Source organism: Colwellia sp. NW0002-52-1 (assembly GCF_057550865.1).
The window spans coordinates 57,672-115,342 of the sequence record NZ_BAAJLU010000012.1; the positions used below are offsets into that span (position 1 = coordinate 57,672).

The 57,671-nt window shown below is 37.2% G+C and carries 48 protein-coding genes (2 of these 48 cut by a window edge); 29 read left to right on the forward strand and 19 right to left on the reverse strand.

Going from position 1 to position 57,671, the window contains the following annotated elements; genetic code table 11:
- Window positions 1–592: the 3' portion of an HDOD domain-containing protein gene (locus AC27H3_RS12510; RefSeq protein ID WP_487106664.1), read on the forward strand. The gene continues 524 nt to the left of window position 1, outside the view; the window shows 592 of its 1,116 coding nt (coding positions 525–1,116); the start codon falls outside the window, past its left edge; its stop codon occupies window positions 590–592.
- 273 nt (window positions 593–865) lie between these two features.
- Window positions 866–1,678, forward strand: a complete 813-nt coding sequence (locus AC27H3_RS12515; protein WP_487106666.1) for a TatD family hydrolase — start codon at window positions 866–868, stop codon at window positions 1,676–1,678.
- 78 nt (window positions 1,679–1,756) lie between these two features.
- On the opposite strand, the gene AC27H3_RS12520 is transcribed toward AC27H3_RS12515, so the two are convergent.
- On the reverse strand, window positions 1,757–2,359 hold the full coding sequence (locus AC27H3_RS12520; RefSeq protein WP_487106668.1) for an AhpA/YtjB family protein: 603 nt from the start codon (window positions 2,357–2,359) through the stop codon (window positions 1,757–1,759).
- Between the two features lie 113 nt (window positions 2,360–2,472).
- On the opposite strand from AC27H3_RS12520, the gene serB reads away from it, so the two are divergent.
- Window positions 2,473–3,501 (forward strand): phosphoserine phosphatase SerB, encoded by a 1,029-nt coding sequence (gene serB, locus AC27H3_RS12525; protein ID WP_487106755.1) that lies wholly within the window; start codon window positions 2,473–2,475, stop codon window positions 3,499–3,501.
- A 181-nt stretch (window positions 3,502–3,682) separates the two neighbouring features.
- On the opposite strand, the gene AC27H3_RS12530 is transcribed toward serB, so the two are convergent.
- From AC27H3_RS12530 to AC27H3_RS12540, 3 genes are all read right to left on the reverse strand, one after another.
- Window positions 3,683–5,740, reverse strand: a complete 2,058-nt coding sequence (locus AC27H3_RS12530) for a TonB-dependent receptor plug domain-containing protein (RefSeq protein WP_487106670.1) — start codon at window positions 5,738–5,740, stop codon at window positions 3,683–3,685.
- Window positions 5,741–5,845: 105 nt separating this feature from the next.
- Window positions 5,846–6,232, reverse strand: coding sequence for a hypothetical protein (locus AC27H3_RS12535; protein ID WP_487106672.1), 387 nt, complete (start codon window positions 6,230–6,232; stop codon window positions 5,846–5,848).
- Window positions 6,233–6,415: 183 nt separating this feature from the next.
- Window positions 6,416–8,860 (reverse strand): PilZ domain-containing protein, encoded by a 2,445-nt coding sequence (locus AC27H3_RS12540; protein WP_487106673.1) that lies wholly within the window; start codon window positions 8,858–8,860, stop codon window positions 6,416–6,418.
- Window positions 8,861–9,214: 354 nt separating this feature from the next.
- Between AC27H3_RS12540 and radA the strand changes: the two genes are divergently transcribed.
- From radA to AC27H3_RS12575, 7 genes are all read left to right on the forward strand, one after another.
- Window positions 9,215–10,603 carry a DNA repair protein RadA gene (radA, locus tag AC27H3_RS12545; RefSeq protein ID WP_487106675.1) on the forward strand — a complete coding sequence of 463 codons (1,389 nt, stop codon included), beginning with the start codon at window positions 9,215–9,217 and terminating at the stop codon, window positions 10,601–10,603.
- A 149-nt stretch (window positions 10,604–10,752) separates the two neighbouring features.
- Complete coding sequence (bla, locus tag AC27H3_RS12550; protein WP_487106677.1) at window positions 10,753–11,466, forward strand: subclass B1 metallo-beta-lactamase; 714 nt, start codon at window positions 10,753–10,755, stop codon at window positions 11,464–11,466.
- A gap of 91 nt (window positions 11,467–11,557) precedes the next feature.
- On the forward strand, window positions 11,558–11,956 hold the full coding sequence (locus AC27H3_RS12555; protein ID WP_487106678.1) for a hypothetical protein: 399 nt from the start codon (window positions 11,558–11,560) through the stop codon (window positions 11,954–11,956).
- A gap of 67 nt (window positions 11,957–12,023) precedes the next feature.
- A complete protein-coding gene (locus tag AC27H3_RS12560; RefSeq protein WP_487106680.1) occupies window positions 12,024–13,013 on the forward strand; it encodes an NAD-dependent epimerase/dehydratase family protein in 990 nt (329 codons plus the stop codon).
- Window positions 13,014–13,224: 211 nt separating this feature from the next.
- The gene (locus tag AC27H3_RS12565; RefSeq protein WP_487106681.1) at window positions 13,225–13,476 is read left to right on the forward strand and encodes a type II toxin-antitoxin system Phd/YefM family antitoxin; all 252 of its coding nucleotides are present in this window, start codon (window positions 13,225–13,227) and stop codon (window positions 13,474–13,476) included.
- Window positions 13,466–13,753, forward strand: a complete 288-nt coding sequence (locus AC27H3_RS12570) for a type II toxin-antitoxin system RelE family toxin (RefSeq protein ID WP_487106682.1) — start codon at window positions 13,466–13,468, stop codon at window positions 13,751–13,753. Before AC27H3_RS12565 ends, AC27H3_RS12570 begins: the two co-directional genes overlap by 11 nt.
- A gap of 157 nt (window positions 13,754–13,910) precedes the next feature.
- A complete protein-coding gene (locus AC27H3_RS12575; protein ID WP_487106683.1) occupies window positions 13,911–15,821 on the forward strand; it encodes an aminotransferase class I/II-fold pyridoxal phosphate-dependent enzyme in 1,911 nt (636 codons plus the stop codon).
- 114 nt (window positions 15,822–15,935) lie between these two features.
- Here AC27H3_RS12575 and paeA read toward each other — a convergent pair whose 3' ends face one another.
- Window positions 15,936–17,246, reverse strand: coding sequence for a polyamine export protein PaeA (paeA, locus tag AC27H3_RS12580; protein WP_487106685.1), 1,311 nt, complete (start codon window positions 17,244–17,246; stop codon window positions 15,936–15,938).
- Between the two features lie 604 nt (window positions 17,247–17,850).
- Here paeA and AC27H3_RS12585 point away from each other — a divergent pair.
- Window positions 17,851–18,108 (forward strand): type II toxin-antitoxin system Phd/YefM family antitoxin, encoded by a 258-nt coding sequence (locus AC27H3_RS12585; protein WP_487106687.1) that lies wholly within the window; start codon window positions 17,851–17,853, stop codon window positions 18,106–18,108.
- Window positions 18,096–18,395, forward strand: a complete 300-nt coding sequence (locus tag AC27H3_RS12590; protein ID WP_487106689.1) for a type II toxin-antitoxin system RelE/ParE family toxin — start codon at window positions 18,096–18,098, stop codon at window positions 18,393–18,395. Before AC27H3_RS12585 ends, AC27H3_RS12590 begins: the two co-directional genes overlap by 13 nt.
- A 276-nt stretch (window positions 18,396–18,671) precedes the next feature.
- Here the strand turns inward: AC27H3_RS12590 and AC27H3_RS12595 are convergent, their stop codons facing one another.
- The 4 genes from AC27H3_RS12595 to AC27H3_RS12610 all read right to left on the reverse strand — a co-directional run bounded on the left by AC27H3_RS12595 (window position 18,672) and on the right by AC27H3_RS12610 (window position 24,780).
- Entirely contained in the window at window positions 18,672–18,944 is a 273-nt protein-coding gene (locus AC27H3_RS12595; protein WP_487106691.1) for a hypothetical protein, read from the reverse strand.
- Window positions 18,945–19,038: 94 nt separating this feature from the next.
- Window positions 19,039–19,782: a DUF695 domain-containing protein gene (locus AC27H3_RS12600; RefSeq protein WP_487106693.1), complete on the reverse strand. Its 744-nt coding sequence runs from the start codon at window positions 19,780–19,782 to the stop codon at window positions 19,039–19,041.
- Between the two features lie 314 nt (window positions 19,783–20,096).
- Window positions 20,097–23,876, reverse strand: coding sequence for a methionine synthase (gene metH, locus AC27H3_RS12605; protein WP_487106695.1), 3,780 nt, complete (start codon window positions 23,874–23,876; stop codon window positions 20,097–20,099).
- Window positions 23,830–24,780, reverse strand: coding sequence for a homoserine O-succinyltransferase (locus tag AC27H3_RS12610; RefSeq protein WP_085305545.1), 951 nt, complete (start codon window positions 24,778–24,780; stop codon window positions 23,830–23,832). The genes metH and AC27H3_RS12610 overlap by 47 nt, the downstream gene beginning before the upstream one ends.
- 513 nt (window positions 24,781–25,293) lie before the next feature.
- Between AC27H3_RS12610 and proC the strand changes: the two genes are divergently transcribed.
- Window positions 25,294–26,106, forward strand: a complete 813-nt coding sequence (gene proC, locus AC27H3_RS12615; protein WP_487106697.1) for a pyrroline-5-carboxylate reductase — start codon at window positions 25,294–25,296, stop codon at window positions 26,104–26,106.
- Between the two features lie 166 nt (window positions 26,107–26,272).
- On the opposite strand, the gene AC27H3_RS12620 is transcribed toward proC, so the two are convergent.
- The gene (locus tag AC27H3_RS12620) at window positions 26,273–27,157 is read right to left on the reverse strand and encodes a helix-turn-helix domain-containing protein (RefSeq protein WP_487106699.1); all 885 of its coding nucleotides are present in this window, start codon (window positions 27,155–27,157) and stop codon (window positions 26,273–26,275) included.
- A 478-nt stretch (window positions 27,158–27,635) separates the two neighbouring features.
- Between AC27H3_RS12620 and AC27H3_RS12625 the strand changes: the two genes are divergently transcribed.
- From AC27H3_RS12625 to AC27H3_RS12645, 5 genes are all read left to right on the forward strand, one after another.
- Window positions 27,636–29,477, forward strand: a complete 1,842-nt coding sequence (locus AC27H3_RS12625) for a Na+/H+ antiporter NhaC family protein (RefSeq protein ID WP_487106701.1) — start codon at window positions 27,636–27,638, stop codon at window positions 29,475–29,477.
- A gap of 254 nt (window positions 29,478–29,731) precedes the next feature.
- Window positions 29,732–32,152 carry a TonB-dependent receptor plug domain-containing protein gene (locus tag AC27H3_RS12630; RefSeq protein ID WP_487106703.1) on the forward strand — a complete coding sequence of 807 codons (2,421 nt, stop codon included), beginning with the start codon at window positions 29,732–29,734 and terminating at the stop codon, window positions 32,150–32,152.
- A 327-nt stretch (window positions 32,153–32,479) separates the two neighbouring features.
- Window positions 32,480–33,511 (forward strand): threonine aldolase family protein, encoded by a 1,032-nt coding sequence (locus AC27H3_RS12635; RefSeq protein WP_487106705.1) that lies wholly within the window; start codon window positions 32,480–32,482, stop codon window positions 33,509–33,511.
- Between the two features lie 280 nt (window positions 33,512–33,791).
- The gene (locus tag AC27H3_RS12640) at window positions 33,792–33,941 is read left to right on the forward strand and encodes a hypothetical protein (RefSeq protein ID WP_487106707.1); all 150 of its coding nucleotides are present in this window, start codon (window positions 33,792–33,794) and stop codon (window positions 33,939–33,941) included.
- A 79-nt stretch (window positions 33,942–34,020) separates the two neighbouring features.
- Window positions 34,021–34,698, forward strand: a complete 678-nt coding sequence (locus AC27H3_RS12645; protein ID WP_487106709.1) for a DUF2913 family protein — start codon at window positions 34,021–34,023, stop codon at window positions 34,696–34,698.
- 153 nt (window positions 34,699–34,851) lie between these two features.
- On the opposite strand, the gene AC27H3_RS12650 is transcribed toward AC27H3_RS12645, so the two are convergent.
- Complete coding sequence (locus AC27H3_RS12650) at window positions 34,852–35,445, reverse strand: HD domain-containing protein (protein WP_487106711.1); 594 nt, start codon at window positions 35,443–35,445, stop codon at window positions 34,852–34,854.
- Window positions 35,446–35,688: 243 nt separating this feature from the next.
- On the opposite strand from AC27H3_RS12650, the gene AC27H3_RS12655 reads away from it, so the two are divergent.
- From AC27H3_RS12655 to secF, 3 genes are all read left to right on the forward strand, one after another.
- Entirely contained in the window at window positions 35,689–36,108 is a 420-nt protein-coding gene (locus AC27H3_RS12655; protein ID WP_487106713.1) for a hypothetical protein, read from the forward strand.
- 168 nt (window positions 36,109–36,276) lie between these two features.
- Window positions 36,277–38,214 carry a protein translocase subunit SecD gene (gene secD, locus AC27H3_RS12660; RefSeq protein ID WP_487106715.1) on the forward strand — a complete coding sequence of 646 codons (1,938 nt, stop codon included), beginning with the start codon at window positions 36,277–36,279 and terminating at the stop codon, window positions 38,212–38,214.
- A complete protein-coding gene (gene secF / locus AC27H3_RS12665; protein WP_487106716.1) occupies window positions 38,211–39,131 on the forward strand; it encodes a protein translocase subunit SecF in 921 nt (306 codons plus the stop codon). Before secD ends, secF begins: the two co-directional genes overlap by 4 nt.
- 122 nt (window positions 39,132–39,253) lie before the next feature.
- Here secF and AC27H3_RS12670 read toward each other — a convergent pair whose 3' ends face one another.
- From AC27H3_RS12670 to AC27H3_RS12690, 5 genes are all read right to left on the reverse strand, one after another.
- Window positions 39,254–39,916 (reverse strand): YoaK family protein, encoded by a 663-nt coding sequence (locus AC27H3_RS12670; RefSeq protein ID WP_487106718.1) that lies wholly within the window; start codon window positions 39,914–39,916, stop codon window positions 39,254–39,256.
- A gap of 98 nt (window positions 39,917–40,014) precedes the next feature.
- Window positions 40,015–40,227: a hypothetical protein gene (locus tag AC27H3_RS12675; RefSeq protein ID WP_487106720.1), complete on the reverse strand. Its 213-nt coding sequence runs from the start codon at window positions 40,225–40,227 to the stop codon at window positions 40,015–40,017.
- A complete protein-coding gene (gene rhlP, locus AC27H3_RS12680) occupies window positions 40,224–41,096 on the reverse strand; it encodes a rhombotarget lipoprotein (protein WP_487106722.1) in 873 nt (290 codons plus the stop codon). Before rhlP ends, AC27H3_RS12675 begins: the two co-directional genes overlap by 4 nt.
- A gap of 436 nt (window positions 41,097–41,532) precedes the next feature.
- Window positions 41,533–41,886: a DUF4870 family protein gene (locus AC27H3_RS12685; protein ID WP_085305335.1), complete on the reverse strand. Its 354-nt coding sequence runs from the start codon at window positions 41,884–41,886 to the stop codon at window positions 41,533–41,535.
- A 39-nt stretch (window positions 41,887–41,925) separates the two neighbouring features.
- The gene (locus AC27H3_RS12690; RefSeq protein ID WP_085305333.1) at window positions 41,926–42,117 is read right to left on the reverse strand and encodes a DUF3185 family protein; all 192 of its coding nucleotides are present in this window, start codon (window positions 42,115–42,117) and stop codon (window positions 41,926–41,928) included.
- 353 nt (window positions 42,118–42,470) lie between these two features.
- Here AC27H3_RS12690 and AC27H3_RS12695 point away from each other — a divergent pair, with 353 nt between their 5' ends.
- From AC27H3_RS12695 to AC27H3_RS12710, 4 genes are all read left to right on the forward strand, one after another.
- On the forward strand, window positions 42,471–43,106 hold the full coding sequence (locus tag AC27H3_RS12695) for a LysE family translocator (RefSeq protein WP_487106725.1): 636 nt from the start codon (window positions 42,471–42,473) through the stop codon (window positions 43,104–43,106).
- Window positions 43,107–43,115: 9 nt separating this feature from the next.
- On the forward strand, window positions 43,116–43,436 hold the full coding sequence (locus tag AC27H3_RS12700; protein ID WP_487106726.1) for an Mpo1-like protein: 321 nt from the start codon (window positions 43,116–43,118) through the stop codon (window positions 43,434–43,436).
- Between the two features lie 259 nt (window positions 43,437–43,695).
- On the forward strand, window positions 43,696–44,154 hold the full coding sequence (locus AC27H3_RS12705) for a hypothetical protein (protein ID WP_487106728.1): 459 nt from the start codon (window positions 43,696–43,698) through the stop codon (window positions 44,152–44,154).
- 1 nt (window position 44,155) lies between these two features.
- Complete coding sequence (locus AC27H3_RS12710) at window positions 44,156–44,362, forward strand: helix-turn-helix transcriptional regulator (RefSeq protein ID WP_408607673.1); 207 nt, start codon at window positions 44,156–44,158, stop codon at window positions 44,360–44,362.
- Window positions 44,363–44,384: 22 nt separating this feature from the next.
- Here AC27H3_RS12710 and AC27H3_RS12715 read toward each other — a convergent pair whose 3' ends face one another.
- Window positions 44,385–47,243 (reverse strand): response regulator, encoded by a 2,859-nt coding sequence (locus AC27H3_RS12715; RefSeq protein ID WP_487106730.1) that lies wholly within the window; start codon window positions 47,241–47,243, stop codon window positions 44,385–44,387.
- A gap of 572 nt (window positions 47,244–47,815) precedes the next feature.
- A complete protein-coding gene (locus AC27H3_RS12720) occupies window positions 47,816–50,692 on the reverse strand; it encodes a response regulator (RefSeq protein ID WP_487106731.1) in 2,877 nt (958 codons plus the stop codon).
- Between the two features lie 313 nt (window positions 50,693–51,005).
- Between AC27H3_RS12720 and AC27H3_RS12725 the strand changes: the two genes are divergently transcribed.
- Window positions 51,006–51,800 carry an ion transporter gene (locus AC27H3_RS12725; RefSeq protein ID WP_487106733.1) on the forward strand — a complete coding sequence of 265 codons (795 nt, stop codon included), beginning with the start codon at window positions 51,006–51,008 and terminating at the stop codon, window positions 51,798–51,800.
- A 461-nt stretch (window positions 51,801–52,261) separates the two neighbouring features.
- On the opposite strand, the gene proB is transcribed toward AC27H3_RS12725, so the two are convergent.
- The gene (proB, locus tag AC27H3_RS12730) at window positions 52,262–53,440 is read right to left on the reverse strand and encodes a glutamate 5-kinase (protein ID WP_487106735.1); all 1,179 of its coding nucleotides are present in this window, start codon (window positions 53,438–53,440) and stop codon (window positions 52,262–52,264) included.
- Window positions 53,441–53,831: 391 nt separating this feature from the next.
- Between proB and AC27H3_RS12735 the strand changes: the two genes are divergently transcribed.
- The 3 genes from AC27H3_RS12735 to AC27H3_RS12745 all read left to right on the forward strand — a co-directional run.
- Window positions 53,832–54,611, forward strand: a complete 780-nt coding sequence (locus AC27H3_RS12735) for a pyrroline-5-carboxylate reductase family protein (protein WP_487106737.1) — start codon at window positions 53,832–53,834, stop codon at window positions 54,609–54,611.
- 250 nt (window positions 54,612–54,861) lie between these two features.
- Window positions 54,862–56,130 carry a glutamate-5-semialdehyde dehydrogenase gene (locus AC27H3_RS12740; RefSeq protein WP_487106738.1) on the forward strand — a complete coding sequence of 423 codons (1,269 nt, stop codon included), beginning with the start codon at window positions 54,862–54,864 and terminating at the stop codon, window positions 56,128–56,130.
- Between the two features lie 420 nt (window positions 56,131–56,550).
- Window positions 56,551–57,671, forward strand: partial view of a sodium-dependent transporter gene (locus AC27H3_RS12745; RefSeq protein WP_273313902.1) — the 5' portion only. The gene runs 217 nt beyond the window's last position; only the first 1,121 of its 1,338 coding nucleotides appear in the window; it begins with the start codon at window positions 56,551–56,553; the stop codon falls past the right edge of the window.

The window sequence follows — 57,671 nt, forward strand, 5'->3', positions numbered from 1 at the left end:
AACCTTTCCAACTGGCGCAAAACCCATGCTGAATATTACTGAGGCGATAACAAAGATGGGCATCGATACTCTGTGCTGTATCGTGATGACCTCAGAGCTATTCTCTTATACACCTAAAATTAAAGGTTTCTCGCTTCAAGACGAGCAGCTTCATTGTTTAGCTACGGCTAAATTAGCGGCTTCGATGGTAAAGCCGCATTTAAAACAAGACACCATGATTGCTGGTTTATTGCACGACATTGGCAAGGTTGTACTGTTTGAGATAAATGAAAGATTAACGGCATCATTTTTCACTCATCGTATTAACCAAGAAAACAACATCGAATTAGAAAATAAAATATTTGCTAGTGATCACTGCCATGTAGGTGGTTATTTGCTGCACATGTGGGGGTTTTCATATCAAATTATTGAAGCCACTATTTTGCATCACCGACCAGAAAAGCTATTACACAAAACTTTTGGCGTGGCGCAAGCTGTTTACCTTGCCAATGTACTTGTTCATCAACAAACACCAGATGAAGCTTTTATAAGCCATTACAAGCTCGCTAGTGTTATTGATGCGCTGACTCTGCGAGCAAAAAAACTTATTTAACTTGAACTGTGGGTAGTGAGTGCTTGATACGCAAGTGAATCAAAATTTTAGGCGATAAAGTAAATACTATAGCAAGGTGAACAGCATAAATAGACACCATCAATGCTTCATTTTATGCCATTTCTAAGGCAAAACGTTTATGAATAGCGAGTTATTTATCGACGCTTTAACGCTGATAATGGGTTAAAAGGGAGTATTGAGCAAGTGCTGCTTATCCGGAGTTAAGGTTATTTAATCTAATAATGGCATTCTAAAGTAACGAAGGTAATTAATATGACAAGTACTCTACGCTTTACCGACAGTCATTGTCATTTAGACTTTGAAAACTTTAATGCCAATTTTCCCAAGTTACTTGTGCAATGCCAACAAGCAAATATTCACAACATAATAATACCTAGTATTGGCCCTAAAAATTGGCAGAAAGTGCTTACACTTGCAGATGAACACAGCACCAAACAATTAACTTTGTCTCCCTGCTTAGGCATTCATCCTTGGTTTCTTAATGATTTAACAGCAAACAGTTTGGATGATTTAGCGCACTTAGTACAAAGTAATATCAACGATATTGTGGCGATTGGTGAAGCTGGCCTTGATGGTGTTATTGATAAAGAGCAAAATAATTTATCATTACAGATTCAAGTATTTGAACAACAAATTGATATAGCAAAAAAATTCGAATTACCAATAATTGTACATCACCGTAGAACACATCAAGATATAACCCGTATACTCAGAGCAAAGAAACTAACTCAAGGTGGTATTATTCATGCGTTCTCGGGCAGTTATCAGCAAGCTTGCCAGTACATTGATTTAGGCTTTAAATTGGGTATTGGCGGCACTATTACTTACCCAAGAGCAGAGAAAACCATTAAGGCAATTAAACGATTACCACTAGCAAGTTTAGTGTTAGAAACCGACGCTCCCTCCATGCCGTTATACGGTTTTCAGGGCCAAGATAACTCGCCGTTACACGTGATTAGTGTTTTTCAAGCTTTAGCTAATATACGCACTGAATCTACTGAAGAACTTGCCTATGCACTGCAAGAGAATATAACCGCCATTTTACCTAAGCTTAATAAGTCATAGTTTATTAATAGTAAATCCCTAAGATATTCTTTAGGGAGCACATAAGGGCGGGGTTAAGAGTAACTAGCTTAACGAATATTACTTCGTTGGAGGTCTGTAACCTTGTCGACTAAAACGGTTTAAACCACGAGTTAAGAGAAAACCAACAATACCTGCCACTATCATAAGTATTCTCATAATGTCGAATTGTGAACGGCTATTCTCGGCCAGATCATCAGCTAACAATGAACGATGCAGCGACAACCTAATATAACCGTATAACTGGTCACTTCTAAGCTCTTGAACAAATGGGAATATATCGTCAGTTTTATTGATTTTTCTAAGGCTAATACCGAATAAATCATTAATCGATTCAGCTTGCTCAGAACTCGCCATAGCTTGGCCTGAAGTATCATAAATATGCACACTTTTAACTAAAGGTTGCTGCATTAAAGAATCGGCATATTTTTGTAATTCATTGGGGTTTTGTGCCAAGTAAGGCATAGCACTAGTTGCCGCTTGTGCTAAATAAAGCTTACCAATTTTATTGGCATGAGCTTGAATGTGCATTTGCTGGGTGTCACGACTGCTAACCCAAAAGTCCATCACCAACACAATCAACAAAATCGCTATAGCTAATTGCAATATTTTATTATAAATCGACGATAATTTAGGGTATAAAGGCTGTTCTATTTGCTTCATCAAACGAATTTTTTCCTACATTTTTATAATGACAGTATAGAACTAAATTTAAACATTTTATACTAGGATAATCGTTTAAAAGCGTGTTTTTCAAATAAGGTATTTCCGTGACAATGCAACAAAAAATTATTCCTTTGAACGATATCCAACACTTAAACTTAGCACAATGGTTACCTGCTGACTCAGTCAGTAACGAAATGGCAATTGAGTTTGATCAAGCACAGCAAGCTTTTATCTTAAATGATGCAAATGAAATAACAGCAGACAGTAACTTATCAGAATTAATTGAATTGGTTGTTTTTAATGATATAAGCCTAGTCAACTTAGTTAATTTACTTAACGAGTGTGAAATAAGCTTAAATAGTTTACACGCAATTAATCAGCGAAATAACGCCACAAGCTATCGCTTTAGTGTAAAAGTTAATGACATAAAACAGGCGAGAAACCGTTTATCTGCTTTTAATATTGCAGCAAAAATTGAAGCAGCATTATTAATAAACGCACCAACACTTTCTACACCCGGTTTGTTAGTGATGGATATGGATTCAACCACCATTAAAATTGAGTGCATCGATGAAATAGCTGCGCTAGCGGGTGTTGGTGAAGAAGTTGCTGCGGTAACTGAACTCGCCATGCAAGGCGAATTAGATTTTAGCCAAAGTTTGCATCAACGCGTGGGAAAATTGCAAAATTCATCAGAAAATATTTTAGCGCAAGTCGCAGATAACATTCCGCTTATGGAAGGTTTAGAGACTTTAGTTACTGCATTGAAACAACACCAATGGCGTGTTGCTATTGCTTCAGGTGGCTTTACCTATTTTGCCGATCATTTAAAAAACATGCTATCACTTGATGCAGCTGTAGCTAACGTGTTGGAAATAAAAGACAACAAGCTAACCGGTAAAGTTTTAGGCGATGTAATTGACGCACAAGCTAAAGCAGATACCTTAGTGCAACTCACTAGCGACTTTAATATAGCGCCAACGCAAACTGTTGCTATGGGCGATGGCGCTAACGATTTAGTGATGATGGCAGCAGCACATTTAGGTGTCGCCTTTCATGCAAAACCATTAGTACTCGCTCAAGCAGACGCTTGTATTACTAAGTCTGGATTAGATTGTTTATTGCATTGGCTTAAGTAATAAAACTAGGGTAGCCACTTGTTGTAGCTACCCGTTAAGTTCTGGTTATGAGCTCTAGATTATAGACTAAAATGCAACAGAGTTGTGCTCCAACATTTTAGCCGAACCTCTTAACCAACAGTTCAATAGCTAAGCACTTATCTGAACTCTTAGCTAAACTCTTAGCTAAACAATTAACTTGTTAATCGCCAAATTGAAAACGAATTCCTGCGTTAACCGTAAAGCCATCGTTTCTTGACCAAATATCAGTTGTCCATCTGCCGCTAGGTGCTTGTTCAGGCAACAACAAAGGATCTTCTTTAGTTTGTCGCACATTAAGCAGGTTTTCAGCATTAACAAAGAAGCTAACTTTACCTACCGTTATTTGACCTAACAAACCTAAATGCCAATAAGCTTTGCTTCGATCGCGGTATGGGTTATTTTCAAGCTGTTGTGTACCTGTATAGTAGGCTTCAAACCCTAGCAAATGGCTGCCGTGTTCTTCCCACATAACCACAAGGCCTGCAGAGTGTTGAGGTGTTAATGCTAAAGGTACTCGATTAAAACCTTCGTCACTTTCTTTCGTCGCGTCAGTATACAAATAACTGCCGGTAAACTTAATATCACGCCAGCGATAACGTATTAATACTTCAGCGCCGCTTATTTCACTTTCACCAATAGCATTAACAATACGAACTTGTTTACCTGAAACTTGCTCTGCAGCGTCAATAACCTCTAACTCTGTAACATTATCAATTGTTGAAGAAAATAACGTCAGGCTTGTTTCTAAATCACCCATCACATAACTAATATCTAAAGAAGCTGTAGATGCTTGCTCTTCTTCAAGTTTTTCAAGTGATTCAAGGCGCGATAATCCGGTTTCATCAAGATCTTCAATAAATGGGCTAGGCGCGAAAAAGCCCTGCCCGTATGCACCTCTGAAAGTCCAGTTTTCCGGGTTATACAACACCGAAATCCGTGGGCTTACTTGCGTGCCATATTCACTATGCCAGTCAGTACGAGCACTAAACGACATTGAAACTAAATCACTTGCTTCATAATCAAGTTGCGAGAATAACCCCGGCACTTGATAAGAATAATCAAATTCAGGAAAGGTGTCAGAGGCGAACTTTTCCGATTGAAGCGCCAAGCCAACTAACCAAGCCGTTTTATCAGAATACCCCGACAAGCTGGTCTCTATTAAATAACTTTCGTGGCTATCGTCTTCTAGCACAGCACCATATTCATGCTCATGGTCTTGATTCATAGCTGAACCACGCCAATTTAAATTCAATACGTCGCCTAACGGTTGGTCATAAATAAAACCAATATCGGTTCTAAGGGTATTCTGAGTCAGCGGGAATTCATTGCCATCGCTTAACTCAACACCATCTAAAGTACCGCCATCTCTTTGCTCTTTCATTACACCTAGGGTTAGGTATAAATTTGCGCCACTGTCGTCTTGCCAATAAAATCGAGGGCGAATACTGCCTCTTTCATATCCCGCTAAATCAATCCAGCCATCGTCATCGAAATCTTGCTCTTCTTGATGATGAATTCCGGTAGTTACTGATGCACTTAAGCTTTCAGTTAATGGTGATGCAAAGTATGAGGTAATATCTTGGCCATTTTTAGAAGTCGCATTTACCAATACCTCGCCTTCATATTCATTTGAAGGCGTTCGCGAGATCAAATTTATTACCCCGCCAAGTGCTGAACCGCCATAAAGTGAAGAGGCAGAGCCTTTAATTATTTCAACATTAGCAAGGTCGGTAGGTGGAATTTGTAACAAACCAATTGAAGCCGTTTGGCCACCATACAAAGGTAAACCATCACTTAACAGTTGTGTATAACGCCCATATAAACCTTGTAATCGAATGTTAGCACTACCTAGAGCTGGCGAAGTGTTTTGTACTCTAACACCACCTGTTTCAGCGACTAACATAGAAATATTGCCTGGGCGCATCAGGGCTTTTTCTTGTATTTCTTCACCGTTAATAATTTCAGTGCGTGTTGCCGATTCGGTAACAATACGCCCTAAACGAGAAGCGCTGACTTGGATTCTTTCAATTGGCCCATCATGATGATCATGATGTTCAGCTTTATCATGCTGGTCGTGTTCTTTGTTCTGAACATTGTTATGAGCACTAGTCTGCTCAGTTTTATGCTCATGCTTATGTTCATTGTTTTTTTCATTTGCGCAGGCAAAAACAGGTATTAACAGTAGTGCTGCGGGTGTAATTAATGACTTTTCAAACATGTTAACCTCAGGGAATACTTAGCAGTTAATCAGCATAATACTGTGAATTAACTTGCTGTTTTTTTAAGTTGTATATAGCTTTTATATAGCTAGTTGGATAAGTATTTACGAGGTAAAAATGGGGGGGCGATAAAGTAAACTCGTCATGTTTTTGGGCTGGTTTGCCAGTGGTAACCAAACCGCTTTATTTAACGAATAATTTTTAGCCGCATAACCTTCAGTTTCAACATACATGAATGATGAACACGCATTAGCAATGCAGTTACAATCGAGATCACAACAGTCAATTCCACAGCAATCTTCTGAGCTTTTCGAGTCTGATGCCGCTGAGCTTTTATGTTGCGCTTGTGCACTCACATTTGTATGAGCACTAACAGGAGTCGCGTTTTCTGACGTTTCACACGACATAGCGCTATTAAAAGCGATTGCTTGACCAACAAAGGCAATAAGCATAAACGCTGTAAATAAAACTCGTGAAATTGATTTGATCATAAAAACTCTGCTTACTATCGAGGTTACATTATAAGTTTATATTTTCTATAAGTGAATAAACTCTTATAAGCTTTTGAAAATAAATGCCAATTTAAATGAAAGTCATTACTGCATTATATGTACTTTAAGGTAAAAGGTCGTAATATAAACTTACCCTCGCATTAATTACAACACCCTTAATTGTTATCGCATTAACCTATAACGAAAAACCACTTCTTGAGTTATATCGAAAATTTGCGCTATGCCAGCAACACTCCATATTTCTTGCTCTATCTGCTTACCACGGTGAATGGCATAACCACTAATATAATTAAGCTCAGGGTGAAGGTGACTCATATCAGGCTCCGCTGCGCGCGAAAGTTTTACCATCACGCAAAAAAATTGTCCGCTTTTCAATGCTTGATGAATAAACGTTTGTTTTAACGCTTCGGTATTAAGTTCAGTCGAGAGTTTTATTTTTACGGCTTTTTCTACCTGTTCAATACTTGGGTCTATCGCAATATAAAGTATTTCATTACTGGCAGTTTCGCTTTGTTGCATTTTTTTGAGTTTAGCGGTCAAACTCGTCATAAACCCGGCATGACCCAATATAGGGTATAAATTATAATGAGATTTACGTTCGCTCAATTGCGCCATTTCAGCCATGAATTTACTACTAGAGTCTCCACTAGCAATAACTTCTGTTTTATAACGACTACCACTTGTTTGTATTACCAAGGCCGGAATAGTAGAGCTTGCACTGTAAATATTTCTTAATGCTTTAGCTAAGCCTGGGCTGGCCATTACATACTCGTCTGAGGTTAATTTATCACGGTTCTTATCAATTAGAGCTTTAAAAAACTTACGGCCAATATGCTGATGTTTTTCAACAAAAACACGTAAATTAACAATAGTTTTAGCTCGATTAATCCGCATGACTTCATAAGGCAAAGCGCTTAAATCAAAGCTTGAGGTTATTTTTTGCAACTTAGGAAGTGCTAAATAAACAATGTCACCAACAATTAAACTTGTACTTTGCTCTAATTCAACTTTTAAACCAGAAGTAGAAAAGTTGATTGAAACGCCCTTTGAAGTAACACCATTTATGTTTACATTTGCAGGGGTTTTATAGGTAAAACGCAACTCTTGTCGTTTATTTCTATAATTAATACCCACTTCATCAACACTAAAAGGTTTGCTTAAACGTTTATGGCCAAACCTTTTTAGTTTTACCGTATTAACGCCTTCATAAGAGAGCGACTGATAAGCAATGGTACTGTCGGCATGCGTTACATCTTTTACAACAACCATATAAGGTGTTTGGTTTATTAAGGCGCTAATGTCTTCAGGTATGGGAGCATTTAAATATTCGTCTTGTTTAGTGGTGCTATTGGCTAAAGTAAAATGCGACTCTGCACGTTCAGGCGCTATATCAACTAAATTTAACTGGGTAACTAAAAAGTTTTCTTTATTTGCCGCAAAGCCTAAAAATTGCAACATAAACTCAGGGTCTTCACTTAGTTGTAACTCATCAGCGGTATAAAAATAAAACTTACCTTGGCTACGATGAATAAAGCTAAAAACCAATAAAGATTTTTTTCTCGCGGCTAATTTTTTTAGTCTCACGATGCGCTCAGGAGAAAGTAAGCAGTAAAGTGTTGAGTAGCGTTTTTCGTCTTGCCAATACTGATATAAATTTTGATTGTTATTACAAGTAAGTGCATATTTTGGCGATAATACATTTACATTCTTTTCTATAAAAACAGGTAGTTCATTTGACTTGGGTAGAACGAACTGTTCAAAACTACGCGTTTGCAAAGCCCGAATGGTATTGTCTAAATTAATTTTATAACGACGCTTATTCGTTCGAATAAAACTCATTAAATATTTTGTAAAGTTTTCTGACTCTGTTCTATCTTCGATAATTCTTTGTACGCCAACGAGCTGCATATTATCTAAAACAGTTACATTTTTAACTTCGTAGAGAAATTCGCTGTCTTCGGTAAGTTGATGTTGTTCTTCTAAGCCGATAAAACGCAGCGTAATTTTTTGCCCTATTTCGATGGCGCTAGAGTCGTTAATTCTGAACTTACAGCCATGCACACTAATATCCGAGCTTGAGCATTTAAATTCGTTTGTAGTATCTAGCATGACCTTAATCGAAATAACAAAATTCATGCGTTCTTCATTACGATCATGATACGCGCCAAAGCGATGGAATTTGGCTGGAAATTGCGACTTTTCAAATATCTTATTATCGGCGGGTTGGCTTTTTGCCGTATTCGTTTTTTCTTTTTGATAAATAACTCGAAAGTTATTCTCTGTATTCATAACTTCTTCGTAGACACCTAAAGTATAAGCACCGTAGCGAGAAAATGCGGAGGTAAATACCGAAATAGCCAAACTGTCTAGGTAGTGAATTCTGCCTTCATGCTCAAAGGCTTTGCACTCTCCATCAACATAGCCTCTTAAATCAATCAAACGACTACAAGGTGTAGCTAAACGCTTTATTTCCATTTTTAAAAGAAAGCGTTCAGTTTTAGGAATATCTTTTGTGACAGCATTAAACCTAGCTTCAAAGTCATTATTTAAGACTTGGCTACTAAGTTCAGTAATAATTTTTTGGTATTTTGAAAAATCTTTATTCATTTACACTTCAATATCTTTACAATAAAGAAAACTACTCATCAAATATTGCGCTAGTATATGCGGCTTGTAGTAAATATTCACTACCCGCTGTGCACAATATTGAAAAGTAACTCGTTTATATTTAACTGTTTTAAAGCAATAACCATACCTTTTAAATTATTATAGAAGCCGAGAAACAATAAATATAAACTTAACACCTAAAACCATAACAAAAACACTTTAAGTTATTAATTACAAAGTAAAAAATAAATTTCACACTCAATATAAAAGGTCGTTATTGATTAATAAATGGTATTGTCATCATTTTGACTACCTTAAATCAGAAAGAAAATAATTTAAGAAATAGGCAGCCAAATGGCAAAGTTAGCAAAAATAGAATTCGTTTGTACCGATTGCGGCATGAACTACCCGCGTTGGCAAGGTCAGTGTCGATGTGGTGCTTGGAATACCTTGGCAGAAATGAAAATCTCGCCAAATCAAAGTAAAAGTGCCACCAAAAGTCGTACGGTATCTGCTGGTTATGCAGGCGGCACGGGTGGCGGTTCGAAGAAAATAAATGATGTTGAAACCACAGAGGCTGAAAAGCAATTAACCGGCATAGGCGAGCTTGACCGCGTATTATGTGGCGGCGTTACCACCGGCTCAGTCAATATTATATCAGGCGATCCGGGTGCAGGTAAAACCACCTTACTTTCGGATTTAGTCGCTCGCATGTCACAATTAATGCCGTCGCTTTACTGTACCGCAGAAGAGTCGCTGTCGCAGTTTAAAAACAGAGTGCAGCGCTTAAAGCTTGATTATAATCCTGACGAATTATATTTATTATCTGAAACCAGTGTTGAAGCGATTATTGAAGAGCTAGAACAAAAGAAAATCAAGTTCGCAGTAATTGACTCCATTCAAGCGGTAGTTACCGACAATGCCAATGGTAGCCCAGGCTCACCTTCACAAGTAAAAGGCGCAGCGCAAGCATTAACGCAATACTGTAAACAAAATAACGTTACTATGTTTTTAATTGCTCACGTGAATAAAAACAACGAAATTGCTGGCCCTCAAACTTTAGTACACATTGTTGATGCCCTGCTACATATTGACACCAACGATGGCCAAATACGTACCTTACGCGCTAATAAAAACCGCTTTGGTGATATTGATACCGTTGGTATTTTCAAGATGTGTGAACGCGGCATGCTTAGCGTTGATAACCCGAGTGAAATATTTTTATCCGGCTCAAGCACTGAATCTCCGGGCTCTGCCATTACCTGTATTCGCAAAGGTAACCGTAACTTGTTGCTCGAAATTCAATGTTTAACCACTGAAACCGAGGCTGAGTTTCCACAACGTGTTTGTGTTGGCTTGAACATGAATCGCATAAAAATGTTAACCGGTATTTTGCGTAAACACACCAAAACAAAAATTTATCACGATACCTTTTTCAACATTATTGGCGGCTTAAAAATAGATGAGTCAGAAACCTGTATTGATCTTGCCCTCGTTACCGCCCTACTCAGCAGCTTAAATGAATTTGTTATTCCAAGAACCACCTGCATTATGGGTGAACTTAGTTTAAATGGAGATGTGCGCCCAATAGACAGCGGCGTACCACGAGTAAAAGAAGCCGCCCAACATGGCTTTCAAGAGATATTTATTCCATTTCGAAACTATCATAAATCAATGGAAGGTTTAGGGGCTAAAATCACCCCAGTTAAAACTATTCATGAATTAATTGAGTTGATTAAATAGAAGATGAGCACATTGAGTGCTTGGATTACTGAAAATAAGAGTTGTGTATTCAGCGCCAATCAACTGACTTTAGCAGTTTACAAAAGTGGAGACGAACCAATCCCTGCAGTTATAGTACGTAAAGTTGTTATGTTTAGGAGCATCAAAATATGCAATTAATCATCACCCTTCTGCTCTTAGTATCAGCGTATTCTTATGCAAATACAGAGCAGCTAAAAATCAATAAATTAGCTGATAACGTATATCAACATGTTTCTTATAAAGTAATAGAACCTTGGGGAAAGGTTGCGGCATCTGGTTTAGTTGTTGTCGATGGAAATAATGCTCACATAATTGATACCCCTTGGGGAGAAAAACCAACTAAAGAGTTAATCGATTGGATACACACAAAAGGTTTCAGTATTAAAAGCAGTGTAGTTACACACTTTCACGATGATGCAAGCGGCGGCATGCCATTACTGAATATGGCTAATATAAAAACATACGCTACAGCTAAAACTAACGCATTACTTGATTTAGAAAATAAAGCACAATCTAGTCATGAAATTCCAAGTAATTCATTTGAGTTAGTTAAAAATACTATCGAAATATTTTACCCTGGCAATGGCCATACAGAAGATAATATTGTGGTATGGCTTGCACAGCATAAAATTTTATTTGGCGGCTGTTTCGTCAAAAGTCTTCATAGTAAAAACTTAGGGAATACGGCGGACGCTTCAATAGAAGTATGGCCAGCCTCAATACAAAATGTTTTAAATAAATACCCTGATATTGAAACCGTTGTTCCAGGACACGGTAAAATAGGCAATGTTAATTTACTTAAACACACTGCTAAGTTGGCTTTAGAAGCAAAAAATTTATAAATTACTCACTCAAGTTAATTAACCGTGGCTTTGTTGAATACACTTCAACGAGCCTGACTCTATAAGCATATATAGGATTTAAGAGATATTAATGGCTCATTTAAAGTTTTATTTACTAGGGCTGTTTACCTTTGCTTTAAGTTTTTGGGAGCTTTTTGTTGCAATAGTAAATGGTCAATTTAACATGCTGCATACTCTATTCTTAAGCTTTGGCTTAATCGGGGCTACTTTGTGCATTTTAGGTAAACTGCCTCATGTGGCTAAATGGTCACTGACTATATTTTACTTTCTGCAACTAGTGTTTATATACTCAGAATCTTTTAGTATGAAATTTATTGCTGGCTTTGCATTGCCAGTGCACTACTTTTTACGAAACCATAGCGGCTTAGAACAAACCATTAGCCACCCAACGGGTTTAGGCTTAAACTTGTTTGCTTTGGTAATGTTATTGGTTTTGCGGAAAATTTATCAAGATAAAACAGCCACATAAAGCATTCGGGTAATATAAATTACAATAACCCATTAATAGAGTGTTCAATATTATAAAAGGAAGTTAAATGAGAATAGCCGTATTAGGGGCAACAGGGATGATTGGGCATCATACCGCTATAGCCATTGTAGCAAGAGGCCATGAGCTGACCATTGTTCACCGTGAGTCTTCAGATATGAGTAAAGTCCAACACTTACCTTATACCTCTGCGATAGCAGATTTATCTGATGAACAAGCCTTAAGAGAAGCCTTTGCAAATGTTGACGCGGTAATTAACTGCGCAGCGCCTTATCCTACAACTCCTATTCCTTGGCAGGAAGAAGTTAACAATTCACTTACCAAAATGGAAAGCTTTTACAAAGCTTGCGAGCAAAAGCACCTTCAAAAAATAGTGTATTTGGGCGCTGCTATTGCTTTAAAAAAACACCCCGAAGGTTTACCAGCCAATGAAACGCTAGAATACTCAGCAGCACCTGCTAATAAAAACCCTTACATTCAAGCTAAATGGGCCATGGATGTGCAAGCAATGAACAAAGCAAAAGCAGGATTACCGGTCGTTATTGGCATTCCTTCAATGACCTTTGGCGAATACGACTATGGCCCTTCTACGGGGCAATTACTGGTTGGCGTAGCGAATCAATCGTTACCGGGTTATGTAAAAGGCGACCGTAATGTAATTTATGCTGGCGACGCAGGCCTAGGGCTTACCCTTGCTTGTGAAAAAGGCGTACCGGGCGCAAGATATTTATTTACTGGCAATAATATCGCTATGGATGATTTAGTGTCGTTAATGGCTAAAGTCAGTAAAGCCCCTGTTCTAAAAAGCACACCTTTGTTTGTTGCAAAAATTATAGCGAAAATTCAGCACTTTAAATACAAACGTGGTAATGCAGACCTACCTAAAATTAGTGATACGGCGATAGCAGTGATGTCTTCAGGGCAATTTTTAGATGGCACTAAAGCACAAAAAGAACTTGGGTTTAAGGCCACACACTCAATAAAAGAAGCCATTCAAAAAGCTCATGATTGGTTTGTTGAAGTTGGGTATATTAAATAAGAAAGCGCTAAGTTACATATTTGCAGTTAGATCTCATTTCGGCTAAATAAAGCTTTGTTACTTTATCTTTAAGTGATGATGACTGAATCAGTAGGTCAGGGTTAGTAATATCTAGCCCATTAGCTTTGAGCGTATTGGTAAATCCCTATAGCTATTAATTATATTTAGTACTAAAATAAGGTCTTATTTAAACACTTAATTGGTGACTGTAATGAGACAAGTTTTAGCCGATTGTTCTGCCAGTATTTCAGAACTAAAAAAAAACCCTACCGCTTTACTGAATGAGGCTGAAGGCTCAGCAATAGCGATACTCAACCATAATAAACCTGCAGCTTATTTGGTTCCTGCTGAAACCTATGAATTGATGATGGATCTGTTGGATGACTATGAATTAGCCCGAATAGTCGAAGATCGCCGAGGTGACTTATCAACGGCAATTGAAGTTAGTATTGATGACTTATAAATTAAAGTTTTTACCTGCGGCTAAAAAAGAGTGGGATAAATTAGCTAAACCACTACAAAAACAGTTTAAAAAGAAGTTAGCGGAAAGGCTTGTTAATCCCCATGTTCAATCAGCAAAACTTAAAGGTTACGACTCAGTTTATAAAATAAAACTACGTACGGTAGGTTATCGACTGGCATACGAAGTACTAGATGACGAGATTGTTATTTATGTTTTAGCTGTAGGTAAACGAGATAAAAATTCTATCTACAAAAAATTAGCATCTAGAGCTGTGTAATAATAGTAATCGATACATTAGTTAGAGTGGGTATCCTCGTTAATTCTTAATTCTTTGCTCGTTAATTAATGGGGCATTTTCAACGTATTAATTTCACAATTCTCAATGCTTTGGTTATGCTACTGTTCATTATAAAATTTTATTGCGAATCCCTACTATGTTGCCTTTACTTCGTATCTTGTTAATTGAGCAAGACCCTGTCACCTTGCAAGCGCTTTCAGCTAACCTGTCGATAACTATTCCTAATTTTGAGCGCAGTGATATCCATATCGATATTATTGAATGTCTAGAGCTCAAGCAAGCGTTGGAATGTGTAGAGAAAGATGGTGATATTCAGGCTGTGGTGCTTAGTTGGGACGTACACAACAAGGTTGGCGAGCGAACTTATAGTCGCTTTATAGAGCAGTTAAAGGCGATTCGTATTGAGTTGCCGGTTTATGTTATCGGCGACGATACTAAAGGTTTGGAGATAGTCAATGAGTCTGATGACATCGAGTCTTTCTTCTTTAAAGATGAGGTAATGTCTGATCCGGAAGCGATCTTAGGTTATATGATCAACGACTTCGATGATCGAGCGGAAACCCCATTTTGGACAGCATATCGCCGTTATGTTGGCGAATCGAACGATTCATGGCACACACCTGGACATAGTGGTGGCTCTAGCTTTAGAAACTCTCCTTATATCAAAGATTTTTATCAGTTTTACGGTCGCAATGTATTTGTTGGCGACCTGTCGGTTTCGGTAGATTCGTTAGGTTCATTGTCAGATAGCACTAATACCATTGGCCGAGCCCAAGAGTCGGCAGCTGCGACCTTTGAAGTTAAGCATACCTATTTCGTGACGAACGGCTCATCCACCTCAAATAAAATCATCTTGCAGACACTGCTGCGCAAGGGTGATAAAGTTATTATCGACCGAAATTGCCATAAGTCTGTGCATTATGGCATTTTGCAATCAGGCAGTTTACCGGTTTATTTATCGAGTATTTTAAATCCTAAATATGGCATCTTCGCGCCGCCATCGTTAGCCGACATAAAACAAGCGATTGAACAGAATACCGATGCTAAATTACTGGTACTCACAGGCTGTACCTACGACGGGCTGCTGAGCGATCTGAAACAAGTGGTCGATTTTGCCCATCAACATGGTATTAAGGTGTTTATCGACGAAGCTTGGTTTGCTTACTCTCTTTTTCACCCCAGCTTACGTTATTATTCAGCCATTCATGCCGGGGCTGACTACATCACCCATTCAGCGCACAAAGTGGTATCGGCGTTTTCTCAAGCGTCTTATATTCATGTCAACGATCCAGATTTCGATGCCGACTTCTTTCGAGAGATTTACAGTATTTACGCCAGCACATCACCAAAGTATCAGCTTATAGCCTCGCTTGACGTCTGCCAAAAGCAATTGGAGATGGAAGGTTATAAGTTGCTCAATGCCTTGTTGAACCATGTTGAAGAATTTAAACAACAGATGGCCTCGCTAAAGCAAATTAAAGTGCTAGGTAAGCAAGACTTTATGGAAATATTCCCACACTTTAGTGCAGACAACATGGGTCACGATCCACTGAAGATTCTCATCGACATTAGCGAGTTGCCTTATTCATTAAAAGATATTCATAAATTCCTGCTGGATGAAATTGGCTTAGAAATAGAAAAATACACCCACAGTACCATCTTGGTGTTACTAACGCTTGGCGGCACGCGTTCAAAGATCATTCGCCTATACAATGCCTTGAAGAAGCTCGACAGCGGTAAGGTTAAACTGTCAACATCGACGAGACGAACTCGTTTGCCAGAGAGTTTACCTGCTATAGACTTAGCTTGTATCCCAAGCGATGCTTTCTATGGCGAGCGCGAATCTGTACCTATCAGTAAAAGCAATAAGCGCATTTGTGCCGGTTTAGTTACGCCATATCCACCGGGTATTCCACTGTTAGTGCCTGGCCAACATATCACTGAAGATCATATAGAATACCTGAAAGAGTTGGCAGGACAAGGGTTGACAATTCAGGGCAGTTTCGATGGCGAAATCTATGTGCTTAAAGGCAAGATTGAGCAGTAAAACTGTGCTTTAATAGCGTCACGCGCCTGTGTACTGCGCAGCAGTGTCACAAGACATTCCTGCGCAGTAAACAAGGTAACTTTAATTTAAGTTACCTTCGAGAGCTTAGGATGCTCAGTTCGTGTCACCTGTATGTATTACTGTAGGTTCAGTCAGGCGTGTGACTAAAAGCTGCTCGACTTTGAAACCATCAACGTCTATGGCTTCAAATTTATAACCGTCGAGGATCACGTAATCGGTACGCTTTGGTAGACGTTTCAATGTATAGATCAAAAACCCGGCAAGAGTTTCATACTGGTTAGCCTCGGGAAATATATCTATCTCTAGCAACTTCATCAGGTCGACTATGGGCGTTACGCCATCAACTAACCAAGAGTTGGCATCACGTTCAACAATTTGCTCTTCGCCGTGCATAGTCACTAGGTTACCCATAAAACTACTCATTAAGTCTTTTAACGTCACGAGACCTACGACCATACCATATTCGTTAACCACTATCGCAAAAGGCTGCAGCGCCGTTTTAAACTCGTTAAGGGCTTCTGACAGGGTTAGGGTCTCGGGTAAATAAAACAGTTCAGTTTGGATCATACTGTCTTTCAAATGGGCAGATTCGCCCTTAAGCAGTTGGCGTAATATTTGTTTCGACTCCACCGAACCTATAACGCGCTCCAAATGACCATCACATACTAAGAAGTTATTATGTGGGTGTTCTAGAATTTTAGCGCTGATGGTTTCGCTGTCATCATTAATGTCAAAATAAACGATAGAGTCTCGTGTGGTCATCGCGGTTGGCAAAGTACGCCCTTCAAGTTCGAACACATTACCCAGCAGGTGATATTCTTGTTGCTGCAACGAACCATGCTCTGCTCCTGCGTCCATCATGGCGACAATATCTTCGGTAGTAACCACGTCCTCACGTACTGTCGGCACCTTAAAAATACGTAAGATCAGGTTCGTAATGCTGTTAAATAACATCACAAATGGCTTTAACGTATAGGTGATTGTATTCATCAAACCAACGATTTTTACAGCAACAGCTTCAGGCATAATCATAGCAATGCGTTTCGGCAATAAATCAGCAAATAAGATAAATAACGATGTAATGGCTAAGAAAGACAGCACGAAGCTAATTTGTTCTGCCAGTGCACCTGTATACACCAGCGCCACTAATTTAGCGGTATAAGGCGTCAGAGTTTGTTCACCAATAATACCGCCTAAGATAGCGATGGCATTGAGGGCGATTTGGATCATGGCGAAGAAATTGCCGGGCTGCTCTTGCAGTCGAATAACTGCTTTGGCTTTTTCATTGCCTTCATCAGCCATAACTCTTAATTTGATTTTCCGCGCAGCGGCGATGGAAATCTCCGACATAGCAAACAAGGCACCAAATAATATCAATATGGCGATACCTAATAAGTCACTCATGTTTTTCTCCAATTCACCGAGTTGACTGGGTGCCAACTATCGTCTTACGTTACTAAAAAAGTGAGCAATTATTATTGAATATTAGTTAGACAGCAACAAAATTTATTCATAACATTGAAAAATAAAGTTATCGAATAAAAATCAACACCTTACATCGGAAGTTTAATTTTATTTTATTTTGGTTTTGTGCAGTATAATGTCATAAAGTTACTATTACAGATGCAGGTCTTGGCACTATTCAAATTCTCCCCTGTTATTATGGCGCATTAACAATTTATTATGGGTGGCTTAATAAGTTCTTTGAAGCTTGTTTGAATAGCGCTTAGCCACTTTACCACCACATTAAACAGAGCCAATTACCTTTGTGTAACAGGCAAAGCTTGCCTGAAATTCACCAGATGATGAAAAAGCAGTAAAAATAGACAACATCCCCCCTTATTTACTTAATGAATAGACCTACTAAAGCAAAAGTAACCTTCCCTTTCTATGTTTGGTTATTTTACAAAGTTAATATGAGTGGCTTGATAATTGCCAGGAAAGTTGAAACCTAAAACCTCTGTGATACTATAGTGATACATTATTTAAATACTAAATAGGGTTTATCATGAGAGTTGAACTGGTTACAACACTTAAACGTCAAGCCACCAAAATACTCGCTGAACTCCACACATCCAAAGAGCCAGTGTTAATTACTGAGCACGGCCAACCATCGGCTTATTTAGTTGATGTTGAAGATTATGAATTTATGCAACAACGGATGGCAATTCTGGAAGGTGTTGCACGGGGTGAGCAAGCAATTAGAAATGGTAATACATTATCTAATCAAGAAGCAAAAGAGAAAATGAGCAAATGGCTGAAGTAATATGGATAGCACCCGCTCTTGATGAATTAAACGAGGTTGCTGAATATATTGCTTTAAGTAATATTGCTGCAGCTAAAAAGTTAACGCAAAAAATATTTGATAAAATATCTAGGTTAGAAAGTCATCCTGAATCAGGTAAAAAGCCAGTTGAATTAAGTAACTTAAATTACCGTGAGATTAATATTAATCCTTGTCGTATATTCTATAAAGTTGATGCCGAAAAAGTTTATATTTTACATGTCATGCGTCAAGAGCCAGATCTACGTAGATTTCTACTACAGAAATAATAAGTCGTGGTCTGTCCCCGGCTACTCAGTTCAATGGGTTATTTGATACCAAAAGAGCCAAGAGTCGAATCGCACAGTTCAACAACTAAAAGCAAAGGCTAGCATGACAAAACTTAACATACCTTTCATTGGTTTAGATACTGAATAAATGGGATTAGGGTCTGAGCGACGCCAAAAATATCAGTTAGGGTGACTGTCCTCGTTAATTCTGGTTATTTTACAACGTTATTATGGGTGGCTTGATAAATTCGCTTGATAAATTCGATAGTTATGTTGCTACGACACCCAACCTAATAACTTGGGAAAAACTTGAATTAAACCAGTCTGTTGCCAGATAGGATAACCTAATATACCAATAGTTAAACCCCAAAATAAACCAAACCATATAGAGTTTTCTGGATTGTTACTTTTAGGCCAAATCACACCACGCCCTGCAAATGACAAGACAAAAACCAAAATAAGAATTTCAAGGATTAACCAACTAGAGAAAAGAGCTGCTAAAGCTAAGGTAATAAATGCGAATAGTACCGACAATCCTTTAGGTTTCATCTAAATCCTTTTTGCAACATAACGCTTAACATATGGGGATTTTAGGAGCGCTTTTTCAGCGAGTAAAATTCCCACCATGATGTTTTTGTTACACCTACTTTTTCTCGACACTGGTTTCCCACCCGTCATACCGACCACCTAACTCTCGTGCTTTTCTGCCTAATTTAATCGTATGGTTGGTTATATTCCCAAGATACATTGCTCCAACATGACTAAATTTTGTGTAGCACTCAGAGCTATCTTCATCTTTACCGGTAAAATGTAATTCATAATTTTCTGACTTGGCCCATTCTGCAAAGTAATTGCATGAAGAGTCACTTGGGAAATACGCCCAGTGGATAACTTCCCTCTCTTTATCTTTCATATCGCCGTTTTCAGACAGTGAATCCAAAACTTTCAAATCCTGAATTACCTGCCAGTCGTCATCTGTTGGATAAAGCTGATCCCAATAGAATTTTTTGTCTGTATCTTTCTCGTGCACGTACTGCATTTGGTAAGAAGTTTCAGCTGTTACTTCAGCAATTATTTCTAATGCCTGCTTTTCTTCTCTGTTTAGATAAAAATAAAAGAAACGATGACCATCAACTGTTACGCGCCCAACATAAACACCGCCAACCTCAGAAAATTTTTCATCTAGCATTTCATCAATTTTAGATAATTGAAGATACTCCTCATTTGTTGGCATGCCTGTTTCTGATGGGTTTTTAAGTGGAAGTTTGATTCTCAAAACGTTGTGACGAGGGTCTGATTCTGCAACCTCTCCATAACCGTGATTGTAGGATATCCAAGCTTGGTCTTCGCCCATCGTTGCAGGGAATGTATACCAAATATCTAGCACGACCTCTCCTTGTAGGTGTAACAGCTTATTAGACAGATCAGATCCCACTTTCTACAAGCAAGACAACCCAACTAATGAATATTTGTTAAAATCAATATACATAACTTAGTATTTGTATTCAATAAGTTAATACCATCAGTTGAAAAGCCCAACGTAAAAAAGCGGATTAATTTTGCCTTCGACAAGAAAGCAGGAAACACACGCAATTTATATATAAACAAAGCACAATAAAAAAAGTGACATAACCACTTAAGTTATGCCACCTTCTACTTTAATTACAAAAAACCATAAATCTAAGACTTCTAGAAAACAACCTACGAAGGCTCATAATCCAAATTAGCCGACAGCCAGCGTTCAGCTTGTGGCATGGTCATTTCTTTTCGAGCGGCGTAACTTTCTACTTGGTCTTGCGCTACTTTGGCTACCGCGAAGTATTTAGATTCTGGGTGGGCAAAGTACCAACCGCTTACCGCTGCGCCTGGCCACATGGCAAAACTTGAGGTTAATTCCATACCAATGTTTTCTTCAACATTAAGCAGCTGCCATAACAAACCCTTTTCGGTATGCTCGGGGCAGGCAGGATAACCGGGGGCAGGTCGAATGCCTTGGTATTTTTCACGAATTAAATCGTCATTTTCTAAGTTTTCGTCTGGTGCGTAGCCCCAATATTCTTTACGAATTTTCTCGTGTAGATACTCAGCGCTTGCTTCGGCTAATCGGTCGGCTACGGCTTTAATTAAAATGCTGTTGTAGTCGTCGTGCTCGGCGTCGAAGGCTTTGACTAAGTCTTCTACGCCAAAACCTGCCGATACCGCAAATGCGCCAACATAATCGTTAATACCCGAGGCTTTGTCGGCCACGTAATCGGCTAAACAGCGATTATATTGTCCGCTTGGTTTTTTACTTTGTTGACGTAACTGATGCAGTTTCATTAACGGCTCGTTGCGCGTTTCATCAGTATAAAGCTGTAAATCATCTTGCTCACGATTAGCTGGAAACAAGCCAAACACGGCTTTTGCGGTTAGTTTTTTGTTGTTGATAACATCGTCTAACATGGCGTTGGCGTCATTAAACAATTTAGTTGCTTCTTCGCCGATAACTTCATGTTTCAATATTAACGGATACTTACCTGATAACTGCCAAGTCATGAAAAATGGCGTCCAATCGATATAGTTTCTAACAATGTTCAAATCGATATTATCAAGTACACTGACGCCTAATTTGTTCGGCACTTTCGGCGTGTAGTGATCAAATGAAATTGGCACGGCATTAGCGCGTGCGTCTTTTAATGAAATTAAGCTTGAGCGTGGGCCTTTTTTATAATGACGTTCGCGCACTTTTACGTACTCAGCATTTTGGCGTTCAACAAAAGCGTCTCTGTGCTCGTCTGAAAGTAGCGTACTAACTACCGATACTGAGCGCGATGCGTTCGGTACATACACTACAGGATGATCATATTGCGGCGCTATTTTTACCGCCGTATGAGCTTTTGAAGTAGTCGCACCGCCAATTAATAACGGCAACTCGAAGTTTTGTCGCTTCATTTCTTTGGCAACATGCACCATTTCGTCAAGCGATGGGGTAATTAAGCCCGACAAGCCGATAATATCGACCTTTTCTTCCCGGGCAACCCGCAAAATATCTTCACACGACACCATTACGCCTAGGTCGATAATTTCGTAGTTATTACATTGCAGTACTACGCCAACAATGTTTTTACCAATGTCGTGAACATCGCCTTTTACGGTTGCCAGTAATATTTTACCGTTCGATTTAACTTCGGTTTTTTCGGCTTCGATAAACGGGTTTAAATGCGCTACCGCTTGTTTCATTACCCTTGCAGATTTAACCACCTGCGGCAGAAACATTTCACCAGCGCCAAATAAATCGCCAACAACATTCATGCCGTCCATTAACGGCCCTTCAATAACATCTAAAGGTCGTTTAGCTTCTAATCGTGCTGCTTCTGTATCTTCAATAATAAATTCGTTTATGCCTTTCACCAATGAGTATTCTAGGCGTTTGTTCACCGCTAATTCACGCCATGAAAGATCGGCTTTACTGTTTTGGCTACCGGCTTGGCCGCGAAACTCTTGGGCAATATCAAGTAAACGTTCGGTTGCGCCATCGTCTGAATTTTGAATAACATCTTCAACCGCTAAGCGCAGGTTGTCAGGAATATCAGAATAAATCGCTAATTGCCCAGCGTTAACTATGCCCATATCCATGCCATTTTTTATTGCATGATAAAGAAATACCGCATGAATCGCTTCACGTACAGGGTTGTTACCACGGAACGAAAACGACACGTTAGATACGCCGCCTGAGATCATCGCATGGGGTAAGTTTTGCTTAATATCGCCTACTGCTTCAATAAAGTCGCGCGCATAGTTGTTGTGCTCTTCAATACCAGTGGCTACAGCAAAAATATTCGGGTCGAAAATAATATCTTCTGCTGGGAAGCCAATTTCATGCACCAAAATTTGATAAGCACGTTTACATATTTCGTATTTACGCTCGCGAGTGTCGGCTTGGCCTTTTTCGTCAAACGCCATAATAATAACCGCAGCGCCATAGCGACGAAGGAGTTCGGCTTGTTCGCGAAAGTTGTCTTCGCCCTCTTTCAAACTAATGGAGTTAACCACCCCTTTGCCTTGAATGCACTTTAAGCCGGCTTCTAAAATATCCCATTTAGACGAGTCGAGCATAATCGGCACTTTCGCAATATCTGGCTCACCGGCAATTAAGTTTAAAAAGCGTACCATGGCGGATTTTGAATCCAACATGCCTTCGTCCATGTTGATATCAATAATTTGCGCGCCGTTTTCCACTTGTTGCAAGGCAACGGCAATGGCTTGGTCGTAGTTTTCTTCGGTAATTAAGCGTTTAAAAATAGCCGAACCAGTCACATTAGTACGTTCACCCACGTTAACAAACAAGCTATCTTCTTTAATGGTTAGCGCTTCTAAACCCGATAAACGACAGGCAATTTCTTTTGGCTTAATTTCACGCGGCGCAATGTTAGCCACGGCTTGGGCCATGCCTTTTATATGATCAGGCGTGGTGCCACAACAGCCGCCAATAATATTTAAAAAGCCAGAGTTTGCCCATTCAGCAACATGTTTGTCCATCTCTTCAACGGTAAAGTCATATTCACCAAAGGCATTAGGTAAACCGGCATTAGGATGAGCAGACACAGCTGCGTCTGAAATTCGGCTTAATTCTTCAACATATTGGCGTAACTCAACCGGGCCAAGTGCACAGTTTAAACCAAATGAAATCGGCTTAGCGTGGCGAAGTGAGTTATAAAAAGCTTCGGTGGTTTGGCCCGACAATGTGCGACCTGATGCGTCAGTAATCGTGCCTGAAATCATCACAGGAAAGCGCTCACCGCGTGCTTCAAATACGGTTTCAACAGCAAAAATAGCCGCTTTTGCGTTTAAGGTATCGAATATAGTTTCGATTAAAATAATGTCACTGCCACCGTCAAGCAAGGCATTAGTTGATTCAATATAAGCATCTTTAAGCTCATCAAAGGTAACATTACGATACGCTGGGTCGTTTACATCAGGCGATATTGAACAGGTACGGTTTGTTGGCCCTAACACACCGGCAACAAAGCGCGGTTTATCAGGGTTTTGTGCAGTAAATTCGTCAGCCACTTCACGCGCTAATTGCGCTGCCGCTAAGTTAATAGCTGCGCTGTAACCTTCCATGTCGTAATCGGCCATGGCAATGGTGGTGGCATTAAAGGTGTTAGTTTCAAGAATATCAGCGCCAGCGACTAAATATTCACGATGAATGGCTTTAATCACCTCCGGCTGCGTTAGCACTAACATATCGTTATTGCCTTTTACATCACTATGCCAGTCGGCAAACTGTTCGCCGCGATAGTCTTGCTCTTCAAATTTATACGCTTGGATCATAGTACCCATTGCGCCATCTAAAATAAGAATACGTTTATCTAACTGCGCTTGTAATAAACCATAAGAAGCTGATTGAACTACTGGGGTTTTTGGTTCAGCGTTTGACTGAGTGTTTGATTGCTTAGACACGAGATTTTCCTGGGTGAATGGCTTTAATATGGTCTGCATCTAATTGATACGGCGTAATTTGATAAACGTAGTAGTTTAACCAGTTGGTGTAAAGTAAGCTGCCATGGCTGCGCCACATGTTAATCGCTTCTTTTTCTGGGTCATTATCGGTAAAGTAATTAACCGGTATTGTAACATCACCGCCAGCGGCAATATCTCGAAAGTATTCTTCGCTGAGTGTGCTTGCATCGTATTCTGGATGGCCAGTTAAATAGACCTGCTGTTTATTTTTGCTCGCGGCTAAGTAAACTCCACCCTCTGCAGATTCAGCTAATATTTCAATATGTTCAAGTGACTGATAATCAGCTTTGTCGATATAACCATAACGAGAGTGCGGTACACTAAAAGTTTCATCAAAACCGCGAGTAAGCTGTTCATCTGGCTTTAAACAACGATGGCGATAAACTCCTGATAACTTTTGCTTTCGCAAATGTCGCTTCAAACCATAATGATGATAAAGCGCGGCATGAGCAGCCCAACAAGAGAACATAGTTGAGGTAACGTTTTGTTCTGCCCAATCAAATACTTCGCAAATTTTATCCCAAAAGGTTACTTGCTGATAATCTAATAACGCTAGCGGTGCACCTGTAATAAGTAAACCATCGTATTGTTTGTGTTTAATATCATCGAATAAGCGATAGAAATTATCTAAATGCGCTTGCGGTGTATTTTTAGATTCGTTTGCATGAATACGAACAAACTCAACATTTATTTGCAGTGGCGTATTCGCCAGCATTCGTAGAATTTGCACTTCGGTTTCAATTTTATTCGGCATTAGGTTAAGAATCGCCACTTCCATAGGACGAATTTCTTGATCGGCGGCGCGACGTTCAGACATGACGAAAATATTTTCTTTGTCTAAAATCGTTAAAGCGGGTAATTCATTGGGGATTTTTATGGGCATAGCACTAACCTAATATCTGAAAACCGTTATAGCTGTATTAATTCTAAATTGACTTAATCAGTATAAAATAACGCTGAAAATCAGCTTTTTTATTTACTAATTTTATCTCAGTATAATGTGACTTGGATTTCTAGCTATGTCAACCTCTAAACGTATAGACGTCTAAAATAAATTTAACTAACTAAAGTGTTACTTCTTTATATGCGAAGCAACTTCGGAATAATGCTTTTACATCTAATGATATTAACTGCTGGGCACAGTATGACTTGAAAAAACTATAGTTCTAACACGTTAGAGAAAAATAGCTGAGTTAACAGCCACTGAGCAGCCCACTAAGTATCTTATTAAATGACTTTAACGAACATAATTGATAAAAATAAACATTACTCCTGTTCATTAGCAATATATAGCTACTACAGCAATTTTTAGGAAGATCTTAATACCAATAATAATTACCTTCACACCAAAGGGGGTCAATCTTAGATTCCCATATACGCAAAGGTGTTAATTAATATGAAGAAAAATATATTGTTTTTTGGTGCAGGTCGAATGGGCGGATCAATTCTTTCAAAACTTATCAATGAGTGCAGCGAATATTATAATTTTTTTATTGTAGATCCATTTGTTGTTAAATCTCCTGGTGAATTTAAAGGCAAATGCCAAATCTATAAAGACGTAAAAGGCTGTACTCAAGAAAATGTCACCTTTGATGTTGTTTTTATTGCAGTAAAACCACAAATGTTTTTAGATGTTGCACCTCAAATCAATAGTATAACAGCGAAGTATACGGTCATTATTTCAGTTATGGCTGGTATTAGTTGTGAAAGTATTGGTTTAGGTGTTAATAATACCCAGCAAATTATTAGGAGTATGCCAAATATTGCTGCCACCGTTGGTTATTCTGCTAGTACTTGCTTCGCAGGAGAGCATGTACTTGAGTCATCGAGAAAGCAAGCTAGCGAAGTAATGGAAACCGTTGGAAGCTGTTACTGGGTTGACGATGAAGATTTACTTCATGCAGTTACAGGTGTATCTGGTAGCGGTCCAGCTTATTTCTTTGCTTTTGTAGAGGCAATGAGTGCGGGTGGTGAATTAATGGGGCTAGAGCCTGCATTAGCAAATAACTTAGCCGTTGAAACTATGATCGGTGCAGCAATGCTTTTAATTAAAAATAATGATGCTACACGCTTGCGACAGACAGTAACAAGTCCAAATGGAACCACTGCAGCAGCATTAGATAGTTTAAGCTATGCGAATTCGTTAAATAAACTCGTTCATAGCGCAATTAAATCTGCAGTGGAAAAATCTATTGAGTTATCTAAATAATATATGAACAATAAATTTTAAATTTTTAAACATCGGTAGTAAAAATATTACTACCGTTACTTAACTTTACAGTTAGGAATATCATAAGTAAGCAGTAGGTAATAAAAATAGGCTGAAGTAATCTATCTTTTAATTTAAAATACTTGCTCACCCCCCCCAAAAAAAATTAAGCATTAATATTTCTAAAGTCTCTAGGTGTCATGCCGAGTACAGTGAGGAAATTATGATTCATTGTTGCAGTACGAATATACCCTACATCATAAGCAATAGTCGTTATTGATAAATCAGTATTTTTTAGTAGTTCAGTTGCTCTTTTAACACGTTCCTTAATTATATAGGTGTGTATAGTTTCTCCTGTCTCTTTTTTAAATGATCTTGCCATATGATAACTGCTTAATCCGCCTACAACAGAAATTTCATCTAAAGTTAATGAGGTAGAAATATTACATTTAATGTAATCTTTAATTCGTCTTAATACTGTAGGTGATAACCCTCCTTTAGGACGATTAATAACATTTTTTGCATTCGAATGGTTTTGTAATAACTGCATACCTATACATGAAATGATAGCTTCAGAGTATGCGCTACCAAATAATTCTGATGAATTACCATGGGCGGCTAAACCAGAAATCATACTAAACAAAACTTCATCATCAACACTGTATTTCGCATCAAAAAGAACATCCGAAGGTGAAATAGACTGCATAGTTTTTTGAAATAACGACTTTTGATCAAGGTATAGCGCGATATATTCAGATGTACCGTCACCATTTGTTTCACATGTTAGGTCACAACCCGCGGGTAAGATTAAAATTTGCTTTGGTGGTAACAGTCCTTTCCATTTAGGGCCAGTATGAGTAGTTAGTTTAGGCGCTTCAGTATACTGTGAAGTTCGACAATAAATTGCCAGTTTATCTGTAGTCCAATCACAATATTTTAATCCGCTATATTGACGAGGATACTGTTCTATTTGGTAACCATTGCCTGACTGAGATGATAGGCTAGGCATTAAATCTTTATTTGTTAATTCTCTTGAAATTAAACCAGACATTATAGGCACCTTGGTATAAGTGGCTTACTTAGCGTAATGGGTTAGATTAATTTAAATCCTATTTTGGTCATATACGAGATCAAAAATAATTAAACTTTATAGTCGATGTTTCCTTACAGCAAAATACAATAATAATGTTCTAAGATCTAGTGGACAATTTTCGGGTTAGTCAATTTAATAATAATGTAGTTAGTTAGGATAGCCACTATAAAAAAATTAAACACTTGATAAATATATATTAATATTCTGTCATATAATTTAACCTTACCTATACATTTCAAATATTCGAGTTTATTTGTACAGCATTAAGCGCAATATATGGGATAAACAGCACTAAAAGGAAAGTATAATATAGGTATTTGATTAACAATTTTCTTATTAACTTTGGATTTTCTTTAATAATTTTAATTACTCATAAGCGAACAAATTTTATGGGTGTTAATGCATTACAGATATAAGCTGCGTAGGAAAATGCTCAATGCCAACATACAGTCAACACAAAACCCCGACCAAGCAAAATGGTTTATTAAAAAGAAAATCAATTGGTTTGAGGGGTAATGTTGCATTAACTTCGATGCTTAAAAATATTTTCAAGCCTGCCTCTGTCGTTTTAATATTAGGTTTAAGTCTTTCTTTATATGTGAACTTTTATGTTCCTCCTACTTGGGTTGAACAAAAGAGTACCTTTCAGGTAACTGAAAATGAAAAAGGAGAAAAATTTTACGTTCAGGGAGATAAAAAGAAAATAATTAATAACGCTATTCCCTATGCTGAATCTTTATTAAATCAAAAATCACTTAACGCTTTGAAAGCTACGCCCGAATTAAAGGAGCAATGGGTAGTTGAGTCTATTGTTATTGAAGAAGAAAGTTTAAGTCGATATTCATTGTTGGAGGCTAAGTTTCATTTTGGAATATGGTCTTTACTGCCTGCTTTTTTAGCAATATCCCTATGTTTAATTACTAAAGAACCACTAACGGCTCTCTTTTGCGGAATTTTGTCTGCGTCTTTAATGTTAGGAAGGTTTGACATTACAAACGATGTTCTAATTCCAAACATGGCAACTACCGGATCAGCAGGAGTAATACTATTATATTTATGGTTGCTGGGTGGTTTAATGGGGGTTTGGTCTAAAACTGGTGCTGCTCAAGCTTTTGCCAACTATATGACCAAGCATTTTGTACGCGGGCCCCGCTCAGCGAAGTTGGTTGCTTGGTCACTTGGAGTATTATTCTTTCAGGGAGGGACAGTAAGCACTGTTTTGGTTGGCACAGCTGTTAAGTCAGTTGCAGATAAAGAGAATGTTAGTCATGAAGAATTAAGCTATATAGTTGACTCAACTGCAGCGCCAATCGCTATTGTTATAGCTTTTAATGCATGGCCAGCCTATATACAAGCATTGATATTTGTTCCTGGGGTTACCTTTCTAAGCACTGAAACAGAAAGAATGCAGTTCTTTTTTAGTAGTATCCCCTATAGTTTCTATAGCATTATAGCTGTAATCGGAACTTTACTTTTAAGTTTAAATATCACACGTTTTTCTGGTAAAGGTATTAAGGAAGCGCAGAAAAGAGCACAAGAGCAAGGTTTACTTGATGCCATAGGCTCTAAACCATTAATATCAAAGGAATTTCACACTAGCAGCGTACCTTCTGGCTACAAACCTAACGTATTAGAATTTATTGTGCCTTTATCTTTATTAATTCTTGTAGCAATAAGCACATATCTATACATGGGAACTCCACAAGTGCACTGGGCTTTCAGTGCGGCTTTGATTTTATCCGCATTGATAGCTCTATTAAAAGGGATGCACTTAAGTAACCTTATAGAAGGTTTCGGCGATGGGCTTAAAGGTGTTGTGGTTGCATCAATATTAATAATATTAGCCATTACAATTGGCACGCTCAACAAAGAAATTGGCGGAGGACTTTATTTAATTGAAATGTTAGGTTCTTTTTTACCCTTTTGGATATTACCTGTAAGCCTGCAAGTGTTAACCATGATTATTGCTTTTTCTACCGGTTCAAGTTGGGGGACTTATGCTGTATCTTTCCCCCTTGCGATGCCTCTTGCTTGGGCAGTTTGTCAGTCTAATTCTATAGCACATCCAGAGCTGTTTATGACTATTTGTTTTACGGCAGTTCTTAACGGCAGTATTTTTGGCGATCAATGTTCACCAATATCTGACACGACTATACTTAGTGCAACAGCAACTGGTTGTGACTTAATGGATCATGTTAAAACTCAATTTATTCCCGCTATTTTTGCGGCTACTTTAGCGGGTGCTTTGTGGACAATTATTGCTTTATTTTTTGTATGATATTAAACAATGAACCACCTAAGCTTTTTGCTAAAAAAATAATATAATTTGTATTTTCTCAATTTAGCCTTCGGCTACCTACATAGTTATTTAAATTTAAGTAAGCACAATATAGCGCAAGTATAGCAATTCAAGGCATGTTTAATTCGAAGGTCTCGTTAATATTAAATGGCTGTGGATAATAAAGTATTCACAGTAGCTTTAAAACATAACTAAAAATTTATATTTAATATTTTTGATGCTAGGGATAAATAATGAACATTTTTCAAAAGAAGCCATTGCATATTGCTTTATCAGCTATTTTTATGACTTACACCTTTACTTCATATGCTGTAGAAACTGAAGAGCAAGTTCAAAATAAAGAACAAAAGATTGAAACAATAAGCGTTTTAGGATCAAGATCAAACTCTCGGACAGTTGAAGACTCCCCTGTTGCAGTTGATATTATTAGCGGTGAAAGCCTAAATAGCTTGGGAAATTCTGCTGACATTACAGATAATTTAAAAGCAGTAGTACCATCATTTACAGCAACCCCTTCTATCGGTGATGGTAGCGCATTTGTGAGGCCAACATCTTTACGAGGAATGGCACCAGATCAAACACTTGTTTTAGTGAATGGAAAAAGGCGTCATAGATCAGCTTTGATTCAATTAAACGCCCCTGCTGCTGGAAACGGCGCTCACGGAGCTGATGTAGGTATGATTCCTGGTATTGCAATAAGTGGAATTGAAGTGCTTCGAGATGGAGCCGCAGCACAATATGGTTCAGATGCGATTGCAGGTGTTATTAACTTTAATATAAAAAACGCCTCAGAAGGTGGTGAGGTATTACTTCAATATGGTCAATTTTATGAAGGAGAACAAAGTGTCAAAATAGGAGCAAATGCCGGCTTTGAACTTGGTGAAAGTGGCTTTTTAAACCTTAGTATTGAACATACAGATAACGAAGGTTTATCAAGAGGGTTTCAAAATCCAAATGCCCAAGCGCTAATTGATGCAGGTAATGTGGGGGTTGGGCTAGATACTCCGTTTAACGATGCTCCTTTAGTACAATCACATGGTCGCCCAGAAACGAAAGGGACACGTATATTTATTAATTCTGGTTTTGAGATTAATGATAGTGCTGAGATTTACGCACTGATGAACATTGCAGATACTGAAGGGCTTTATCGCTTCTTTTACCGGCACCCTACGCATTCATCACTACAAACGTTAGTTAATGAATATGCTTATAACGGTACTCTTTTAAACACTGGTTACACACCTATTATGGTGGGTAAACAAAAAGATTACAGCTTTATTGGTGGTCTGCGCGGGGAGTTTTTCAATGAAATATATTATGACTTCAGTACAGGTATTGGTAATAACCGATTAGAGTTCGATCTAAATAATACGATGAATCCTAGTTTAGGTCTTAATACAGCTAACGAGCCAGTTCAACGTGACTTCTATACTGGCGCAACAGAAGAAGAAGATATTTTTATCAATGCAGACTTTAGTAAAGAGTTAGCCGATAATTTTAACTTAGCTTTTGGCTTTGAATGGCGAGAAGAGTCTTACAAGGTGGAAGCTGGTGAAGTTAGCTCATACATAGGCGAAGGTTCTAATGGACTAAAAGGTACTAGACCTGAAGACACTGGAAAATTTAACCGTAACAATACTGCCGCATATATAGATATTGAACATGATATTACCGACGAGTTTTTAATGCAATACGCTGTACGTTATGAAAATTTTAGTGATTTTGGCGGTACAACAAATGGAAAAGTTGCAACACGTTGGAATGCAACTGATAACTTAACTTTTCGTGGTGCTATATCTACAGGCTTTCATGCCCCAACACCTGGACAGTCTAATATTCGTTCTACAATTACCGATGTTATTGATGGTGAACTTGTAGATATTGGTCAATTACCACCAACAAATCCAGCGGCCATAGCTTCAGGTGCAAAACAATTAAAAGAAGAAGAGTCTGTAGGCTTAAGTGCTGGTTTTGTTTTATCTGAAGGTTCATCTTCACTTTCAGTTGATATATTCCAGATAGACGTAGATGATCGTATTTACAATGCTCGTGATATACCTAACCCACTAGCAGAAGGCTCATTCATTAACTTCTACACAAATGCATTAAACGTTCGCTCAAAAGGAATTGATGTCATTATCACTTCAGAGCTGGCATGGAACTCTTCTTTAAGTACAAACTTTACTTTTGCATATAACTATACAAAAGTTGACGTGACAGATGTAAAACCAGTTAACACTCCAGATAATGGGCCAGTCATCCCTGTTAATAAAGATATCGTTGATGACATTGAAAACAACTACCCTAACTCTCGCTTTGTTTTAACTGCGAATACATCATTTAGTGATGATTTGAGCCTTATGGTTCGTGCTAATTACTTTGGAAGCTCAATAGATGGTAGAGGGAGTCATGATCACCCAACAACCCCTTCAGCAAAAGTTGATGATATAATTTATATAGATATGGAAGTTAATTATAAAGTTAGTGAAGAGTTAAAGTTAACTTTGGGAGCAGCCAACATATTTGATAACTATATCAATAAACTAACAACAAACAACGCTAATTATTTAGACTTTGGTTTAGCCTACCCTCGTGATAGTGCTGCTAACTACGATGGCGGATCTTGGTACTTAAGAGCTTCTTACTTTTTTTAAACAAAAAATCACATTTACAAAGAGCCGATTAAAAAAATGTAGTGCTTACTATGACTAAGGTTATAAGCACTACATTTTTTAAATTAGCCCACCACCCCCTAAAAATCACTCTTTCACACCCTCTATTTTTAAATAGTTTTGATCGCCACCTTATAAAGTCAATATTATTTATGAAAATGTTTAAATTTTAATCCAGACTTCCGATATTAATGATCAATACATAATAGGTAGTTAATGGAGCAATATATCGGGCTTTTAGCAGTATGTAGTGGGCAAGTAAAAGTTGAATATTTTAATCTTACCTCAAATATAAGAGAGGAGATTCTAATGTACGATTTTTACGCAGACACTAAGTCAATACCGACTAAAGATATGTTAAGAAGCATACTCGATGCAGAACTTGGAGACGAACAAAAAGGTGAGGACCCAACAACTAAAGCACTAGAAGCAAGGGTTGCAAAACTATTGGGGATGGAAGCAGCCATATTTTTAATTTCAGGCACTATGTGTAATGAAATAGCTGTCAGAGTTCACTGTAAACCGGGGGATGAAATTATCTGTGATGAAACCGCTCATTTACTTAACTTTGAATGTGGAGGTCCTGCTGCATTAAGTGGTGTTGGATTAATGCCTATCGCAGGTAAAAATGGTATTTATGACCGCCAGACGCTTAAAAAAGCTATCCGCCCACTTTCTCGCTATATGCCATTAACTAAAATGATTTTAGTAGAGCAGACAACGAATTTAGGTGGCGGAGGCATTTGGCCACTTGAAACAATTAGAGATGTTGTAGCAGAAGCCAAAGAGCATGGCTTAATTGCCCATATGGATGGAGCAAGACTTTTAAATGCGGTAGTTAAAACCGGCATTCCTGCTGATGAATATACAAAAGGGTTTGATACGGCATGGATAGACTTTTCAAAAGGTTTAGGGGCACCATGCGGTGGCGTTTTGGCAGGAAGTAAAGAGTTCATTGAGAAAGCATGGCGTGAGAAACAAACATTTGGTGGAGCAATGCGTCAGTCAGGCGTACTAGCAGCACCGTGTATATATGCACTAGATCATCACTTAACCCAATTGAAAAAAGATAACGACTTAGCATTCAAGATAAGTGAAGGATTAAAGCACCTTACTCAAGTAGTAAATATAATGCCTGTCGAAACTAATATCATTATTTTTGACGTAATAGATAAGGCTCCTATTGCCAGCAAAATTGTTGAAGATATGAAAGCAAAAGGCTTTTTAATGGGGGCTTTTGGTGAGAGGCGTTTAAGAATAGTAACCTGTATAAATGTTGATGATATTGCAGGCGATCTATTGCTTAAAGAGTTGAGCCATTACCTAAGTGCATACAATTGATCAATTATTCGTTTAAAGAGAATTTAAGAGATTGAAAGAGAGTTTATTTTATTCTCTTACCATAGTTTATAGTCTATGGAGGATTCTAGAGATTTTTAGAGTCCTTTTTTTCAATACTGATACTACTTTAAATTGTATTCATTCTAAATCAACGTTACGAAAAATTACCCAGTTAATCACTATATAGACTACGACCAAGCTTTAACATATTAAAAGTTACTATGATTAATTCTTATTGAAGGTTAATAGAGGTAAGTAAATATAATTAAGGAATTAAGCGATGACACCCAATGCTGAGCTGGTTATTAAAGTTGAAAATGCACTTATTATCGATACGAAGAATATAGATCAGGGTAATAAACAGAGAAATGACGATACTTTACAGGATGATGAAGATTTAAATAATACTTTTATTTTGGGCTACAACTGATTATTGACATTTATTTAATGAGCTTAATTACTTCGTTAATTTTTTCTAAAAATACTAAGCATAAAAAAGACATAAATTTATGAACAAACAAGAGTCAGATTTATCATTCCAATTATATAACTTTATTTTAAATGCTTTAATAGCATTGGAATTAGAAGCAAATGAAAAAAGCTTTGTAAGTTCTTCATCAAAAAAATCTTTATTTTTAGGTACTTGGTTAAAGAAAGCTAAAAAACAAAGACGTTATCCAAAGTCGCTAGCCCAAGAAGTCGAAAACTTGATAAATATTTATCTTCTCAAAGGTCAACGTGCAAAATTATCTGAGTTGCTAAGCGAAATGATTTACGAATACAGACTTCTGTTAAATATAAAAGTTAATTCTGAATTAACCGCAAAATTTAGGTTTGATTCAGCGATGCAAGCCCTATCTATACAAGGATGGAAAATTTCATTACCTATTACGCAAGATATTGATGAACAAATCCCGTATAGGTCAAGTCACAGCAAAGAAATATTTACCAGTAAACGATATTGGGAAGGTGCATTTGATAAAGAACATGCCCTTTGCAAAGAAATAAGCATTTTTGTTGTTTCATCACCGCAACTAGTTATAGACTACCTTTATGACTACGGGTTTATTTTAATTAAAGGTATTAAAGGTTGTGATCATCAAGGAAAATTCTACTATCAATATACGATATTTCCTAACAATAAATGTACTGGAAAACCGGCAATACCTACAATTATCAAAAAGTAACTTCTAGGAGTTAACTGTACCCCTCCAAATATATAAAACAATAAGCTTAATTAAACTATAATAAAAGTTAAGGTAAATTATGCAAGCTTAAAGTTAGAAAACGGCCTTGAATCAATTTATGATTGAATTCTAAGACCGCATACTCTAATGAAATTATGCGTCGCGTAACCAACCGTTTTTTACGGCTAAATCAATTTGCTCAGAGACATAAGTCCAAAGTTTTGGGGCTAGACCATCTAATAAATTATTACGGGCAATAACTTCAGATTTACTTACTTTATGTTTGGCCCAGCTGCCACCGTTATTTTTCATATTTTGTAATAACGGTAAAACTCGGTCCATGGCTTTAGCAAATTTGGCATCGTTGGTTTCTGCTGCTTCAAACTCTAACCAAAGGTTTAACATTTCTTGATATTGCTTTGCAGGCAATAAACCAAAAATACGTTCTGCGGCCGCTAGCTCTTTTGCTTCTTGGGCATCAAGATCCGCTTGTTCTGCAAATGCGAAAGTATCACCAGCATCAATCTCAACGATGTCATGAATAAGAAGCATAATAGTCACTCGTGCGACATTTACCGGCTCTGCAGCATAACCGTTTAATGTTTGCGCCATCAATGCGATATGCCAACTATGCTCAGCACTGTTTTCACGTCTGTTGTTATCAGACTTTACGGTGACTTGTCGATAAACGGCTTTGAGACGGTCTAACTCTAAGATGAAATTTAATTGCTGCTCTAAATCTTGCATTATTACTCCTAATTAAAAGCATTACGGTATTTATAACCACAATGATTGATATGGGGACTACTCACTGTAACAGCAACCTTATTAAGCAATTGCGTTTTTGTATTGTTTTTAAACTTATGTAGTTTTTATATAGGGTTTAAAAATACAGCGTTTATTTTAATTAAAAATATCTACACTCCCTCTCTTGAAAAATAAATTAACGTCCTAATATAAGGCTTACTAATGACAATGTAACTTATCGATATGTGGCGTTTTATAACAATAACTTTGGTGTTATTTTTTCTAGTGCAAAATGCTAGTGCTTTATCGATCGCTGAATATTCTCAAAAACACAGCATACAACAAAGTAACATTGCTCAAGATGAACAACACCTTAGTGTAAATTTAGACGAGCATCAGCCGCAGCATTTGTTCAATTTACCTAGAATTAATACCTTCAGCCCTGCTACTTTTTCAATTGAAGCGCAAACAGCGCCAATTTTTGTTTTAGTTATTGAGTTTTTTAAAACCGAGAGCAGCGCTAGAGAATATAAAAATTTAGCCCCACCACCTTTATTAGTTAGTTGGTTTGAACAACTTCATAATCAAGCAAGTTCATCGCGTATTTCCGGCTGGAAAGACGGTAACTTTTTATACACTGCAAAATTAACCTATCACAGCTAGTTCATTTATCTTCTGCACAAGCCTTAAACATTAGCTTTATTGGCTGAGCACAAATCGAAAATTTTACTTTTAAATTACTAATGCCATTGATGGTATTTAGTCACTTATCGCATGCGTTTAGCTTTTTAGCTTAACGTTTGAAAAAAGTGTAGATAACGAGATTTCATAATGAACACACGCAACAAATCCAGTATCAAAAGCTTTAGCTGGCGAAACATTGTCATACTTATCACGCTGATATTTATGATCGTCAGTGCATTACCCAATTTGTACCCTGAAAAATCAAACATTCAGTTAATCAGCAGTGGCAACGACATTGAACAAACGACTCCCGAGCAATTAAACACACTCTTGCTAAATAACCACTTAGCTGCAGAGCAAATAATTACCAATGCCAGCGGCACGGTAATTACCCTGAAAAACAAATCAGATGAACAAGCCGCTAAAGCACTTTTAAGCAAAGCCCTAGACGGTAAATATAGCGTAAGCAGCACTACCACAAGCGATGCTCCAGCTTGGTTTAAATCAATGAAAATGGAGCCAATAAAATTAGGCTTAGATTTAAGCGGCGGCGTATTATTTGTTTTAGATGTTGATACCGACAGAGCAATGTTCGAACACTTAAAGGGGCTAGGTAGCGACTTAAAATCTCAAAGTATAGAAAAACGTATACGCGGCGTTAATTTTACTCAAACGAATAACAACTCAATTGAGCTTAGCTTTCCGGTATCTATGCAAGGCAAAGTTGAGTTACTGCTTAGTGATATCATCAAACAATCACCTGAGTTGAGCATTAAAGATATAAGTGATTCGCGTAAATCATTATTTTACTCGCCTCAAGAGCAAGTAAACTTTAGACAAGCCACCATGAAACAAACCTTGAAAACTATGCGTGGACGTATTGAAGAATTAGGCATTAGTGAAGCGATTACCCAGCAACAAGGTAAAAATAGAATACGTATTGAGCTACCTGGTGTGCATGATCCTGAAGAAGCTAAACGTATTATTGGTGCTACTGCTACACTTGATTTTTATCAACTTGCTGATGGTTCACACACTGCTGGCATATTACAAATGGCAGATAGCAGCGGTCGTAAGTTCAACTTAAATAGCAAAGTCGTTTTTTCTGGCAGTAGTATTAAAAATGCGCGCGCAGGACAAGATGAAATGGGCATGCCATTGGTAAATTTAACCTTGGATAGTGTCGGCGGTAAAAAAATGTCGGCTTTTTCAAAAGAAAATATTGGTAAACCCATGGTAACGCTGTTTTCTGAATTTCATCGTGACAGCAATAATGAAATTGTTAAAAAAAGTAAGATTATTAATGTTGCCAATATATCTCAGCACTTAGGCTCTCAGTTTAGTATCACCAATATGTCGAGCCCACAAGCAGCACAAGAACTGTCACTTTTGTTGCGAGCAGGATCTTTAAATGCCCCCGTTACCATAGTAATGCAACGTAATATTGAAGCGACATTAGGCGCTGACAATATTGATAATGGTGTTAAAGCGCTCAGTATAGGTATTGCATTTACCTTGTTGTTTATGGCGGTTTGGTATCGCACTTTAGGGCTTATTGCTAATGTTGCTTTAGCGCTAAATTTAGTCAGCTTATTAGGGTTAATGTCTTTATTACCCGGCGCAGTGTTAACCTTGCCCGGTATTGCAGGTTTAGTGCTTACGGTTGGTATGGCGGTTGATGCCAATGTCCTTATTTTTGAGCGTATTAAAGAAGAGTTAAGAAGAGGACGTAAAACTTTATCGGCGATTGAGGTTGGATATAAAAGTGCCTTTGCCACTATTTTAGACGCTAACATTACCACCATGATCACCGGCATTATCTTATACACCATAGGTTATGGGCCGGTAAAAGGCTTTGCCATTATTTTGTGCTTAGGCATTCTCACCAGTATGTTTACCGGTGTATTTGTTGCAAAAGCATTAACCAATATGGTTATCAGAGATAATAAAAAACAACTTATGGGCATTGCGCTAGAAGACGACACTAAAGCTTCACGAATAGCTCAATCTTCTACAAAACTAAACACTAAAAAAACAACTAAAAATAAAACAGAGCAACTTACCGACTTAGGAGCTAACTCATGAACAATACCAAGGTAAAACCAATATCTATTATCAGTAAGCTTCGCTTTGCGAGTTTTTATTTTGCCGCCGCACTTATTGTTATTTCTTTAGTCGGATTATTTACCAAAGGCTTAAACCTTGGTTTAGATTTTACCGGCGGTTATATAACCGAGTTTTCAACCGAGCAATCGTTTGAACAAGCCGAGATGCAACAAAAGCTAAGCAGTTACTTATCGAAGGATTTTCAATTATCGTCTGCTGACAACGGCACCCATTGGAGTGTACGACAAGCTGACAATAATACTGGGCAACAAAATAGTACTTGGTTAACCGAGTTTACTCAGGACAGTGGCTTATCGATAACCCCACAAGATGCCATGTATATTGGTAGCCAAGTTGGCGATGAATTAATCGAGCAAGGTGGCTTAGCATTACTGACCGCGGCCATATTAATTTTGGTGTATTTATCGCTAAGGTTTGAATGGCGATTAGCGGCAGGATCAGTAGTTGCACTTATGCATGACGTAGTGGTGGTATTGGGCATATTTGCTTGGTTTGAAATCTCTTTTGATTTAACCATTCTGGCGAGCTTATTGGCTATTATTGGTTATTCGCTGAATGACTCAATAATTGTTGGCGATAAGGTCAGAGAAATTATGATGCGTAACAAAAACAGCGATGTTGATACCACGATTAACTTAGCGATTAAATCAACCTTAGTCCGCACTTTAATTACCTCGGGTACAACGCTAGCTACCGTTCTAGCCATAGGTTTATTCGCTGGGGAGTCTTTACAAGGCTTTGCTATCGCATTGTTTAGCGGAATATTAGTCGGTACGTATTCTTCAATTGCTTTGTCGGCAACTATTCCACAGCTTTTAGGTTTAAGCCCTGATCATTATCATAAACAGGCACAAGAAATTTGTACTTTACCTTAAGTTATAGGCGAAAATAAAGCTGAGCGAACCATACCAAATGAATAATCACTAATAAATTTGTTTGGTATGGTGCATATTAAAAGGTTATTAATTTACAACGATAAACTGTCGACAAATGTAATTTATTGCCCAGTTTTGGTGTTGTACATTGAGTAAGCTAAAGCGAGTAAAATGCAAATACCTGCGGGTACAAATAATGCGTAAAATTTATATATATCAAATAAAAAAGCGCCCGAAACGCCTCCTAAGATAAAGCCAACAATGATTAGAAAAAGTAGTAATGCCTTTCTTTTGTCGAACACTTCTCCTCTTAACTTAGACCCTAACATTATGCCTAGATCAGTAAAAACACCGGTTACATGTGTGGTTCTGATCACAGCACCACTGTATGTTGTTGCCAAGGCATTTTGTAAACCACAAGCGGCTGAGGCCAAATAATGCCCATTAAAAGAACCATTAGATAAAAAGTAAATAGCACCAAAAATAAAGATAGCTTCGAGGTAAAGTAAACTGCTGTAATTACGGCCTAACTTTAATGCTCCGCCGCGTATAAAATAGCCTGAAATAGCGGAGCCAATTAAAAAACTGCACAAAATAAGAAACAAGTGAACTACATCAATCAATGATGAATTTACTATACTGGTACCTAATTGTGTTGCAGTACCTGAAAGGTGAGATATCGACTGATGCTTAAATCCAAGAAGCCCTACGGCATTAATAAGGCCTGCCACAAAAGCAAGTATAAATGCACCATACTCGACCCAACGAGGTAACTTTAATATCACAAAACACCCCGATTAGTTCATTAATAGAATAAGCTAAACGCAGTAAAAAATTTAACGTCAAATTACCGCGACTACCTATTATTTAACATAATACATGCTTAGTTAAAAAAGCTTGCTAGCCAATCAAAGGTTAACACGGTTGTAAAAATTTTTAAGCCAACCAAAGCTATACATATTAAGATGAGAAACGCTTTGGTTTTCTTGCTTTTAATGTTAAGCCAATAGCGCCATTTTGCTTTTATTTCTTTATTTATTTCGGCACTAACACCAATTTCATCTTCCGACTTGAGTGGTTCCTTCTGTTCGTTCATTTTAAGGTTTTTCTTAGTAAAGTACCGCGTTGCTGAACTTTATTTGCTTGGCTAAAGTAAATTTTCGTACAAGAAATTAAGAGTAAAAATAGGAAATAATGACTAATTGACCCTCCACTATAACCGGCTCTGTGCTCAACTTTAGCAATTTTCTCTTCTTTAACTCGAGTTTTAAAATTTGCTAATTCAGCCTCTAAGTTGCTGGTCATATCGGTAACGGCTAAGCCAAAGCCCTCTAATGACTTTTGCATTAAGGTGTCGTCAACGCCAACTGCTGTGGTACGTTTTTCAAGTTTGTTTAAACCTGGCGCTCTAAAAAGCATTTTTTTACTTTTAATATCAAAAACCGCGGTATCAACAAAAGTTTGAACTGAGTTTTCATTACCCGGAATTATGTACATACCAACGATAGTCCAATATAACAAAGCGGCATTATTCTCTAGCGATTGAGTAACTTGGTCGTATGAAACTAGTGCCATAACATCAACATCGTAAAGGCGGCCAACTTGCTCTAATGTGGTAAAACCTTCTCCGCCATTTAAATAGCTGCTTGGGATAATTTCAATGCGATCAATGTAATCATATTTAAGGAATGTTTTTTTTACTTTTTCGAGTAGTTCAATTTGATCTTTGTTATGAATACCATCTCGTTGCCAATTTTTTGATGGCACAAAAGCTAAACCCACTTTAACGGGTAAAGTTAACACCGGAATTTCAGGCTTATGTGCAGCCCTGCTCTCGTGATTAGGGTAAAGAAAGTCCATTAAGCTACTTGATTGAGTTTTCTTACCTGTATTGTTGCTCAAGAAAGCACTACACGATGTGATGCATAATACACTCAATATACTGATCAAAATTTTAGCTTTCATCGATATTCCTTTTGTTGTAATTGATAAGCGACTTCCCTTATTAATAATTTATCGTAACACGCTAACGAGCTTAATATAAAAATTAAAATATAACCTTTAGGTGTATTACATTTTTAATCAAAAGTTTATAACAAGGTAATATAGTAAATGACAGAAAAAGGGTAGATAGAGTATTTAACCTGAACTCTGGATAATGAGTGTTTGATACTCAAGTGAATCAAAAGCTTAGGTGGTAAAGTAAATGCTATAGCAAGGTGAACATCACTAATTTACACCATCAATGCTTCATTTTATGCCATTTCCAAGGCAAAACGTTGATGAATAGCGAGCTATTTATCGACGTTTTAACGCAGGTAATGGCTTAAAAGGGAGGATTGAGCAAGTACTGCTTATCCAGAGTTCAGGTTATTTATACACCTACCCTATTGATTAAATTTTAGAAAAACCAACCCGTGGGATCAGGATGAGCAGTTTTTGCATCTAATGACTTCATGCCTTTTACACACCTGACAATAAGCCAAATAACCCAAAATAAAAGCACTAACCAGCCAACAAGAATAATAGAAAGTATAGAACCAAGAATAATATACAAAGCCCCTATCCAGAATGTTCTAATTTGAAATTGATAATGTGTTCTAAGCCATTCGGGTGCATCATCTTTATTGATATAAGCCATAACGACACCAATAATGCCTGTGATACCAAAAAAGATACCTACCATATATAGTATATATACAATCTTAGCTGTACCCTCAGTTGAAGGCCCCTCGTTTATAACGACTTCACTCATCTATTTTCCCCTTTTATGATGTTTTTATTTTCGTCAGCTTTACTTTAGTTTTGAAATGCCAATTAATAGCGCAATAACGCCACCAACCATTCCACCCCATGCTTCAATAGGCGTATCGCCACTTACTACCCGAGTAACTTGCGAGGTTGCAGAATCATAAATGTTATAGCCCCACAATGCTAAAGCTACACCGACAACAACTAGCACTATACCAATAATTTTATTATTCATTTTCGCTCCAAACTTGTTTAAAGTTATAGTCAAATATTTTTGTGTTAAAAATATAATTAACTGAAATTTCAATTGTTAACAGTACGATTAGCATTTAGTTATTTAAGTAAATATACAGCGCTTACATAATGACTTCAATGACTTAGTTTCTTGGATATGTTCAAAACATTGTCAGAAGTTTTTTATTACATAGACTTTACAAGTAATGTAATCACTGTACATTAACTAGCTGATATACTGACAAAAAAATATATAAGCACTTGTTATTAAGTTATTTAAAGTTACAAAATTGATTTAAGTTAATAACAAACAATTTAAAATTGCTGAGCAATGAGTAACTGTTAAGGAAATTTATGGATTTAATGCAAGGTTTAATACTGATCACTTCCATTCATTTGTTGGCTGCGGCATCTCCTGGGCCTGATTTCATTTTAGTGTCGCAACAAACCTTATCTAATGGCAAACGCTCTGGTTTTATGGTCAGCATTGGTATCGCCTTAGGCTTATCGGTACATATAATTTACTCAGCTTTAGGCTTGGCCGCGGTAATTGCCAGTTCAGCAACCGCCTTATGGGTGATAAAAATAATTGGTGGCTGTTATTTACTTTATTTAGGAATGCAAGGCTTAAGAGCTCAACCTCAAAGTAAGGTTGAGGGTGCATTAACAACGAAAAAAATTGTAAAACATTCAAGCATCAAAGCGATAGCGAAAGGCTTTTTATGCAATGCACTAAATCCGAAAGCGCCAATATATTTTGTCGCATTATTTACTGTGGTGTTATCACCTAATTTACCATTATTACATTTGGTTATTTATGGTGCATGGATGATGTTTTTACAACTACTTTGGTTTTCTACCGTGGTAGTTTTATTGTCTAGGCCTAGTGTTAATGAAAAATTTCAACGTTTAGGTCATTGGATCGATCGCATACTTGGCGGCGCTATGATATTAATAGGCTTAAAAGTACTTACTAGCAAAATACATTAGGGAATTATTATGTCTACCAATTCAACAACTAAAGAATATAGTGATTTTAAGTCTTTCTACCCTTTTTATTTAAGCCAACATCAAAATACAACCTGTAGGTTATTGCATTTTATTGGCTCTAGTTTAATCCTAATAACATTAGCCTATATATTTATAAGTGCTTCTTGGGTATTACTTTGGACAATACCTTTATTGGGTTATGGCTTTGCTTGGGTTGGGCATTTCTTTTTCGAGAAGAATAAACCCGCAACATTTACCTACCCGGTTTATAGCTTTATAGGCGACTGGGTTATGTATAAAGATCTACTTATAGGTAAACTCAAGTTTTAGCACTTTACTTTATTTTAACGCTAAATAACTTAGTACTTAATAAGTAATCCCCCTTTAAACTCTTTCTTATCGACAAAACTTACACCACCATCTAAGTCAAATATTTTTAACACAAAGTATAAAATAATTGACTTGACAGGTGCCATCAACTAAAGTCAAAAAAACATGACTTCATGTCAAATATTTTATACTCGCCTGGTCTAGGCCATAGCACAACAGTAACTTTTATCTGGCGATAATTTATTGAAGGGAAATAACTATGTCATACAAAGAAAGAAGTATATGGGTATCCTTAGCCATCACGATATATATTTGGTTTAATTATTTTTCAACTATTTATCATTCAGTTCAAAGTCAAAACTTAACCATTAGTATTATGCAGTCAGCCTTGTTAAGTGTTGTAATAATGACTGTTGTTTTAGAGATTTTACATCATATAGTGATAGCAATAATTGATAATAAAAATGCCAATTATGATGAAGATGAGCGAGATAAAAAAATAGCACTTCTTGGTGCTAATAACGCTTATTACATTTTAAGCTTTACGACCATTGTTGCTGTGGTGCACTTACTTTTTCCTTTTATGAGCCATCATATAGAAGCACTAATTAATCTACCTAATGAGTATGTCATCATCAATATTATCATTATTGGTGCGCTTATGGCCGAGATTTCAAAGTTTGCCACACAAGTATTTTATTACCGAAAAGGCTTTTAAGGTGTCAAAAAAAATAACCAATAATATTAGACGCTTGCGATTTAATAACGATGAAATGACCCAACAAATGTTGGCCGATGTAGTGGGGGTTTCTAGACAAACAATTGTTGCCATAGAAAAAGATAAATACTCGCCGTCTTTAGAAGTGGCGTTTAAAATAGCCGAGTTTTTTCAGGAGCCTTTAGATACAGTATTTCAGTATAAATAAAGTATTGTAAATAGAGCAGCTATTACCACAGCACTTGGTCTATCTCATTAAGCAATTCTTGGGTGTACTTATTAATATTATCGCTGTTATTATTTTTAATTGCTGTTTCTAAATTTATAGCATGCTTAGACAGCTCAGAAAAACCAAACATTTGTGCAGCGCCGGCAATGCGATGCGATAACTTTGAAAGCTTATCATTGTCTTTATTATTAATATGCAAAATAAGATCTTGCTGCTCTAACACTAAGTTAGATTTAAATTCTTTAACTAAATCTGACATATCAACTTGATCGAAGCTTTCATTTACCTGTTCTTCGGTGAGACTGCCGTCATAGTATTTTGCTATGGTAGGTATAAATACATTTCGCTCAATAGGCTTAGACAAGTGACCATTAAAACCTAATGATAAATAGTGTGCTATTTCGTGCGACATGGCGTTGGCGGTTAAGGCAATAATCGGGGTTTGATAACCTTTCTGGCGTAAAATTTTAAACGCTTCAATACCGTCCATTTCAGGCATTTGAATATCCATTAGTACTAAGCTTGGTTGATGCTGCTGAAATAGCGTAATAGCTTCATAACCATTACGTGCGGTTATAACATCTAGCCCTATTGAGGCAAGCAAGCGAGCAATAAGGCGACGGTTGTCGTTGTGGTCTTCTGCCAAAAGTATGGTACCTTGCAATTGTAGCTCAACTTTACCTTGAGCTATTTGGTTCGATGATATTTTTTCTTCGCTACAATGCTCACTGATACTTGCATTACAAGGTAAGCTAAAAACAAAAACACTGCCTTGGTTTAACTCACTCTCCACCTCAATTTCTCCCCCCATAATTTTGGCTAATTGATCAGATAAACATAAACCAAGGCCTGTGCCACCAAAACGTCGATTAATACTACTGTCGCCTTGAGTAAAACTTTCAAATAAGTTTTGTAACTGTGAGCTACTCATACCGATGCCACTGTCGGTAATTTTAAACACTAAATGCGTTTCACTCTGACTTATTTTTAATTCGACATGCCCTTTAGGCGTAAATTTAATCGCATTAGCACATAGGTTGATCAAAATTTGTTTGACCCGAAAACCATCAATATCGATTAAAAATGGCTGAGGCAAGCAATGTACAATGTCGAATGTTAAGCCTTTAGACTTAGCTTGCAAAGAAAACATATTAGCGAGCTCTTGCAAAATGTTATGTAAGTTTTGCCTTTGTATTTCAAGTTCTATTTTGTTCGCTTCAATTTTACTTAAATCGAGAATATTGTTGGTAAGTTCCAATAAATGTAGGCTGTTACCAAGAATTATTTCCACCTCTTTACCGATAAACTCCTCTTCAACATCGCCATCAATAATAGCTTCAGCTTGTCCAATAACTGTGGTCAACGGGGTTCTTATTTCATGACTCATATTCGCTAAAAACTGGCTCTTAATATTATTGGCGTTTTGCAACTCTTGCATCAAATATTCAAGCTCGGTGGTACGTTGTTTAACTTTTGTTTCAAGCGCGCTTTTAGAACGACGCTCAATAATACGGTGGGTTATTAAAAAACTTATTAATAACGTTGCAACAACGGCAATAATAATAATGGTTCGGGCTTGTGTTGCACGTTCTATTTCAAGCTCTTGCAAACGTTTTTGCTGTTTTAACTGTTGAACCTGTTGCTTAAGTTGCTTTGAATTAAATAAGGCTAATTTGGAATTAAGTTCGCTATTCGACAATTCAAACTGTGATTTTAAAAAATCATACTGACTGGATATTGCTTTATAATTTTGATGGAGGGCTGCGTATATTAGCGCTTGTAAAGAAAGGTTATATTGTATTTGGTCTTTATTTTTTCGCTTTACTGCAACGACGTTGGACTGCTCTACTAGCTCAAGTGCAGACTCATAATTCCCTTGATAAAAGTTAGCTTTAGCTAGGCTATATAACGCTCCTGCATAAGCATTGTTATGCCCTTGTTCAACACTTAGTTTAATCCCCTCTGTTGCATAAGCTATTGCTTGATCGGGGTTTTTAAGGTCGTTATACAATTCAGCTAGATTATGTAAGATTGTAGCAACATAAAAGTTGTATTTATTTTTACGAGCAGAGTTAAGTGCTAAAAGCAAATAATGCTCTGCTTTTACAAAATCCCTTTTATGCCGATAAGAAGTACCTATGTCGCCATAAGCCATAAGAAGGCCGCGAATATCTGCAATTTTAGTACGCATCTCTATTATGTCGAGATACATAGATATAGCAATATCGTAACGCTTTAATTCTAAATGAAAGCCGGCAATATTATATTTAACATCAATTTTATCGGCTTCGCTTCCGTACTCCTGATATATTTTTTCAGCTTTTTGGTAGCTAAGTAACGCATTTTCAAATTCACTCGTAATGGCATGTACTAAGGCTATATTATTGTATAAATTGGCTTGAGCAATAGGTTCATTAATGGTTAGGTAATAATTTAGTGCTTGTTGATAAGCGCTTAAAGCTAACTCATTATTACCATTGTAATAGGCATGAACTCCTACCCTTTTATAGGCGTCAGCTTCAAGTCGGTTAAAGTGAAATTTTTTGGCTAGCTCTTGTTCTGTTTGAGCAACAGTGATGGCATTTTCTAGTTGGCCTAGTTGCTGTAGCACTCTGCTTTTAGTTGCTAATACAGCCAGCTTATTGAGTATCGGTAATGAATTATCTTCGCTTAGGGTGGTAATTAACTGTAAAGCTTCATCATTATCCTTCATGTTTTCAATCGCTAGTAGCCGTTGATTGAAGTTGTTTTCTCTATCAGGAAGTGAATCTTTATTTTGGCTATGTGCGGTAAAGCTGACGAAAAAAGTAACAAATAAAAATAATGCAGTAGTTAACACCCTACTATTGGAAATCGTCATCTATGACACCTTAAATACTTTATTTTTATTATAATTTAACTATCTGTAAGTTATATCACTTTACGTTTCTACTAACAATGCTGTACGAAAGCGGCATTGATATATTCACAATGATACCGTGTCAGGTTAAGTATTGTTTATTTAGCTCAATAACTAAAAGCTTGTTCTAAAGTTTACAAAGGTTCGCCAACAATATTTATAAGACGCATTAATAATTTTGATAAAAAATAATTAATGCGGGGGGCGTATACAAATAAATACGCTCGCATATTCTTATTTCTAAATGCTTTAAATATGTACTTCCCCCTGGTTAAATAATTCACATATTGTTAAATAACCTGAACTCTGGATAAGCAGCACTTGCTCAATGTTCCCTTTTAATCCATTTTCTGCGTTAAAACGTCGATAAATAGCCCGCTATTCATAAACGTTTTGCCTTGGAAATGGCATAAAATGAAGCATTGATGATATCTATTCGTGATGTTCACCTGGCTATAGCATTTACTTTATTACCTAAGCTTTTGGTTCACTTGAGTTTCAAGCACTCATTATCCAGAGTTCAGGTTAAATAATTACCATAATACTTGGTCTATTTCGTTAAGTAGTTTTTGAGTATATTCATTAACTTCTATACTTTTATTATTCTTAATAGCAGCTTCTAGTTTAATAGCATATTGAGAAAGTTCAGTAAAACCAAACATTTGTGCTGCACCAGCAATACGATGCGATAGTTTTGAAAGCTTATCAAAATTTTGATTGTTGATATGTAGTATTAAATCTTGCTGCTCTAATACTAAATTCGATTTAAACTCTTCAGCTAAATCGGTCATATCAACACTATTGAAACCTTCATTCGCTATTTCCAGCGTAATGCTACCATCGTAATACTTTGCAACTGTGTTTATAAATACATCTCGTTCAATGGGTTTCGATAAATGATTGTCAAAACCTAATGATAAATAATGTTCTATTTCATGAGACATAGCATTAGCAGTTAGTGCGATCACAGGAGTTTGAAAGCCTTGTTGACGCAAAATTTTAAACGCCTCAATTCCATCCATTTCAGGCATTTGTATGTCCATTAATACTAAGATTGGATCATGCTGTTTAAATAACGTAATTGTTTCATGTCCATTTCGAGCGGTAATTACATCTAGCCCCAAAGAAGCGAGTAGCCTGGCTATAAGTCGGCGGTTATCATTGTGATCGTCAGCAAGTAATATCGTGCCTGATAATTTTTTCGGCGATACTACAGTGCTAATATCGGTATTCACATAAGTGTCAATTATCGATATTTTGTTCTCACTAAGTTGCTCATTAAATTTAGTTGTACAAGGTAAACTAAAAGCAAAAACACTGCCTTGATTTAGCTCACTTTCTACTTCAATTTTCCCTCCCATAATCTTAGCTAGCTGATCGGATAAACATAAACCCAGCCCTGAGCCGCCAAAACGACGGTTAATGCTGCTATCGCCTTGGGTAAAGCTTTCAAATAAGTGCTGTAATTGTAAGCTACTCATCCCGATACCACTGTCGGTTATTTTAAATACCAAATGGGTTGCCGTTTGGCTTATATTTAATTCAACATGCCCTTTGGGTGTAAATTTAATGGCATTAGCACAAAGGTTGATCAATATTTGTTTAACACGAACACTGTCAATATCGATAAGAAATGGCTCTGGTAAGCGATGAACAATGTCGAATGTTAAGCCTTTAGATTTCGCCTGCAAACAAAACATATTGGCCAACTCTTGTAATATGTTGTGCAAGTTTTGGCTTTGTATTTCAAGCTCAATTTTGTTCGCTTCAATTTTACTTAAGTCGAGAATATTATTGGTGAGTTCTAATAAATGTAAACTATTACCGTGGATAATACTCACTTCTTTACTGATATAAGCTTCTTCAACATCGCCATTTATTATCGCTTCAGCTTGACCAATAACCGTGGTTAACGGTGTTCTTATTTCATGGCTCATATTCGCTAAAAATTGGCTTTTAATATTGTTAGCGTTTTGCAATTCTTGCATTAAATATTCAAGTTCAGTGGTGCGCAATTTAACTTTTGACTCTAAAGCAATTTTCGAACGATTCTCTATGCCACGCCTTGCTACCAAAAAGGCAATAACTGAGCTCGCTACAACAAGAATAATAACCATTAAACGTGATTGAAACGACCCTTCAAGTTCAAACTGCTGTAATAATTTTTGTTGTTTTAATTGCGCAACTTGTTGCTTAAGTTGTTCAGAATCAAAAAGTGCTAATTGGGTGTTAAGTTGATTATTTTCTAATTCAAGTTGTGTTTGTAAAAATGCTCGGTGGGAAGCAACGGCCTTAAAATTTTTATTCTGTGCGGCATAAATAAGCGCTTGCAACGACAAGTTAAATTTAAGCTGCTCTTTGTAATCTATTGTTTCTATTACCTTAGTAGAATCTTCAATGTGCCGTAGCGCTAACTCATATTCACCTTGATAAAAATAAGCGATAGCCAAACTATATTTAGCACCAACATAAGCAGAGCTATGGCCTTGCGCAAGCGCAAGTGTAATGCTCTCCTGTGCGTAATTTATCGCCTGGTCAATATTATGAAGAAAATTATTTAATTCGGCCAAATTATGTAATGTTGATGCGGCGTTATAATCATCTTTATTTTTCCGATGAAGGCTTAATGCTAATATCATGTAATGTTCAGCTTGTTGATAGTCTCCGGCATTTTTATAAGATGAACCTAAATCACTATAAGCTTTGGCAATGGCGACTTTATCTGACGTTTCAGACAGCTTTTCAATAATGTCATAATACATGGGTATTGACGTATCAAATCGCTTTAAGCGTAAATGCAAATTAGCAATATTACTTAGCACATCAATGTTATCTTGCTTACTGCCATATTTTTGATATATAGGCTGAATTTTTTGGTATATAGCCAATTCCCGTTGATGTTGAGAAGTTCGACCATAAACTAAAGCGATATTATTGTATAAATTTGCTTGAGCAATGGGTTCATCGAGGGTGAGGTAATAATTAAGTGCTTGCTGATATGAGAGAAGTGCCAACCGGTTTTTGCCATTATAATAAGCATAAACGCCCACTCTTTTATATGCATCGGCTTCTAGTCGAGTTAACTCAAATTCGTTTGCTAATTGCTGTTCTTGTTGTGCGACTTTAATCGCGTTTTCAAGCTGACCTAATTTATGCAAAATTCTCCCTTTACTGGCTAAGGCAGAAAGCTTTTCTAATGTTGACAGCCTTTCATCTTCACAAAGCACTGTAATGATATTTAAGGCTTTATTTTGGTCTTCCATTGCCTCAATGACTGACAATTGCTGGCCTAAATTTTTACCTAAATATTGAAATGAATGCTTACTTTGGCTTTGTGCAGAATTATTAATTAAGAAGCTGAAAAGTATAATAAGCAAGTAGAAGAAAAATGTTCGGTGAGGTACTGCCATTCATAACACCTTAAAATGCAATTTTTTATTATCAATAGCGTTGTTTTTTTTCAGCGATAAGCTGTAATTTATTATTTCAATTGATAAATTTATTTTTTATAGGTCATTTATAGCATTTTAAAATTGTACTAACAACGCTATGGCTATCTCGATTATAGATTGGCTTAGTGGTGCAAATTGTAAAAAAATGTAGCCTTAACATTTTTCATAAGTTGTTACTAAAAATTTTAACAAAATCTTAGCTAAAACCACGACAAAAAGCATATAATCCGACACCTAAGCTCTTTAAAACGAATTGAATTTAATTACCTCAATGTATCAAAATATTAAAACGACTTTTACTAAGTTAAGAAACAATAAGATTTTCGAGTTGTCGGTGATCTGTGTGATCATAATTTCTGCGCTTGAAATTGGCGCAAAAACCTTCCCTCTTTCCAATACAGCTGTCTCTGTGACATCAGTACTAGATACATTTATCACGCTGTTTTTCTTATTTGAAATATCTTTACGCTTCCTAACAGAAGAAAACAAAAGGCATTTTTTTAAATCAGCCTGGAATGTCTTCGATACGCTTGTTGTGGTAATAAGCCTTATACCTATTAATGACTCTGAAATGGCCTTACTCGCAAGATTAGTGCGGGTATTTCGCGTATTACGTATGGTATCTGTAGTACCAGAGCTGAGAATATTAATAAATTCATTGATAAAAGCCATGCCGCAATTAGGTTATGTTTTGCTGCTCATGTTTATTATCTTCTACATCTATGCTGCTATCGGTAGCTTCTTATTTAATGCGATTAATCCAAAGTTATGGGGCGACATAGCAATATCAATGTTAACACTTTTTAGAGTGATGACCTTTGAAGATTGGACCGATATTCAATATGAAACAATGGAGGTATATCCTTATAGCTGGATTTACTATATGACCTTCATCTTTTTCACCGCATTTGCATTTTTAAACATGGTTATTGGTATTGTTGTGAACGTTATGGAAGAAGAACGCTCAAGAGAGAAAAATAAAACTGAGCCAACTTTAGGCGAGCTAAAACAAGAAATAACTGAGCTCAAAAACCTTGTTATTCAACTTAACGATAAAACTAAATAGGTTCGCTTATTTAGTACAACCAATGGTGTAATGTAGGCTTATACCAATTGATTTAATGAATCGATCAATTTTAAACGAGGATAAATTTTCAGTAGCAAGGCGCTTGATTGATTAGGGCATGGATGCCCGTAAGTAGAACAATGCAGGAGCAATTGTCGAGCAATAGCAGGCTATTGGGATTGAAAGCAACGTAGATACTGGATAGTTAAACCGCTTTAGAATGATCGATTGTTTATATCAATTGGTATTATAAAGACCTTAAGTGTTATTAGTTTAAATCTAGTAAGTAAGAAACCCAGCGAAGCTACTAAATTGGGGTTATTACGAACTGCATTTTACAGTGCTTTAAATCTAGAGGCGTAAAAATTTAGAAGTGTAAAGAGTTAGAAGCTTAAAAATTAAGGCCGCTGTTAATCAAATCAACAGCGGCCCTAACGATATTTTTAAATCAGCGTGTTCTATTATTCACTTTGAACGGGTTCATCCCAAGAAAGATGATGATCACCTAAAACAACTAAGTTTTCACTATTGATCAAACGCTGTGATGCCGTATATCCAAGTATGGTCTTTACTGTTTCATCTGGACGGCTTGAAATAATAGCGGTTTCATCTGATGAGAAGTTACATAAACCACGAGCGACTTCTTCACCTTTCTCATCATATACATGCAGTACATCAGCTCGTTCAAAATTGCCATGAATTGAAACCACATCGTGACAATAAAACCCGTCATCGCCACCAAGCAATGCGTCTGCTACTTCTTGTTTTATAACTAGGCTGCCCGCCATTTGAAGACGATCTGTTAACCAAATATTCCAGGCAGAAGATGGTGATGAATGCGCAATACACTTAGTATGTTTACGTTCACCATTTAATACGCCTGTTACAGGTGCTTCCATGGTTCCTCGGGCAATAATGGTAGTACAACCCGCATTTTGCGCCATGTTTGCCGCTTGTAATTTTGTAAGCATACCGCCAGTTCCTAAAGAACTTGTACCGCTAGCAGCTTCCATGTAACTACTTACATCTTCAATAGACTCTACGAAAATAGCACCTTCTTCAGAAGGGTCGCGGTCATAAACACCATCTATACAAGTAAGAATAAATAATTGCTCAGCGCCGATCATTTGCGCTACTTTAGCGGCTAGTCGGTCGTTATCACCAACACGAATTTCTTCGGTGGTTACGGTATCGTTTTCATTAACGATTGGCATTACACCTTGTTTGATTAAACGATGAACCGTGTTTTTAATATTAAGGAATCGACGTCTGTTTTCCAGATCATCTAGGGTAACTAAAACTTGAGCAATATCAAAACCATACTCTAATGCTATTTGCTTGTATGCGTGCATTAAAATAGGTTGCCCGCAAGCAGCGGCCGCTTGTTTATCTTGAACACTAGCATTTTCAATTGTGCTGCCAATGGTATTTAGCCCTAAAGCTACAGAGCCAGATGAAGTTAATACAACTTCATAGCCTTGGTCGCGAAGATTAGCAATATCGCTGAGTAAGCCGTGCATAAAAGCAAAGCTAGGGGTTAAGTTTTTGACATTTGCTAGCAGGCTAGAGCCGACTTTAATAACTATGCGAGGTTTGTTTCGTGGTTTACTTTCTGATTTTGGTTGTTCAAATGTGGGCAAAATGACTCCGTACTTTGATTAATTAAAATAAATAACTGCACTGGCGATAACATTATCTTATAAAGCTTGATGCTAAAGGAGCTACAATTATTCTCTGCAAACTTTCTCTAACTCGATTGTCGTTGAGTAATTTTCTTAACACTTTAAAGGTTTACTGAAACTTTCCATGTTAAATAAGAAAAAAAGGTCTAAAAATGTTGAAAAAAAACGTTATTAATTGACAACAATCGACAAATGAGTTTGGAGATCATATACTAATCACCCTTTTTTTTCAATTGAACTTAAAATTGTCTCATGAAACTTGAGCTTTTTAGCTTTCAATAAAGTTTACTTTCAGTGCATATAAATTATTTATGATGCTTTAAAAGTGAGCTAAAACAATAGGAGATTTATGTCTTTACTTATGATTGGTTGTGGGAAAATGGGCAGTGCTTTACTGACTCGCTGGGCAACCTCTACAGATCAAAATATTACTATCATTAATCCTTCATTAGTCAAAGCACCTGCTGGTGTTAACGTTACACAAACCCTTGAAGAACTTTCTGGCCAACGTTTCGATTTTGTTGTTATTGCCATTAAGCCACAATTAATAGCGCATGTACTGCCTGCTTATCGCCCTTTTCTCAAAGATAATGCCTGTGTAATTTCTATTGCTGCTGGCTACCCGGTTGCCTCATTAGAAAAACTCATCGGCGAACGTGCTATTATGCGCGTAATGCCAAATTTACCGGCACAAATTGGCCGTGGTGTTAGTGGATTATACGCTAATGCTAACTGCAGTGATGCTCAGTTAACCGTCGCAAAACAATTAACAGATGCGGTAGGTTATACACATATTACTGATAGCGAAGATGAACTTGATAGAGTAACGGCGGTTGCCGGAAGTGGCCCTAGCTATGCTTTCGAAGTAGCTCGCTGCTGGATTAACTCAGCGATTAACCTTGGTTTTTCACCGAAAGCAGCTAAAGCTTTGGTGCTCAACACACTGGGCGGTTCAATTGAGCTAGCCATAAAAAGTGAAAGTAATATTGAAGAATTGCGAAACGCTGTAACCAGTAAAAATGGTACGTCTCAAGCAGGTCTAGATACCTTAATGAAAAGCTCAACATTAGAAAACTTGCTTGAATCAACAGTGCTATCAGCCTATGAACGTGCAGTTACTTTGAGGTAAAGATTAAATAAATTACACGTTATTATACGTTGTTTAACTCACACTTTTAATCAGCAGTCATTTAATAGAACATTCTCAACAGTATGCTAAAAAGCCATATTGTTATTTTAAATAAACTGAATTTTTAATATTGTTTTTAACAATTTTTAAGTATAAATGTTATTAATAATCAATCAAAAATTGACACAATTCAAACACATTGAATTTTACCAAACAGTTTACAAGTAATCGAAAAGAAACAGGAAATTTTATGTCAGACAGTACAGCGAACGATATTGAAACTATGATCAACACCCTTGGCAAACAAGCTAAAGCAGCAGCAAAGGCGCTGGCAAGTGCAAGCACTGAACAAAAAAATCAAGCATTAACCGTAGCGGCTGATGCGCTACGCCAGAATACCCCTGCTTTACTTGAAGCAAACGCACTTGATGTACTCAGTGTTAAACAAGCGGGAAAAGCTGACTCTTTTATTGACCGATTAAAACTCACGCCTGAAAGAGTTGAAGCTATGGCGGTTGCTCTTGAAGATATTGCAAAGCTACCTGATCCTGTTGGCCGTTCATTAGCTGAATTTGATCGTCCAAATGGGCTTAAAATAACCCGCGTATCAACACCCATTGGTGTTATTGGTATGATTTATGAGTCTCGCCCTAACGTTGGTGCAGATGCAGGCGCTTTATGTTTAAAGTCTGGTAATAGTGTTATTTTACGCGGTGGCTCTGAAAGCCTTAACTCAACACGTATTATTGTTGATTGCATGGCTACAGGCTTGCGAACAGCTAATTTACCATCAACATGTATACAGCTAGTTGATACTGATGACCGCTCAGCCGTTGCTGCTTTATTACGTTGTGCTGACTATGTAGATTTAGTAATCCCTCGTGGTGGTCGTGGCCTTGTTGAGTTAGTCAGAAATGAAGCTCAAGTACCAACATTACTGCATTTAGATGGTAATAATCACATTTACATTGATAAAGATGCTGATTTAACCAAAGCCTTGAGCGTGGTTAATAATGCTAAATTACGCAGAACCGGAGTTTGTGGCGCAACTGAAAGCTTAGTTGTAGACCAAGCAATAGCGAATGAATTTCTGCCTCAACTTGTTAACACTCTCCAAGATTGCGAAATTAGAGGTGATAAAACAGCACAAGCTTGTGACAATAGAATTATTGCAGCTAACGACGCTGATTGGGGTACTGAATACCTTGATGCCATTATATCTGTCAAAGTTGTTTCAGGATTAGAAGAGGCACTAAACTTTATTGATGAACATTCATCAAAACATACCGATGCCATTATCACAGAAAACGAAGATACCGCAGAAGTATTTATGCGCGCCGTTGATTCAGCTATTGTTATGCATAACGCATCAACCCAGTTCGCCGATGGCGGTGAGTTTGGCATGGGCGCCGAAATAGGTATAGCTACAGGAAAAATACATGCACGTGGCCCTGTTGGTTTAGAACAATTAACAATTTTTAAATATCGCGTAGCTGGTCAAGGACAAATCCGTCCTTAAAGTTTATATCACGTTGATTAATCAGCTATTCGCTTTAATAGGTAAAATAAAAATAGCACAATAAATTAACTAAATAGGTATTGGCTTTGCTCAACACTATAAACGGAAAACGTAAAGTGGGTTTACCATAAACGTTTTCCGTTTTTTTTATGCTATAAAATAATGCCTATGCTCTGCCAAAAGACACGAGTAAGCCGAAATAAATACATACATTGTCAGTATTACTGCCTGATAAGTTCATTAATGATGGGCATGATACATTTCATTTTTGACTAATTTATTCTGCCATTTGCATATATCTCTGGGTAATTTACGAGATTTGGAATATCTAAGGCAACTAATCGTTAAAAACGCTTTGCTAACGAGTCTGAACTAGGTAAGCTCAAACCAAAGAATTAACCACAATAATAATTATCATTTATGAGCAATATTAGAGATTCATTTCATTCGCGCATTGGCTTCGTGCTTGCAGCAGCAGGATCAGCAATCGGACTAGGTAACATTTGGGGTTTCCCTACTCAAGCAGCAAACAATGGCGGTGGTGCATTTTTATTTGTTTACCTTGTCGTGACGATTTTATTGGCATTTCCAGCGCTTTATGCAGAAGTGTATATTGGTAACCAAGCCCAAAAAAATCCGGTTTCTGCATTAGAAGATGCTTGTAGAGGCACCTCACCTAAACTGGGTAAATATGCAGGTTTAATTGGTTTATGTGGCGCAATTATGATGTTGAGTTTTTATACCATAGTTGCCGGCTGGATGCTCTCGCATGCAATATCGCCGGTAGCTGAATTACTTGGCTATCATGAAACCTCACAATGGCTTGCCACTTCAAGTACCTCACGAAACTTAATGTTTACGCCAATATTTATATTACTGGGTGCGGCTATTATTCATCAGGGGGTTAACGCCGGCATAGAGAAATGGTCATCACGATTAATGCCTGTTTTGTTGATCATGTTAGTGGCACTGATCATTTATATACTGCAACAACCCGGCGCAGAAAAAGGCTTAAAAACCTATTTAATTCCAGATTTTACGCAGGTGACTAATCCGAAGTTAATTATATCGGCAATGGGACAAGCCTTCTTTTCATTGTCTATTGGTGTAGGTGGCATGATGATATACGGTTCTTATATGAAAAAAGACCGTGATATAGGTAAACTCGCTATTTCGATTACCGCGCTTGATACCTTCATCGCTTTTATGGCGGGCTTATTAATTATCCCTGCACTATATGTAGCAGAAGCCGCTGGGCAACAAGTGTTTCAAGGCGACAAATTAATTGGTGAAGGTCAGTTAATATTCAACATTTTACCAGAGCTTTTTAACTCTATGGGTAGCATTGGTATGTTGGTGGCAATTGGCTTTTTCTCGTTATTGTCTATTGCCGCACTAACTTCGACAATTTCTTCAACCGAGGTTCCTGTGGCCTACCTAGTTGAAGAAAAAAAACTTTCTCGCCCTAAAGCAACTTGGTTGGTTTCAGCGATTGTACTCGTTGCTAGTATGACCTTAATCGCATTTTTTGATAGCCTTTT

Coding starts and splice junctions, on each gene's coding strand:
- AC27H3_RS12515 (WP_487106666.1), top strand. CDS start 866: ATGACAAGTACTCTACGCTTTACCGACAGTCATTGTCATTTAGACTTT.
- AC27H3_RS12520 (WP_487106668.1), bottom strand. CDS start 2,359: ATGAAGCAAATAGAACAGCCTTTATACCCTAAATTATCGTCGATTTAT.
- serB (WP_487106755.1), top strand. CDS start 2,473: ATGCAACAAAAAATTATTCCTTTGAACGATATCCAACACTTAAACTTA.
- AC27H3_RS12530 (WP_487106670.1), bottom strand. CDS start 5,740: ATGTTTGAAAAGTCATTAATTACACCCGCAGCACTACTGTTAATACCT.
- AC27H3_RS12535 (WP_487106672.1), bottom strand. CDS start 6,232: ATGATCAAATCAATTTCACGAGTTTTATTTACAGCGTTTATGCTTATT.
- AC27H3_RS12540 (WP_487106673.1), bottom strand. CDS start 8,860: ATGAATAAAGATTTTTCAAAATACCAAAAAATTATTACTGAACTTAGT.
- radA (WP_487106675.1), top strand. CDS start 9,215: ATGGCAAAGTTAGCAAAAATAGAATTCGTTTGTACCGATTGCGGCATG.
- bla (WP_487106677.1), top strand. CDS start 10,753: ATGCAATTAATCATCACCCTTCTGCTCTTAGTATCAGCGTATTCTTAT.
- AC27H3_RS12555 (WP_487106678.1), top strand. CDS start 11,558: ATGGCTCATTTAAAGTTTTATTTACTAGGGCTGTTTACCTTTGCTTTA.
- AC27H3_RS12560 (WP_487106680.1), top strand. CDS start 12,024: ATGAGAATAGCCGTATTAGGGGCAACAGGGATGATTGGGCATCATACC.
- AC27H3_RS12565 (WP_487106681.1), top strand. CDS start 13,225: ATGAGACAAGTTTTAGCCGATTGTTCTGCCAGTATTTCAGAACTAAAA.
- AC27H3_RS12570 (WP_487106682.1), top strand. CDS start 13,466: ATGACTTATAAATTAAAGTTTTTACCTGCGGCTAAAAAAGAGTGGGAT.
- AC27H3_RS12575 (WP_487106683.1), top strand. CDS start 13,911: ATGTTGCCTTTACTTCGTATCTTGTTAATTGAGCAAGACCCTGTCACC.
- paeA (WP_487106685.1), bottom strand. CDS start 17,246: ATGAGTGACTTATTAGGTATCGCCATATTGATATTATTTGGTGCCTTG.
- AC27H3_RS12585 (WP_487106687.1), top strand. CDS start 17,851: ATGAGAGTTGAACTGGTTACAACACTTAAACGTCAAGCCACCAAAATA.
- AC27H3_RS12590 (WP_487106689.1), top strand. CDS start 18,096: ATGGCTGAAGTAATATGGATAGCACCCGCTCTTGATGAATTAAACGAG.
- AC27H3_RS12595 (WP_487106691.1), bottom strand. CDS start 18,944: ATGAAACCTAAAGGATTGTCGGTACTATTCGCATTTATTACCTTAGCT.
- metH (WP_487106695.1), bottom strand. CDS start 23,876: ATGCAGACCATATTAAAGCCATTCACCCAGGAAAATCTCGTGTCTAAG.
- AC27H3_RS12610 (WP_085305545.1), bottom strand. CDS start 24,780: ATGCCCATAAAAATCCCCAATGAATTACCCGCTTTAACGATTTTAGAC.
- proC (WP_487106697.1), top strand. CDS start 25,294: ATGAAGAAAAATATATTGTTTTTTGGTGCAGGTCGAATGGGCGGATCA.
- AC27H3_RS12620 (WP_487106699.1), bottom strand. CDS start 27,157: ATGTCTGGTTTAATTTCAAGAGAATTAACAAATAAAGATTTAATGCCT.
- AC27H3_RS12625 (WP_487106701.1), top strand. CDS start 27,636: ATGCCAACATACAGTCAACACAAAACCCCGACCAAGCAAAATGGTTTA.
- AC27H3_RS12630 (WP_487106703.1), top strand. CDS start 29,732: ATGAACATTTTTCAAAAGAAGCCATTGCATATTGCTTTATCAGCTATT.
- AC27H3_RS12635 (WP_487106705.1), top strand. CDS start 32,480: ATGTACGATTTTTACGCAGACACTAAGTCAATACCGACTAAAGATATG.
- AC27H3_RS12640 (WP_487106707.1), top strand. CDS start 33,792: ATGACACCCAATGCTGAGCTGGTTATTAAAGTTGAAAATGCACTTATT.
- AC27H3_RS12645 (WP_487106709.1), top strand. CDS start 34,021: ATGAACAAACAAGAGTCAGATTTATCATTCCAATTATATAACTTTATT.
- AC27H3_RS12650 (WP_487106711.1), bottom strand. CDS start 35,445: ATGCAAGATTTAGAGCAGCAATTAAATTTCATCTTAGAGTTAGACCGT.
- AC27H3_RS12655 (WP_487106713.1), top strand. CDS start 35,689: ATGTGGCGTTTTATAACAATAACTTTGGTGTTATTTTTTCTAGTGCAA.
- secD (WP_487106715.1), top strand. CDS start 36,277: ATGAACACACGCAACAAATCCAGTATCAAAAGCTTTAGCTGGCGAAAC.
- secF (WP_487106716.1), top strand. CDS start 38,211: ATGAACAATACCAAGGTAAAACCAATATCTATTATCAGTAAGCTTCGC.
- AC27H3_RS12675 (WP_487106720.1), bottom strand. CDS start 40,227: ATGAACGAACAGAAGGAACCACTCAAGTCGGAAGATGAAATTGGTGTT.
- rhlP (WP_487106722.1), bottom strand. CDS start 41,096: ATGAAAGCTAAAATTTTGATCAGTATATTGAGTGTATTATGCATCACA.
- AC27H3_RS12685 (WP_085305335.1), bottom strand. CDS start 41,886: ATGAGTGAAGTCGTTATAAACGAGGGGCCTTCAACTGAGGGTACAGCT.
- AC27H3_RS12690 (WP_085305333.1), bottom strand. CDS start 42,117: ATGAATAATAAAATTATTGGTATAGTGCTAGTTGTTGTCGGTGTAGCT.
- AC27H3_RS12695 (WP_487106725.1), top strand. CDS start 42,471: ATGGATTTAATGCAAGGTTTAATACTGATCACTTCCATTCATTTGTTG.
- AC27H3_RS12700 (WP_487106726.1), top strand. CDS start 43,116: ATGTCTACCAATTCAACAACTAAAGAATATAGTGATTTTAAGTCTTTC.
- AC27H3_RS12705 (WP_487106728.1), top strand. CDS start 43,696: ATGTCATACAAAGAAAGAAGTATATGGGTATCCTTAGCCATCACGATA.
- AC27H3_RS12715 (WP_487106730.1), bottom strand. CDS start 47,243: ATGACGATTTCCAATAGTAGGGTGTTAACTACTGCATTATTTTTATTT.
- AC27H3_RS12720 (WP_487106731.1), bottom strand. CDS start 50,692: ATGGCAGTACCTCACCGAACATTTTTCTTCTACTTGCTTATTATACTT.
- AC27H3_RS12725 (WP_487106733.1), top strand. CDS start 51,006: ATGTATCAAAATATTAAAACGACTTTTACTAAGTTAAGAAACAATAAG.
- AC27H3_RS12735 (WP_487106737.1), top strand. CDS start 53,832: ATGTCTTTACTTATGATTGGTTGTGGGAAAATGGGCAGTGCTTTACTG.
- AC27H3_RS12740 (WP_487106738.1), top strand. CDS start 54,862: ATGTCAGACAGTACAGCGAACGATATTGAAACTATGATCAACACCCTT.